At 71.9% G+C, this 57,205-nt stretch carries 46 protein-coding genes (2 of these 46 cut by a window edge); 23 read left to right on the plus strand and 23 right to left on the minus strand.

The features are described from left to right. From POL25_RS26780 to POL25_RS26800, 5 genes are all read right to left on the minus strand, one after another. Positions 1-5,987, minus strand: the 5' portion of a protein-coding gene (locus POL25_RS26780; protein WP_272089044.1) for a tetratricopeptide repeat protein. The gene continues 1,786 nt to the left of window position 1, outside the view; the window shows 5,987 of its 7,773 coding nt (coding positions 1-5,987); its start codon is at positions 5,985-5,987; its stop codon lies beyond the left edge, outside the window. Positions 5,988-6,525: 538 nt separating this feature from the next. Continuing rightward, the gene (locus POL25_RS26785) at positions 6,526-8,772 is read right to left on the minus strand and encodes a hypothetical protein (protein ID WP_272089045.1); all 2,247 of its coding nucleotides are present in this window, start codon (positions 8,770-8,772) and stop codon (positions 6,526-6,528) included. A 241-nt stretch (positions 8,773-9,013) separates the two neighbouring features. After that, positions 9,014-10,483, minus strand: coding sequence for a hypothetical protein (locus POL25_RS26790; protein WP_272089046.1), 1,470 nt, complete (start codon positions 10,481-10,483; stop codon positions 9,014-9,016). Between the two features lie 633 nt (positions 10,484-11,116). After that, entirely contained in the window at positions 11,117-13,552 is a 2,436-nt protein-coding gene (locus POL25_RS26795; RefSeq protein ID WP_272089047.1) for a S46 family peptidase, read from the minus strand. Positions 13,553-13,583: 31 nt separating this feature from the next. Beyond that, positions 13,584-13,943: a DUF962 domain-containing protein gene (locus POL25_RS26800; RefSeq protein ID WP_272089048.1), complete on the minus strand. Its 360-nt coding sequence runs from the start codon at positions 13,941-13,943 to the stop codon at positions 13,584-13,586. 624 nt (positions 13,944-14,567) lie between these two features. Between POL25_RS26800 and amrA the strand changes: the two genes are divergently transcribed. From amrA to POL25_RS26815, 3 genes are all read left to right on the plus strand, one after another. Beyond that, positions 14,568-15,248 (plus strand): AmmeMemoRadiSam system protein A, encoded by a 681-nt coding sequence (gene amrA, locus POL25_RS26805; RefSeq protein ID WP_272089049.1) that lies wholly within the window; start codon positions 14,568-14,570, stop codon positions 15,246-15,248. Positions 15,249-15,686: 438 nt separating this feature from the next. Then, positions 15,687-16,331, plus strand: coding sequence for an adenylate kinase (locus tag POL25_RS26810; RefSeq protein WP_272089050.1), 645 nt, complete (start codon positions 15,687-15,689; stop codon positions 16,329-16,331). 9 nt (positions 16,332-16,340) lie between these two features. Next, entirely contained in the window at positions 16,341-17,174 is an 834-nt protein-coding gene (locus POL25_RS26815) for a CDP-alcohol phosphatidyltransferase family protein (RefSeq protein ID WP_272089051.1), read from the plus strand. A gap of 146 nt (positions 17,175-17,320) precedes the next feature. Here the strand turns inward: POL25_RS26815 and POL25_RS26820 are convergent, their stop codons facing one another. From POL25_RS26820 to POL25_RS26830, 3 genes are all read right to left on the minus strand, one after another. Next, positions 17,321-18,280: a ribulose phosphate epimerase gene (locus POL25_RS26820; RefSeq protein WP_272089052.1), complete on the minus strand. Its 960-nt coding sequence runs from the start codon at positions 18,278-18,280 to the stop codon at positions 17,321-17,323. Positions 18,281-18,539: 259 nt separating this feature from the next. Next, positions 18,540-19,619, minus strand: coding sequence for a hypothetical protein (locus tag POL25_RS26825; RefSeq protein ID WP_272089053.1), 1,080 nt, complete (start codon positions 19,617-19,619; stop codon positions 18,540-18,542). A gap of 19 nt (positions 19,620-19,638) precedes the next feature. Continuing rightward, positions 19,639-20,715, minus strand: coding sequence for a hypothetical protein (locus POL25_RS26830; protein ID WP_272089054.1), 1,077 nt, complete (start codon positions 20,713-20,715; stop codon positions 19,639-19,641). A 310-nt stretch (positions 20,716-21,025) separates the two neighbouring features. On the opposite strand from POL25_RS26830, the gene POL25_RS26835 reads away from it, so the two are divergent. From POL25_RS26835 to POL25_RS26850, 4 genes are all read left to right on the plus strand, one after another. Beyond that, entirely contained in the window at positions 21,026-23,815 is a 2,790-nt protein-coding gene (locus tag POL25_RS26835) for a 2-oxoglutarate dehydrogenase E1 component (RefSeq protein WP_272089055.1), read from the plus strand. Continuing rightward, on the plus strand, positions 23,808-25,109 hold the full coding sequence (gene odhB / locus POL25_RS26840) for a 2-oxoglutarate dehydrogenase complex dihydrolipoyllysine-residue succinyltransferase (protein ID WP_272089056.1): 1,302 nt from the start codon (positions 23,808-23,810) through the stop codon (positions 25,107-25,109). The genes POL25_RS26835 and odhB overlap by 8 nt, the downstream gene beginning before the upstream one ends. A gap of 38 nt (positions 25,110-25,147) precedes the next feature. After that, positions 25,148-26,548 (plus strand): dihydrolipoyl dehydrogenase, encoded by a 1,401-nt coding sequence (gene lpdA / locus POL25_RS26845; protein WP_272089057.1) that lies wholly within the window; start codon positions 25,148-25,150, stop codon positions 26,546-26,548. 112 nt (positions 26,549-26,660) lie between these two features. After that, the gene (locus POL25_RS26850) at positions 26,661-28,244 is read left to right on the plus strand and encodes a hypothetical protein (protein ID WP_272089058.1); all 1,584 of its coding nucleotides are present in this window, start codon (positions 26,661-26,663) and stop codon (positions 28,242-28,244) included. 217 nt (positions 28,245-28,461) lie between these two features. Here POL25_RS26850 and POL25_RS26855 read toward each other — a convergent pair whose 3' ends face one another. After that, entirely contained in the window at positions 28,462-29,712 is a 1,251-nt protein-coding gene (locus tag POL25_RS26855) for a LeuA family protein (protein ID WP_272089059.1), read from the minus strand. Between the two features lie 6 nt (positions 29,713-29,718). After that, positions 29,719-30,738 (minus strand): tetratricopeptide repeat protein, encoded by a 1,020-nt coding sequence (locus tag POL25_RS26860; protein ID WP_272089060.1) that lies wholly within the window; start codon positions 30,736-30,738, stop codon positions 29,719-29,721. Between the two features lie 125 nt (positions 30,739-30,863). Here POL25_RS26860 and POL25_RS26865 point away from each other — a divergent pair, with 125 nt between their 5' ends. The 5 genes from POL25_RS26865 to POL25_RS26885 all read left to right on the plus strand — a co-directional run bounded on the left by POL25_RS26865 (position 30,864) and on the right by POL25_RS26885 (position 36,218). Beyond that, positions 30,864-31,361, plus strand: coding sequence for a pyridoxamine 5'-phosphate oxidase family protein (locus tag POL25_RS26865; RefSeq protein ID WP_272089061.1), 498 nt, complete (start codon positions 30,864-30,866; stop codon positions 31,359-31,361). Between the two features lie 18 nt (positions 31,362-31,379). After that, positions 31,380-31,967, plus strand: a complete 588-nt coding sequence (locus POL25_RS26870; protein ID WP_272089062.1) for a metal ABC transporter substrate-binding protein — start codon at positions 31,380-31,382, stop codon at positions 31,965-31,967. 144 nt (positions 31,968-32,111) lie between these two features. Then, entirely contained in the window at positions 32,112-33,980 is a 1,869-nt protein-coding gene (locus POL25_RS26875) for a 2-oxoacid:acceptor oxidoreductase subunit alpha (protein WP_276594408.1), read from the plus strand. Positions 33,981-33,993: 13 nt separating this feature from the next. After that, complete coding sequence (locus POL25_RS26880; RefSeq protein ID WP_272089064.1) at positions 33,994-35,043, plus strand: 2-oxoacid:ferredoxin oxidoreductase subunit beta; 1,050 nt, start codon at positions 33,994-33,996, stop codon at positions 35,041-35,043. 215 nt (positions 35,044-35,258) lie between these two features. Next, the gene (locus POL25_RS26885; RefSeq protein ID WP_272089065.1) at positions 35,259-36,218 is read left to right on the plus strand and encodes a hypothetical protein; all 960 of its coding nucleotides are present in this window, start codon (positions 35,259-35,261) and stop codon (positions 36,216-36,218) included. Between the two features lie 95 nt (positions 36,219-36,313). On the opposite strand, the gene POL25_RS26890 is transcribed toward POL25_RS26885, so the two are convergent. The 4 genes from POL25_RS26890 to POL25_RS26905 form a co-directional block, all read right to left on the minus strand. Continuing rightward, positions 36,314-36,574 (minus strand): hypothetical protein, encoded by a 261-nt coding sequence (locus POL25_RS26890; RefSeq protein WP_272089066.1) that lies wholly within the window; start codon positions 36,572-36,574, stop codon positions 36,314-36,316. An 11-nt stretch (positions 36,575-36,585) separates the two neighbouring features. Continuing rightward, positions 36,586-37,341, minus strand: a complete 756-nt coding sequence (locus tag POL25_RS26895; protein WP_272089067.1) for a tetratricopeptide repeat protein — start codon at positions 37,339-37,341, stop codon at positions 36,586-36,588. Between the two features lie 113 nt (positions 37,342-37,454). After that, positions 37,455-38,555, minus strand: a complete 1,101-nt coding sequence (gene ychF / locus POL25_RS26900) for a redox-regulated ATPase YchF (RefSeq protein ID WP_272089068.1) — start codon at positions 38,553-38,555, stop codon at positions 37,455-37,457. Between the two features lie 91 nt (positions 38,556-38,646). Continuing rightward, the gene (locus tag POL25_RS26905; protein WP_272089069.1) at positions 38,647-39,381 is read right to left on the minus strand and encodes a hypothetical protein; all 735 of its coding nucleotides are present in this window, start codon (positions 39,379-39,381) and stop codon (positions 38,647-38,649) included. Between the two features lie 272 nt (positions 39,382-39,653). Between POL25_RS26905 and POL25_RS26910 the strand changes: the two genes are divergently transcribed. From POL25_RS26910 to POL25_RS26920, 3 genes are all read left to right on the plus strand, one after another. Beyond that, positions 39,654-39,884 (plus strand): hypothetical protein, encoded by a 231-nt coding sequence (locus tag POL25_RS26910; protein WP_272089070.1) that lies wholly within the window; start codon positions 39,654-39,656, stop codon positions 39,882-39,884. After that, a complete protein-coding gene (locus POL25_RS26915; protein ID WP_272089071.1) occupies positions 39,881-40,345 on the plus strand; it encodes a MauE/DoxX family redox-associated membrane protein in 465 nt (154 codons plus the stop codon). The genes POL25_RS26910 and POL25_RS26915 overlap by 4 nt, the downstream gene beginning before the upstream one ends. An 81-nt stretch (positions 40,346-40,426) precedes the next feature. After that, positions 40,427-41,614, plus strand: coding sequence for an acyl-CoA dehydrogenase family protein (locus POL25_RS26920; RefSeq protein ID WP_272089073.1), 1,188 nt, complete (start codon positions 40,427-40,429; stop codon positions 41,612-41,614). 72 nt (positions 41,615-41,686) lie between these two features. Here the strand turns inward: POL25_RS26920 and POL25_RS26925 are convergent, their stop codons facing one another. Further along, positions 41,687-41,842 carry a hypothetical protein gene (locus tag POL25_RS26925; RefSeq protein WP_224193790.1) on the minus strand — a complete coding sequence of 52 codons (156 nt, stop codon included), beginning with the start codon at positions 41,840-41,842 and terminating at the stop codon, positions 41,687-41,689. Positions 41,843-42,075: 233 nt separating this feature from the next. Between POL25_RS26925 and POL25_RS26930 the strand changes: the two genes are divergently transcribed. The 3 genes from POL25_RS26930 to POL25_RS26940 all read left to right on the plus strand — a co-directional run bounded on the left by POL25_RS26930 (position 42,076) and on the right by POL25_RS26940 (position 44,025). Next, entirely contained in the window at positions 42,076-42,666 is a 591-nt protein-coding gene (locus POL25_RS26930) for a ClpXP protease specificity-enhancing factor SspB (protein WP_272089074.1), read from the plus strand. Between the two features lie 131 nt (positions 42,667-42,797). Continuing rightward, the gene (locus tag POL25_RS26935) at positions 42,798-43,094 is read left to right on the plus strand and encodes a hypothetical protein (RefSeq protein ID WP_272089075.1); all 297 of its coding nucleotides are present in this window, start codon (positions 42,798-42,800) and stop codon (positions 43,092-43,094) included. Positions 43,095-43,137: 43 nt separating this feature from the next. Then, positions 43,138-44,025: a tRNA threonylcarbamoyladenosine dehydratase gene (locus POL25_RS26940; protein WP_272089076.1), complete on the plus strand. Its 888-nt coding sequence runs from the start codon at positions 43,138-43,140 to the stop codon at positions 44,023-44,025. 98 nt (positions 44,026-44,123) lie between these two features. Here POL25_RS26940 and POL25_RS26945 read toward each other — a convergent pair whose 3' ends face one another. Further along, positions 44,124-45,254, minus strand: a complete 1,131-nt coding sequence (locus POL25_RS26945) for an ArsA family ATPase (RefSeq protein WP_272089077.1) — start codon at positions 45,252-45,254, stop codon at positions 44,124-44,126. A gap of 66 nt (positions 45,255-45,320) precedes the next feature. Here POL25_RS26945 and POL25_RS44545 point away from each other — a divergent pair, with 66 nt between their 5' ends. Continuing rightward, a complete protein-coding gene (locus POL25_RS44545; protein WP_272089078.1) occupies positions 45,321-45,842 on the plus strand; it encodes an acyl-CoA carboxylase biotin carboxyl carrier protein subunit in 522 nt (173 codons plus the stop codon). A 40-nt stretch (positions 45,843-45,882) separates the two neighbouring features. Here POL25_RS44545 and POL25_RS26955 read toward each other — a convergent pair whose 3' ends face one another. Further along, positions 45,883-46,848 carry an ArsA family ATPase gene (locus POL25_RS26955; protein ID WP_272089079.1) on the minus strand — a complete coding sequence of 322 codons (966 nt, stop codon included), beginning with the start codon at positions 46,846-46,848 and terminating at the stop codon, positions 45,883-45,885. A gap of 160 nt (positions 46,849-47,008) precedes the next feature. Between POL25_RS26955 and map the strand changes: the two genes are divergently transcribed. Then, the gene (gene map, locus POL25_RS26960; RefSeq protein WP_272089080.1) at positions 47,009-47,800 is read left to right on the plus strand and encodes a type I methionyl aminopeptidase; all 792 of its coding nucleotides are present in this window, start codon (positions 47,009-47,011) and stop codon (positions 47,798-47,800) included. A gap of 187 nt (positions 47,801-47,987) precedes the next feature. Here the strand turns inward: map and POL25_RS26965 are convergent, their stop codons facing one another. Beyond that, positions 47,988-48,596 carry a TetR/AcrR family transcriptional regulator gene (locus POL25_RS26965; RefSeq protein ID WP_272089081.1) on the minus strand — a complete coding sequence of 203 codons (609 nt, stop codon included), beginning with the start codon at positions 48,594-48,596 and terminating at the stop codon, positions 47,988-47,990. Between the two features lie 107 nt (positions 48,597-48,703). Here POL25_RS26965 and POL25_RS26970 point away from each other — a divergent pair, with 107 nt between their 5' ends. Further along, entirely contained in the window at positions 48,704-49,945 is a 1,242-nt protein-coding gene (locus POL25_RS26970; protein ID WP_272089082.1) for a cytochrome P450, read from the plus strand. Here POL25_RS26970 and POL25_RS26975 read toward each other — a convergent pair. The 3 genes from POL25_RS26975 to POL25_RS26985 all read right to left on the minus strand — a co-directional run bounded on the left by POL25_RS26975 (position 49,911) and on the right by POL25_RS26985 (position 53,172). Continuing rightward, positions 49,911-50,585 carry a hypothetical protein gene (locus POL25_RS26975; RefSeq protein ID WP_272089083.1) on the minus strand — a complete coding sequence of 225 codons (675 nt, stop codon included), beginning with the start codon at positions 50,583-50,585 and terminating at the stop codon, positions 49,911-49,913. The genes POL25_RS26970 and POL25_RS26975 overlap by 35 nt on opposite strands. A gap of 213 nt (positions 50,586-50,798) precedes the next feature. Then, positions 50,799-52,421, minus strand: a complete 1,623-nt coding sequence (gene gpmI / locus POL25_RS26980; protein WP_272089084.1) for a 2,3-bisphosphoglycerate-independent phosphoglycerate mutase — start codon at positions 52,419-52,421, stop codon at positions 50,799-50,801. A 19-nt stretch (positions 52,422-52,440) separates the two neighbouring features. Next, complete coding sequence (locus POL25_RS26985) at positions 52,441-53,172, minus strand: hypothetical protein (protein ID WP_272089085.1); 732 nt, start codon at positions 53,170-53,172, stop codon at positions 52,441-52,443. Between the two features lie 46 nt (positions 53,173-53,218). Between POL25_RS26985 and POL25_RS26990 the strand changes: the two genes are divergently transcribed. Continuing rightward, positions 53,219-54,361, plus strand: coding sequence for a class I SAM-dependent rRNA methyltransferase (locus tag POL25_RS26990; protein ID WP_272089086.1), 1,143 nt, complete (start codon positions 53,219-53,221; stop codon positions 54,359-54,361). Between the two features lie 339 nt (positions 54,362-54,700). Here POL25_RS26990 and POL25_RS26995 read toward each other — a convergent pair whose 3' ends face one another. Both POL25_RS26995 and POL25_RS27000 read right to left on the minus strand, forming a co-directional pair. After that, positions 54,701-55,768 carry a S1C family serine protease gene (locus POL25_RS26995; RefSeq protein WP_272089087.1) on the minus strand — a complete coding sequence of 356 codons (1,068 nt, stop codon included), beginning with the start codon at positions 55,766-55,768 and terminating at the stop codon, positions 54,701-54,703. 6 nt (positions 55,769-55,774) lie between these two features. Beyond that, positions 55,775-56,371: a hypothetical protein gene (locus POL25_RS27000; RefSeq protein ID WP_272089088.1), complete on the minus strand. Its 597-nt coding sequence runs from the start codon at positions 56,369-56,371 to the stop codon at positions 55,775-55,777. A 357-nt stretch (positions 56,372-56,728) separates the two neighbouring features. On the opposite strand from POL25_RS27000, the gene POL25_RS27005 reads away from it, so the two are divergent. Further along, positions 56,729-57,205, plus strand: partial view of an AAA family ATPase gene (locus tag POL25_RS27005; protein ID WP_272089089.1) — the 5' portion only. The gene runs 531 nt beyond the window's last position; only the first 477 of its 1,008 coding nucleotides appear in the window; its start codon is at positions 56,729-56,731; its stop codon lies beyond the right edge, outside the window.

Below are 57,205 nucleotides of genomic sequence, written 5' to 3' on the forward strand. Positions count from 1 at the left end.
TCGCCGAGCCGCAGCGAGGCCGCGATCACGCCCTCGCTGTCGCCCGCGCCCTGGGCCGTCAAGATCTGCTGGTTGAGCAGGTCGACCAACTCGGCGTCGAAGCCGGTCTTCTCGAACACCTCGGCCAGCAGCGCCTCGGCCTGCTTGTGGCCCGGCTCCTCCATCAGCACGTCCTTCAGCAGGCGCACCACTTCTTGCTCGTGGCCGCCGGCCTGCAGCAGCGCGTCGACCAGGTCGAGGCGCAGCTGGTTGCGCTCGCCGACCTCGGCGAGGCTCGGCAGCGTCGACTCGACCAGCTGCTGCAGCCGCGCCGGGTCACCGGCCTTGCGGTACACCGCCATCAGCGGGCCCCACACGGCCTTGTCGCTCGCGTCCTGCAGCAGCAGGTCCTCGTAGACCTCGGCGGCCAGCGGCAGCTGCTCGGTCTGCGCCGCCGCGAGCCCGGCGATCTCGCGCTGGAGCTCGAAGGTCCGCGCCAGCTGCCAGTTGGCGGCCGACTCGCGCAGGAAATCGACGGCGCCGCGCAGGTCACCCGCGGCCTTGCGGCGCTCGGCCAGGGTCAAGTAGGTCTCGGCGATCGCCTGGCCGCTGCCCTCGCGCTCGCCCACCAGCTCGATGCGTCGCACCAGCAGCTTCTCCGAGCGCTCGCTCTCGCCGAGCTCGAGCGCCAGGTTCGACGCCTCGTCGGCGACCTTGGGATCGACGCCCTCGACGTTGACCTTCTGCTCGAGGTACGCGAGCAGCCCCTGGCGGTCGCCGAGCTTGCGCACGATCTGCTCGTAGAGCTCGCCGAGCTCCTTGTGATCCGGCGCCGCCGCGAGCGCGCGGCGCAGCACCGGCTCGGCCAGGTCGAGGCGCGGCTCGGTCTGCAGCGCGCGCCGCATCGCCGCGACGCCGGCGTCACGCGACTCGGGCGCGGCCAGCTGCAGCTCGGCCAGGCCGAACGCCGCGCGGGCGCGGACCTCCGGCGTGGTCGCGTCGTCGGGGGCGCCGGCGATCCGCTCGAGCAGCTCGACCTGACGCGCCGAATCACCGCGAGCCGCGGCGATCCGCGACAGCCCCAGCCACGCGTCGACGACCCGCTCACCGCTGGCCTCGACGCGCCCGTACAGCTCGGTCGCGCGGGCCTGGTCGGCGAACTCGCGCTCGACGATGTCGGCGGCGCGCAGCAGCAGGTCGGCCTGCAGCTTCGCGTCTTGCTTGCGGCGCGCGCGGTCGACCAGCCCGATCACCGCTTCGACGTAGCTCGCGCCGTGACCGAGGCGCGTCGCCAGCTCGGCCGCAGCCTGCTGCAGCGTCGCCGAAGCGGGGTCCTGCTGCAGCGCCTCGAACCGCAGGCCCAGCGCCTCCTCGGCCTGGCCGGTGGCCTCGAGCGCGTCGGCCAGGTCGCCGAGCACGCTGCCGCGGGCCGCCGGGTCCTGGGCCGCGGCCAGGCGCGAGCGCAGCACCCGGACCAGCAGCGATTGGTCGCCGCGGCTGCGCAGCGCGCGTTGCAGCTTGCGGGCCTCGCGGTCGTCCTGCAGCGCCGCCTCGATCGCCGAGCCGAGCAGCTCCTGCGCCAGGTCGGCCTGCCCGCGGCCCTCGGCCAGGCGGCTCAGCTCGTACTGCGCTTCAGCGATGCCGATCAGGCCCTCGTCGCCGTCGACCCCGCGGCGGCGCGCGGCCAGCAGCAGCGCGCGGTAGCTGCGTTCGGCGCGCGCGAGGTCACCTGTATCTCGGGACAGCTCGGCCAGCAGCTGCAGGCTCGCCACGTCGCCGACGTCGATCGCCGTCGCCAGCTCGAGCTGGGCCACCGCCGCCTTGGTGTCGCCCAGCGCGCGCGCGACCTGGGCCAGCTTGTAGTGCACGCGCGCCCGCTCCGGCGGCCGGCGGCGCCCGAAGTCGGCCAGCAGCCGCTCCAGCACCCCCTGCGCGTCAGCCCAGCGCTCGCCCGAGACCAGCGCGTCGGCCAGGTAGGCCAGCACGCCGCGGTCGTCGGGCACGAGCGCGTGCAGGCGCTCGAGCACCGGGATCGCGCGATCGAGCTCGCCGAGGCGGTCGCGCACGATCGCCGCCGCCTCGTAGAGGAACGCCAGCACCTGCTCGCGATCCTCGGTGTGCTCGGCCGCGACTTGCAGCAGCGACGCCAGCGGCTCCCAGTCGCCCGCCTCGCGCTCGAGCTGGATCAGCAGGTCGCGCGTGCGCGCCTCGGCCGGGTGGTCGGCGACCGCCCGCGTCAGCACCTCGATCGCCTTGACGTTGCGCCCGGCCCCGAGCAGCGCGCTCGCCAGCCCGAGCACGATGTCGGTCCGCTCCGATCCTTCGGGCGTGCGGACCAGCCGCTCCGTCAGCCACGGCACCGCCTCGGCCGGCTCGCCGCGCGCCACGTACAGCCGCGCCAGCGCGTCGAGGTTGTGGAAGTTCGGCGTCAGCGAAGCGGCGCGCCGGTGGCTCGACAGCGCCACCGCGACGTCGCCGATCCTGCGCTCGGCCAGCTCGGCCAGCTGCGTCCACAGCCGGACCGCGCGCGGCTTGTCGTCGACCTGCTCGAGCCGGGCCGCGTGCTCGCCGAGGAAGCTCGCCAGCTCGTCGGGGCTGGCCTTGTCGGCCAGGATCTCCGTCAACGCCGCCAGCGACGGGTCGTGGCTCGGATCGTCCTGCAGGTTCGACCGCAGCGCCTCGACTCGCCCGCCGCGCTGCTCGATCACCCCGACCAGCCGCGCGATCTCCAGCCGCAGCTCGAGCCGGCGCGCCGCGTCTGGCTCCTTGGCCAGCTCGTGCTTGCGCAGCGTCAGCAGCTCGGGGAACCGCTCCTCCGCCTGCAGCAGCGGCCCGAGCAGGCGCAGCACCTCGAGGTCGTCCGGGGCCGAGGCCAGCGCTGTCTCGTACAGCCCGATCGCCCGCTGGCGATCGCCGAGCTCGGTGAAGATCGCGGCTGACCTCACGCGCATGTCCTGAGCGACAGGTTGCGCGAAGGGCAAGGTCGAGACCTTGGCCAGCAGCTCGGCCGCGGCCTTGCGGTCGCCGTCCTGCTCGGACAGCTGCGCCAGCTTCTGCGCCGCCCAGCCGACGCTGGCCTCGTTGCTGCGCTTGCCGGTGGCCGCCACCCCGCGGCTCCACAGCGCGGTCGCGCGGGCCAGAAGGCGCCGGAGGATGTCGCGGGTGATGTCGGTGCCGCCGAGCAGCCCGAGCGCCAGCTCCGACGCCTCGTACAGCGGATCGAAGTCCGTCTCGCTCAGCCCGTCGAGCGCCAGCAGCGTGTCGATCAGCGCCGGCTCGGGCGCCGCGCGCTGCAACTCGGCCAGCGTCTGCAGCCGCTCGCGGTGGCCCGGCTGGGCCGCCACCGAGCGCAGCAACGCCTCGCGCGCCGCGGCCTCGTCGCCGCGCTGCTCGCGGTGCCACTGGGCCACGCGGGCGGCCACGAACGCGTAGAGCTCCGGCGTCAGCGAGCTGCTGGCCGCGTTGGCGGCGGCCTCGAGCGCCAGCGTCAGCCGCTCCCAGCCGGCGTGCTCGGCCGCGAGGCCCTCGACCAGCGCGAACGTGGCGTCGTCGATCTTCTGGTCGCCGACGATCTGCCCGAGCAGCGCGTGCGCGGCGGCCGAGAAGTCGTCCACCGCCGCCGCGCTGCGGATCGCCCCGCGGACCGCCTCGGCGTCGCTGCGGGTCGCCGACAGCACCGCCTGGTAGGCCGCCAGCGCCCGCGCGGCGTCGTTCAGCTTGTGCTCCGCCAGCCGCGCCTCCGCCAGCCGCAGCTCGGTCGCGCGGTGCGGCTCGCCGGCGATCGTCACCCCGGCCGCCTTGTGCAGCGCCTCGGCCGCGGGCCCGAAATCACCTGTCTCTTCGGACAGACGCAGAAGATCGCGCTCGATCGAGCGGTCGGCCGGCGCCAGCGGGAACGCCCGGGCCAGCGCCGCCACGGCGGCCGCTTTGTCGCCGGTGTGCGCCTCGTGCAGGCGGGCCGTCTCGCGCAGGATGTCGACCTGCTTGATCGGATCGCCTTCGGCCCCCGCCAGGCGGGCGTCGACGATCGCCGCCAGCTCGCTCCACTCGCCGCGGCCGCGGTACAGCTTGCCGAGCACCTCGACCGCGCTGCTGCGCGCCTCGGTCTCGAGCGTCGCCAGCAGGCCCTCGCGCGCGCCCGCGTGGGCCGGGTCGGCCGTCAGCGCGGTGTCGTAGCAGGCCACCGCGCGTCCCGGCGCGTCGAGCTGACCGCGGAACACGTCGCCGAGGCGCGTCGAGAGATCGGCCAGGCGCGCGGTGCCGTGACCGGCTGCCCGATCGAGCAGCTCGGCCAGGTCGGGCCAGCGCGTGACCTGGGCCAGCAGCGACGCCAGCGCCTCGACCGTCTGCTCCGACTCGCCGAACCCGCGCACGATCTCTTGCCAGGTCGCGATCGCCCCCGGAAGGTCCGCCAGTTGCTCCGCCTGGATCCCCGCGACCCGCACCAGATCGGCGCGGCGCTGGTGCTCCGGCACCGGCCCGGCCGCGCGCTGGCGCAGCACCTCGACCACCTCGGCCCAGCGGCCCAGGCCCTCGAGCACCGCGATCGCGGCCGCCAGCGCCTCGCTGTCCTCGGCGTCGAGGCCGAGGCGAGCGCCCCAGCTCTTGAGCGCGCGCTCCGGATCACCTGACCCCAAGGCCAGCTTGGCCGCCTCGCCGAGCACCGTCGTCTGCGTCGGCCCCGACTCGAGCTCGCCGAGCCGCTCGAGCACCGTCAGCCGCTCCGCCGCCTGCCCCGACTGCGCCAGCAAGACGTCGAGCAGCCGCGCCGCCCGCAGCGCCAGCGCCCGGTCGGCCTGCGGCTCGCCGAGCACCTGCTGGTACAGCCCGATCGCGCCGGCGTCGTCGCCCAGCGCCGTGCGGTGGACATCACCCGCGTCGGCCCACAGCGTCGCGCGCCGGGCCGCGTCGGGCTCGCTGGCGGCCGCGGCCGCCAGGCCCTTCACGTGCAGCGCGTGCTCGCCGTGCAGCTCCGCCAGATGGCGCAGCCGCCGGTGGTCCGCCCCCGAGCCCGGCAGCGCCCCGACCACCGCCACGTAGTGCTCCATCGCCGGCGCCGCGCGCCCGGCCGTCACCAGCCGCTCGGCGAGCTCGCGATGGAGCCCGATCGCCGCCTGCGGATCCGCGAACCCGAGCGCGACCCCGAGGATCCGGATCACCTCCTCGCCCAGGTCCGCCGCGTCGTAGCTGGTCCGCAGCAGGTCGAGCGCCCCGATGCGCACCTGCGCCGAAGCGTCGCTCAGCACCAGGATCCGCTCGAGCAGCGCCCACCCGTCGCGGTTGCCGACATCGTCGGCCAGGAGCCCGCGCAGCTCCGTCAGCGCCTCGCCGGGCTGGGCCAGCCGGTCGAGCCACAGCTCCGCGATCTTGACCGGCAGCCCCGCCGTCGCCTCGCGCCCGAGCTGCCCGATCCGCCGCTTGTAGAGCGAGATCAGATCGCGGTGACGACCCTGCTTCTCGAGCAGGCGCTCGAGCGCCGCCTCGAGCCGCGTATCGCTCGGCCGCAGCGTCAGCAGCTGCTGCATGTAGTCGACCGCGTGGTCCGGCTGGCCGGCGAAATCGCGGGCGATGTCGGTGGCCTCCTCGAGGATCCCGATCCGGCGCGCCTCGTCGATCGTCTTGGACGCCAGGATCTGGTCGTAGAGCGCCAGCAGCTCGCTCCAGCGCTCGTTCAGGGTCAGCACCCCCGTCAGCCGCTGGAACGCCCAGCCGTCGCCCGGCTGGACCGAGAGCACGCGCCGCAGCACCTCGGTGAGGGCCGCCTCGTCGCCCGGGAACCACTCCTCGAAGAACGCGACGGCGCGCTGACCCACCACGCCGGCGGCGGCAGGATTGAGGTCTCTGGCGAGGATCTCGCGATAGAGGGCCGCGATCGCGGCGGCCCGCTCCGGCTCACCGAGCGCCTCGACCTGGTCCCAGCGGTCGGCCCGCTCGGGCTCGCTGCGGACCGCCGCCGCCGCGCTGTCGAAGCCCTGCTCATCGGAGATACGCGAAGATGTGTCTGCCATCGGAATTGCCTCGTGCCTGCCCCTCATCGGCGCCGCGCATGCCTGCACGGAGGCGCGCCTTCAGGGCGTATCGGCCAGGGTTGCACCATACCAGGCTTTGCTCGTCCCGCGGGCCGGCGGGGCCGCGCACCCCCGCGCGTGCCGTGACGTCCCCGTGAACCGCCGCGGCTTCACCACCGGCACATTTCCGCGCGCCGCATCGTCGTCACCGCGACATCGGGGCGCACGATCCACGCGCAGCGCGACGCGGCCCGATCGATTCACCCGCCGCGAACAGGGACTCGCCGTGAGCACCGCGGAGCCGCCCCCGCGCGGTCACGCGAGAGCCGTCACGGGTCCTCGCGCAACGCAGGCGATCGCGCGACGCATGCGTCACCGCAGCGCCGTCCTCGATGCCGCGATCGCGCCGCCTCGCCCTCGATCGTTCATCGCCGACGGGCCGCCCGACGCCGGCGTCCATCGTCGCAACGCGCGCCGTGACTCACCCTCGCGTCCTCACCGGCGATCGCTCCGCCTCGCGCGCGCCTCGCCGCGGCTCTCACTTGCGGGCGCGTGGCCTCTCGCCGCCGTCATGTTGCTGCGGCCCGCGCACGCTCGCCACGCCGAGGAACCCACGCAACCACGCGTGACAGCGCGGCAGCACCTGCTCCGGCGTCAGCGACACCGCCTCCGGCATGTGCAGCAGCAAGATCTCGGCGACGCGCTGCGGCGCCCACGACTGCCGCGCCACCCACTGCCAGTCGGCCGCGACCTGCCCCCGGCGCTCCTCGGGGAACGCCGCCTCCGGGCGGCTCAGCGCCAGCAGCAGCGCGTGCACATCGTTTCGCCGGATCTCCGTGCGCGTCGGCACCAGCCGGCGGTCGACCGCATATAAGAGGATGACCACCACGAACGCCGCCAGGCGCTGCAGCCGCGGCTCGGACTCCGTCGCCGCCCGTGCGCGCGCCAGCTCGAGGTCTCGCGCCAGCTCGGGCGCCCCGTCGGGCGTCAGCCGACTCGCCAGCTCGAGCGCCGCGTCGATGTGAATCAGCCGCGGGCTCAGGTTGCCGGCGCTGCGCGGGCCGGGCGGACGGGTCTCGCCGAGCTCCGCGAGCAGGGCTCGGTCGAGCGCCGCGTCGAGGTCCTGATCGCGGGCGAGCACGACCTCGAGCACCTCGCGCTGCAGCAGCTCGTCGTCGGCGGCGAGGCTCACGAGGGCCAGCTCGAGCAGCAGCGCGCGCTGGAACAGATCTCGCACCGTCCGGACCTCGGGCGGCGGGGTCTCGGCGAACAGCGCGGCGGTCGTCACCGGGCACGCCGCGCCGCCCTCGGCGAGCACGTAGCCGAGCGGCGCGGCGCGCAGCAGCGGCAACGCGAACGTGCCCCACATCTCCTGCAGCCCGGCCAGCGCCTCGAACAGCGGCCGCGGCCGGATCGCGTGGTCGTCGACCTCGAACAGCCGCTCGCGCCCCGGCAGCCCGCGGTGCAGCACGAACGCGTGCTCCGGCCGCCACCAGCCCGCGCGGCGCCCGAACACCAGCAGCCGCGCCATCGCGTCGTCGCGCTCGCCGGCCGCGCCCGCGGCGAGCGGCGCCAGCCCGTCGGGCACCTGATCGCGGACCGCCGCCACCGGGCACCCGCCGGCCGCCCAGCCCTGCGCCGCCGTGCGCAGCGCCGCCTCGCCGACCGGCGCCAGCGCCGGGTCGCGGCCCAGCGCGTCGCCCAGCTCCGGGTGATCGTGGACCCCCGCCGCCGCCACCAGCGGCGCGACCCACTCGGCCCGCTCGCTCGCCGCGATCGGGCTGTCGCGATCGGCGACGATGCGCGCCATGAGCAAGCGGTGTGCCGGCCGCCCCGGCTCGAGCACCGCGAGCAGCTGCCGCTGCATCGCCTCGAGCGAGTCGGGCGCGACCTCGGTGCGGGCCAGCAGCACCAGCAACATCGCCAGCGTCACCGGCCGGCGCGCCAGGGCCCGCCGCGCCGGCGAGCCGTCGATCGCCGCCCGCACTCGCACCGCCGTCGCCGGCTCGAACGCCCCCGGCAGCCGCACCCAGCGATCGACGAAGCGGTCGATCGCCGGCCGCGCCAGCGGTTGCAAGTACACCCGCCGCAGCGTCCCCGCCGCGCGCAGCGCTTCGAGCTCCGGCACCTCGGGCGAGCGCGTGGTCAAGAGCACCGGTGCCCCCGCCGCGCACAGCTCCGCGGCCCACCGCGCCGCCGCCTCGCGCTCCGGCTCCGGCAGCTCGTCGAGCCCGGCGATCAGCACCAGCGGCCGCTCGCGGCGAGCTCGCAGCTCGGCCGCGTTGAACCCCGGCGCGAACGCCCGCCGCACGTCGTGCTCCACCAGCGACCACCAGCGCTCCAGCGCCTCGGCCACCGTCTCGCAGCTGTCCCAGCGGACATCCATGCCGAGCATCCCCAGCGGCCCGCGCACCGTCCGTCCGCACACCACCAGCGGCACCGGCAGCGCGTCACCCAGCCGCGCCCGCGCCCCGGCCGGGCCGCACAGCCCGAGCAGCAGGTCCTGCACCAGCGTGCACCCGCCGGCCCGCGTCGAGCCGACCGCCCACAGCGGTGACATGGCCGATGGGTCATGTCCTTGGAGACATGTCTCGAGGGACTGACCGCACTCCGCCAGCGTCGCCTCGTCGTCGTCGTCGTCGGCGACCGGCGCCGGCCCGACCCGCAGCGCGCGACACAGCTCGTGCCACACCACCGCCTGGTCGGGCGACATCAGGTCGTCGATGAACGACTGCCCGAGGCGGAGCTCCAACCACTGGCGGTAGGTCTCGTCGGCCGCGGGCATGCCGGTGGATCGTGCCCTACCCTCGGCGGGAGCGCCAAAACCCCGGCTCCACCGGCGAGTTCGCCCGGGCCTGCCGACCCGTGTCCGTCCGCGCGCACGCACCGCCGGCCTCGCACGAGCCCGTAAGCGCGCCCGCAGGTGGCCCCCGGGCGGGGGCGAGGTCGTCGGCCCCCGCTGCCCGTGGAAGTGACCTCGGTTCGGCCCGGAAGCGCTTCGGACCGCGCCGCGTCGACGGCGCGCCTCAGCGCGCCGCGCGGAGGTCGTGGGCCAGGTTGTCGAGCAGACAGTCGAACCCGCCCGCGAGGTCCGGGTTGCAGACCGACTCGAAGCAGCAGCGGCTCCGCCCCTCGTCGCCCGGCGTGCCTGGATCGTCGGCCACATCGAGCGCCTCGCACAGCTGACGGATCCGCCCCGGCGGCAACCCGTGACCGGTCGCCTCGCTCGAGCACCCGGGGCCGATCCCGTAGTCGAATTCCAGCTGTTCCGGAGAGTCGAACTCGCCCGGCAGCAGGTCCTCCGGCGCCCATCCGCGGTGCACCAGATCGCCGATCCCCGTCAGCGGGATCCCCGTCACCACCAGCATGTGCACCGGCTTGTCCTCCACCCCGCCGAGCACATCGACCAGCAGCTCGGTGTAGCGCGAGATCGGCTGCAGCACCCCCTTCTCCTCCGGCACGCACGAGTCGTACGCCAGATCGGGATCGCTGTCCTCGCAGGTCATGCTCGCGTTCCAGCAGACCGCGCTGGTCGGCTCGCTCTTGTTCCCCGGAACGCCCTGCGAGTCCTCCCAGAACACGTTGAACTCGGGGTCGTCCACGTTCTTGGGATCGAAGTGACGCAGGTCCAGCGCCGAGCAGTCGGTCTCGTCGCTGACGAGCACGATCGCAAGCGCCGCCCCCGGGCGCAGGAACGGCTCGGGCGCGGTGTTCCACGCCGCCGACGGATCCAGCGCCTGCAGCATCGCCTCGAGCGGCGACTCGATGCCGCAGCCGTCGATGCCCTGCGGCATGATGCACTGCAGCGCCCGGATCACCTTGTCGCCGTCGCCGCCCTCCAGCACGTTGTCGCCCTCGGGCGTGAAGTGCACGAAGGGATCGCTCGGCACCTCGAACTGTCCCTCGGGACAGGCATCGAGGCACACGTCCGGCCGCGACGGCACGTTCGGGCCTAAGCCGGTGAAGCGCTCGAGCCGCTCGGCGCACGCGGTGGCGATCGGCGCGCCCATGGCCGGGAAGTAGTCGGGCTTGGCGAACGGCGCGCACAGCGGGTGGTCCATGTCCGTGGTCGTCACCATCACGTGGACGTCGGGCCCCACCGGCACGCCGTCCTCGCCGACCAGCTGGCGCAGCCGCGTCACCAGGTGCGGCAGCGCGGCCACCAGATTCTTCTGCTCGTCGGCCATCCCGGCCGAGTTGTCGATCACGAACAGCAGGTCGAGGCGGTTGCACCCGCCGGTCGCCGCGCAGGCATCGGGCTCGCCGGTGGTCGGCTCCGGCCCCCCGAAGTCGAGCCCTCCGGGGAGCGTCGAGCTCGTCGTCGTCCCCGTGGTCCCCGGCGCCCCGGACGTCGTCGGCGGCCCGTCGACGGTCGTCGTGCCTTCGCTGGTGGCCGCGCCGGAGGACCCTGCCGTGTCGGTCGCCATCTCCGGCGCCCCGGGACCACACGCGAGCAACGACAGGAGCACGGCGGGAGCGAACGAGGCGGCGCGCATGAGAACTTCCATTTCACCTCGTATCACGGCGCGCCCGGACGCCCTCACGCTGTTGGCGTGCGCTCGCGTCCACGCTGGCTCTGACGGAAACTCATTCGCTCGGCCAACCTCGCCAAGCCGTGGACGACGCCCCCCACGCGCTCCGGGCACGCTCTTCGCCGCTGTTCGACCTGTCTTCAAAGCCATCCGAGGCGCGGCCGAATCGGCCTGACTCAGGGCACATCTCACCCGCGCCGAACGACCTGTCCCGACGGACACATTGCCCCGCGACGATTACCTCTCGGAGGGACGTGCACCGCGCGGCGCACCGATATGCTGTGAAAGCCACCCGCCGCGAATCTATCTATCCCGAAGGACACATCGAAACGCCGCTTACCGACCTGCCCTGAAGGACACATCGAAACGCAACGTACCGACCTGCCCTGAAGACCTGTCGTCCCCCCTCGACATGACCTGAAGAACACCTCGCGGCCGCGAGACATGTCCCCAAGGACACCCCCGCGCCGCCACGAGCCTCGCGCCGCCGACCTGTCCCCGGGGCCAGCTCAGCTCCGCCGCCGCGCGAGACATGTCCCCAAGGACACCCCCGCGCGCCGCCACGAGCCTCGCCGCCGACCTGTCCCCGGGGCCAGCTCAGCTCCGCCGCCGCCGACGCAGCCCCAGCAGCCCGCCGAGCAGCCACCACGGGGCAGGCTCCGGCCCGCTCGCGCAGCCGCAGCCGCGGCGCTCTTGCGGGCACGTCGTCGCCAGCGCCGCAGCACCTGCCGCGGCCGGCCCCGGGCTGCCCTCGCCGGTGTGCGACCGGGCCCCCGCCACTCGCAGCCCGCCGACCCCCAGCTCGTCCAGCAGCGCGCCCGCGTCCTCGACCTGGTCGAGCAACCACAGCAGGTAGCGTACGTCGACGATGATGTTGCGCGAGCGCTCGCTGTAGCCGAAATCGCCGGCGATGTTCTCCCACACCCGGTCGAAATTGAGGCCGATGAATTGCCCGCGGCCGTTGATCACCGGGCTGCCGGAGTTGCCGCCGGTGGTGTCGGCGCTCGACAGGAAATCGATCGGCACGTCGCCGAGGATCGGGTCGGCCCAGTACGTGTCCCTGGCCTTCGGGACAGCCGCGAGCACCCGCTCCGGCATCGTGAACGGCTCCTCGCCGGTGACCTTCGCCAGCTGCCCCGACAGCGTCGTCTGCGGGGTCGCCATCAGCCCCTCGCGCGGCTTGTAGCCGGCGATCGACGCGTACGACAGGCGCAGCGTGCCGTTGGCGTCCGGGTAGACCGGCCCGGAGCGGACCTTGCGGAGCATCGTGAAGTAGGCCGGGCCGAGCCGCGACAGCACCCCCGCGCGCGTCTCGCCCCGCGCCTCGGCCGCCTCGATCGCCGGCGCCAGCGCCAGCGCCAGCGCCACGATCGGGTCGCCGCTGGCCGCCAGCGCGGCCGGGTCGGCGGCGTCGAACAGCCCCTTCGCCTTGCCCTCGCCCAGCAGCTTGGTGCGCGCGATCAGCTGCCGTGCCTGCTTGAGGTAGCGCTCGCGCCCCGAACCTGTCTTTGCGTCCATGTCCTTGAAGGCAGCCGCGCCGAGCACCCCCACCATCTTCGCCGCAGCTGCCTCTGGGGACATGTCCTTGAAGGCATACAACTTCCAGCCGGCCGGCAGCGCCTGCGCGCGGGCGATCACCGACGCCAGCAGGTGGGCCTCGACCTCCGGATCGAAGTCGCGGAGGCGCCGCTCCTGGCGGTCCCACAGCTTCTTCTCGTTGCGGTCCATGTAGCCCGCCGAGCGCTCGAGGTCGGGCTTTTGCCGCTCGCGCGCGCGGCGGACCAGGTCGATCGCCAGCCCCAGCAGGTTCGGCCCGTTCGGCACCTGCTCGAGCAGGTAGTCGTGGGCGAAGCTGTCCTTGCGGTCCTGGCTGAGCGCGCGCAGGGCCGGCAGCACCTTCTGAAACGCGCGGTCGTCGGCCTCCGCGGCCCACTTCTCGAGCGCGGCCTCCTCGGCGCGGCGGCGCTCGAGCAGGCCGATCGCCGAGAACCCGGCCAGCATGCCGCGGGCGTTCTTCAGCCGGTTGGCCAGGCTCTTCTTGCTCGACGCCACCTTGATCCCGCGCGCCTTGTCGGTCGCGCCGAGCTCCTCGAGGATCGCCACCCACTCGCCGAGCAGGTCGATGCGGGCCGGGAAGATCTGCGACTCGTGGCGCTCGACCTCCGACAGCGGCAAGTAGCGCTCCGTGTTGCCCGGGTAGCCGAGCACCGCCACGAAATCGCCGGCCTTGACCCCCGTGTGCGCCACCGGCAGCCACGCCTGCGGCTTGTAGGGCACGTTGGCCTCGGCCTTGTCCGCCGGCTCGCCCGCGGCGCCGACGTACGCGCGCAGCAGCGTGAAGTCGCCGGTGTGGCGCGGCCACATCCAGTTGTCGACCTCGCCGCCGAACTCGCCGATCGCCGCCGGCGGCGCGTACACCAGCCGCACGTCGCGGAGCTCGCGGTAGGTGAAGCGCTGGAACAGGCTCATGTTGTAGAACGCCGCCACCTCGCAGCGCAGCCCGCCGCCCGGCTTCTCGCAGGCGTCGACGAGCTGCTTGCGGGCGCGGTCGATCGCCTGCGCCCGCGCCCGGTCGTCCTTCAGCGCCGACGCCTCGGCCAGCACCTCGGCGGTGACGTCGTCGATGCGCTCGAGCACCCGCACCGTCAGGCCCTTGCCCGCCAGCTCCTCCGCGCGTGTGCGGGCCAGGAAGCCGTCCTTGAGGTAATCGTGCTCGACGCTGCTGACGGCCTGGATCGCCCCGTGCGCGCAGTGATGATTGGTGGCGATCAGGCCCTCGGCCGACACGAACGCCGCCGAACAGCCCGACAGGTTGACGGCCGCGCGCATAAGCCCGGTGTTGTCGCTCCACAGCTGCTCCAGCGGCAGCTCGAGGCCCATCGCGCTCAGCTTGCCGCGGTCGAGCTCGACGATCTGGCCCGGCATCCACTGACCCTCGTCGGCGCGGGCCGGTGCGGCCGTCAACGCGACGACGGCGACGAGCCCGAGGCAGCGGGCGGAGCGCGACAGGACGAGGTGCGGCCGGGTGTGCATCCCGGCCACCATAGCAGCGCGAGATCGGCGCTCAAAGCCCGACGATCGTGCGCGCGCGGCGAGCGAAGCCGAAGTGCAGCCCGGCCAGCTCGAGGAACTCGACCATCACCATCACGGGCCCCATCAGCCACGAGATCGGCCGCTTGAGCAGCGCCGGCTTGTTGCCCTCGATGCGGTGCCCCGCGATCTGGAACGCCCAGCCGATCGTCCACCCGATCACGAACATCTTCCAGCTCAGCGTCGCCACCGCGCCGACGCCGGTCACCACCAGGATCGGCACCCCGAACATGTGCGTCAGCCGATTGAGCGGGTGGCGGTGCTCGTGCAGGTAGTACGCGAACTCGCGGGTCCAGAACTCGTCGATGCTGGCGATCCGATTCAGGGTGCTCACGGGTCCTGTTGTATCGCATCCCCGGCGCCGCTGGCACACCCCGCCTGCGCGCCGGCGCGCCAGCCCACACCTCGCGGCGCCGGGCGAGACCACCGGCCACGCACCGCCGCCCGCCGGCTCGTCGCCAGTACCGGCTCGCATCCCGCCGGATCTGCCAGCGCTCCCGCGACTCGCCGGCTCCGCGATCCGGGAGAGCGCGACGCCCGACCGCCTGCTCCGGCCGAGGCGGTCCGGCGCGACGCGACGTCACCGGCTCCTGACCGCCGCGGCGGCCTGTGACCGCAGCATCGCCGCCGCCGGCGGAGGCGGCATCTGTCCCTTCGGACAGCTCGGAGATCTCGGCGGCCCGCGCCCGCCGGTCGGCCGCGCCCCGATCCGGCGCTCCAGGACGCCGCTGCCGGCGGCGAGGACGGCGGCGCCACGGCGTCGCCGCCTGACTGGCGACGTCACCGAGCTCGGGCGACGACGTCGCCGCCGCCTCGCATGGGACCCCGCGCACGGACAGCTGCCCGGCGGCCATCGCGGTCGGCGAGCTCGACGAGCGGGCCTCGGAACGCGACGCGTCGCCCCCATTTTTCCGTCGACGTCGCGGCCCGAAGGATCCATAGTTCGCCCGCGTTGGACATGGCAAAAGCCCCCTTTCCCGAGCCGCTCTCCGAAGCGGCGCGTCGTTGGCTGCTTCACCTCGCCCGCCGGTCGTTGCGAGACGCCATGGCCGTGAAAGACCCGGACGCCAGGGATCTGGCTATCGGCGAGGCCGAACGCCCTGACGACGACCCGCGGCTCGAGGCCCCGGCGCGGGTGTTCGTGTCGTGGCACGACGTCCGCGAGTTGGTCGGTTGCATCGGCTCGCTCGAGCCGTGGCCCAACCTCGAGCAGGCTGTCGTGCGCTACGCGGTGCAGGCCGGCCTGCACGACCCGCGGACCTCGCCGGCCCGTCCGTCCCGCTGGCACCGCCTGAACGGCGAGATCTCGATCCTCGGCGAGCCGCAGCAGCTCGAGGCCGTCGGCTTCGACGCCATCGCCGAGGCCATCACGCCTGGACGCGACGGCGTCATCCTCGGCATCGGCTCGCGCCAGGCCGTGTTCTTGCCGGTGGTGTGGCGCCAGTTGCCGCGCCCGCACGACTTCCTGGCCGCGCTCATGCGCAAGGCCGGGCTGTCGCCGGTGCACGACGGCCCCCGGATCCGCGCCCGCGTGTTCCTCACCGAGACCTTCGGCGAGCCCGTGCTCGCCCCGGCGCACCCGGGTCCCGCTGCCAGCCACGCCGGCGGTCACTCGCTGCTCGTCCAGTACGTCCACTGACCGCCGCTCGCGGCTACTTCCTTAAGTAGGTCACCACCGCGGCTCGCCTCTCCGGCGAGCCGCTGGCAATTCAGGGGTCGAGGTCCGGGCTCGACGACCGCCGAGCCGCTGCGAACCCGCCGAGAGTCGGACCGTGAATTCGACACACGGCCCGCGCTCTCACCGTCCCCGCGCCGCTCGTGCTCCGCCCACGCGCGCCCGCTTGCGAGCTGCGCGGCCGATCTGCGGTCGCCGTGCGCCTCGCCCCTCGCCGCGCCTGTGATTCTCGCTGTCACGGCCTCCATCGCGCGCTGCGACCGGTTTGGCGCGCCCTGGGGGTGGCGGGCGCGCGGTCGGAAACCTTGCGGGTCCCCGCGGGCCCGTGTCACAGTTGCCGCGCCAGCGGGCCTTTTCGCGCATGTGCGCGGCGGGGCCCGCACCACCTGCGAGCTTCTACTCATGCGTACGATCCTCATCGGCCCGCCCGGCGCCGGCAAAGGCACCCAGGCCCAGTTCATCGTCAAGACCCACGGGATCCCCCACATCTCCTCGGGGGACATGCTGCGTGAGGCGGTCCGCACCGGCACCGAGCTGGGCAAGCAGGCTGACGCGGCGATGAAGCGCGGCGACCTCGTCACCGACGACGTGGTGATCGGCATGGTGATCGAGCGGATCCAGCGGGCCGACTGCGCCCGCGGGTTCTTGCTCGACGGCTTCCCGCGCACGCGGCCGCAGGCCGAGGCGCTGGACGTCGCGCTCGCCGCCGCCGGCGTCGGGCTCGACGTAGTCGTCCTGGTCGAGGTCCCGGACTCGCTGCTCGTCGAGCGCGTCACCGGCCGGCGCAGCGACCCCGAGACCGGCGCCATCTACCACCTCAAGTTCAACCCGCCGCCGGTCGAGGTCGCCGGGCGGCTGGTCCACCGCAACGACGACTTCGAGGTCGCCGTCAACGCGCGGCTCGACAAGTACCACCGCGAGACCGCGCCGATCGTCCCGTTCTACGAGGCCAAGGGCCTGCTCAAGCGGATCGACGGCGTCGGCGCGCCTGACGAAGTCACCGCGCGACTGCTGGCGGTGCTCGGCGCGCCGCGAACGGCCGGCTGAGGCGGAACCATGTCGAAGGTCCCCTACCTCGCGCCGAACTTCATCACCGTGGGCGCCATGGCCTGCGGTCTCGGGGCGATGCTGCTCGCGCACCGTGGGGACTTCGTCGCGGCCGCCTGGCTGCTGCTGTTCTCGACCTTCCTCGACCGGGCCGACGGCTTCGTCGCGCGCCGCCTGCAGGCCACCAGCAGCTTCGGCGTGCAGATGGACTCGTTCGCCGACTTCTTCAACTTCGGCGTGGTCCCGCCGTTCATGATCTTGACCGCGCTGAGCTCCACCCCTGGCCTGCCCTTCGGGACAGGTTCGGGCCTGGCCTGGGCGCTCCTCGCGGCCGGCTTGTGGCTGGCCGCCGCGGCCGTGCGGCTGGCCCGCTTCAACGTCCTCAGCGACGCCGGCACCACCGACAAGACCATCTTCCACGGCGTGCCGACCACCCTCGCCGCCGGCTTGCTGGTCAACTGGTTCCTGGTCTGCCTCAAGTACGGCGGGCCCGACAACCCGCTGGCCGCGCCCGACCGGTTCGCCGAGGGCCGCCTGTTCGGCGACCTCCTGCTCGGGCCGGGCGTGTGGGCCGCGTTCCCGTGGGCGATGATCGCCGGCGCCCTGCTGATGGTCTCGAACCTGCGCAACAAGAAGTTCGGGGCCCTGAGCGCGCGCTGGGCCAACCTCGCCGTCGCCGCCCTCTCGCTGGTCGCGTTCGCCTTCATGGTCATGCGCGTCTACCCCGAGTTCATGGTCCTGCTGCCGTCGACGTGGCTGGCCATCTGGCTGGTGTGGGGCCAGATCGGCCCGGGCTACCGCGGCCAGCCCAAGCCGCCGCTGTTCCCCGTCGGCGACGAGTAGCTGCCTGTCCTCGCGGACATGTCCTCGGGAGCCTGTCCTCGGGAGCCTGTCCTCGCGGACATCTCGCTCCGCCCAAAAACACGAAGGGACATGTCCTCACGGACATGTCCCTTTCGACGCTCCAGGCTACGCGAGCCCGTCGCGGATCACGCCGGGATGGCGCAGGCGCCGATGTTCTCCTGGCCCGGAGGGGCCATGCCCTCGGTGTACCAGGGCACGCACTCCTGGCCGTCGGCCATGCCGGGGCAGGTGTTGGGCTCCTGGACGTTGCAGTACGAGCTGCAGCAGCCGTCGGCGTTGTCGCAGCCGGGCACGGACTCGGGCGTGGCGCAGTACAGGCCGTAGTCGCACACGTTGATGTAGGCGCACGGGTCGCCGTAGGCGCCCATGTCGCCGCTGGCGTCGAAGTCGCAGATGAACTGGTCGAGGCCGTCGAAGAAGCAGATCTGGCCCGCGGGGCAGCTCTGGATCAGCGGGTCGCAGGTCTCGAGGCAGAGGATCAGCACCCCGTCGTTCGACACGTCGCAGGTCTGGCCCATGTCGCACGACGGCGTGTCGGGCGTGCCCTTGCACATGTCGATGCACGAGCCGTTGTTGTTCTCGTCGAAGTACCAGCACAGCAGGCCGATGTCGCAGGTGTCGACGCCGCTGACCGCGCTGCCCTCGACCGTGCACGGATCGCCTTCCTTGCCCGGGTTGGCGTCGATCGGCGAGCACTTGGTGGCGTTCCACGAGCTGGCGCCGTTGTCGGCCCACGGCATGCACTTCTGGCCCGACGGGCAATCTTGCGTCCACACGTCGCACTCCTTCACGCCGCCGCCGCCGTCGGGCGGGGTGATGAAGGAGCCGTCGGTGGTGTCGGGGCCGACGCTGGTGGCGCTGTCTTCGGTGGTCGTCGGGTTCGGCGCCGTCGTCGTGACCGGGTTGGTCGAAGTCGTCCCGTCGCTCGTCCCGCCGCCGGTCGACGTGTCGCCCTCGGTCGCGTCGTTGGTCGGATTGGTGCTCGGGTTGGTCGCGTTGGTCCCGCTGCCCTTCCCATCGTCTTCTTTACAGGCTCCCAGCGCCAGCGCGGCGCCGATGACAGTGAATCGAACGTAATTGAGCATGGTCTTCTCCTGTGGCCGGCGCGTCCGGCGCTAGTGTTGCGATGATTGGCCAAAGCGCGCCAGGACGCAAACCCGAACCCGCCGAGTGGTCCGAGGTTCGATCGGCCTCGACGGTGCAGCCGACAGCCGGGCGCCGAGCGCCGCTGCCAGCCGCTGCACGAGTCGCAGGGCCTGCGTGCTGCAATCGGGTCCAGGATCCCCACCGACCGGCCACCGCCCGGGACGAGCGCAGGACAGGTTCGGCGGCCCGTCGCCGTCTCTAGCCGAGGGCGTAGATCATGTTCTTGGTGCCAGCCGCCGCGCAGGTCGCGTGGGCCACTGCCTTGAGGCCCGGCGTCGCCACGAATTTGCGGTCCTTGAACACCTTGAACGGGTAGCGCTCGCGCAAAGCGCGATAACGCGCCTGCTCCTGATCTCGCAGACGGTCGCGCAGGAGCGGCGAGAGCGGGTCGTTGCTGCGTTCCTCGCGGATGTCGAGCGCGGCCGAGTCGGTGGCGAACGCGGCGAGCAGCTCGGGCCGCTCGTGCTCCGCCGCGCCGGCGCCGACCGACCACGCGTGCCACTCGCGGCCCAGCGCGTCGTCCGGCGCCTCCGCCGTACGCATCACCTGGACCCCGCTGCCGACCGGCATGGCGAACAGCACCGGCCCGATCACCCCGCGCTGGACCTTCTCGACGCTCACCCCCTCGACCCCGTGCAGGCGCATGAACAGCGCCTCGGCGTCGAGGTCGGCGCAGCGGTAGACCATCGCCCCGAACGCCTCGCTCGCGGCTGCCGTCTCGCCGTCGTGGGCCAGGTCGATCACCTTGCGCCGCCACAGCGACGACACCTGCGTCAGCTCGATGCCGAGGCGCAGGTACACCCCGCTGGCGTCGAGCTTGGTCAGCTCGATGCGGAACGCCGCGGTGCCGCTGGCAGGATCGTGGCGGCGCAGCAGCACCCGCTGGTGATCGACCGGCGCCAGCTCGCGGTCCTGCAGCTTCTCGTAGTAGCCGTGCTTGGCCGCCAGGCGGGCGAACACCTCCGCCTCGCCGGCGCGGGCCTCGAGCGCGGCGCGGTCGCCCATGCGCGCCAGCGACTCGCGGGCCACGCTCTTGTCGGTCAGCGCCCGCGTGAAGCTGGCCAGGTTGGGCAGGCCGGCGCGCGAGTCGACGAACAGCTCGCCGTGGAGCCCGAGGCGCAGCGACTCTGCCAGCGTCTCGAGCGACTGCTGCAGCGGGCGGCGCTCGGGGAACGCGTTCGAGAGGCGGGCCGCGTGCAGCGAGCGACCGAGCAGGTCGAGGTAGGTCGCCGCCTCGGGCAGGACGAGCGCCTGGGTGTGGAGCGCGACGACCGTCATCGCCACCTCGGCGCGGGCCTCAGGTCCCTGACGGCGACGACGCCGGCGCCGCCGGGGCCGCGGCCCGCTTGACCGCCTTGTCGACGGCCGCCTGGATGCGCGCGTCCTCGATCTCCTTGGACTTGCGGAGGTTCTCCTCGAGCACCGACGAGGTCTTCTCGTCGAAGGTGTCGAGCTCCTTGACGAGCTCGTCGAGGTTGCTGCGGAAGAAGATCTGGGTGTCGCTGACGAACTGCGTGGTGACGTTCATCGACTCGGTCATCACGTCGAGGCTGCGCTTCATCTCGAGCATGACGGTCGACGCGTCGGCGGCGCGGCCGATCGCCTGGATCTGGGCCGACGCCATGTCGAGCTTGATCGACGACGCCGTGGTGTACTGCTGGATGTCCTGCGCCAGGTTGCGGATCGTGTCCGCCAGCTTGCGGGTGTTCTCCTTGAGCCGGGCGTAGCGCTCCTCGGCCGAGCCGTAGAGCAGCACGTTGGACGAGTGCTCGGCGAGCTTGGCCCGGACCTTGTCGATGTTGGCCTGGATGTCGCGCTGCTCGACGCTGCCGGCCTCGACGGCCTGCTCCTCGCCCTCGAGCTGCTCCTGGACCTGCTTCAGCTCGAGCACGTAGTGCAGGGCCTCGCGCTCGTTCTTGGCCATCTCGACGATCCGCACGTTGATGCGGTCGATCTCTTTGTAGAGGTCCTGCTCGCTCTGCTTGAGCGTGTCGACGTATTCGGCGGCCTCTTTCACGCGGCGGGCCGAGACCTGGTACTGGGCCTTCAGCAGCTCCTCGATCGAGCGCTGGCTCATGCTCATCGACCCGAGCCCGGGGATGAAGCTGAGGACCTCCTTGAACCCGGCCCAAAACCCGCCCTTGACCGCCGTACCATCGAGGTAATCGCTGAACTTGCGCAGCTTCTTCAGCTCTTCGGCCATCGCGTTCTGGATGGACACGTTGCGCTCGCGCAAGACCTTGAGCTCGTCGACCTTGTTGTCCTGGATCGTGCGTTCTTTTTGGATGTCCGTCTCGAGCGACTTGACGGAGATCCCTTCACCGGAGTACGCGACCTGGCGACTCAGGACGTCGAGGTTTGCCTTCGAACTCATCGTGGCCGAAGGTTGACACAAATCGGCGCTCAAGGGGGGCGGCAAGTCGCGCCGCGAGCCTCGCGTCGGCTCTGCGCCCTCGCGCGCGCCGCGGGTCCGACGCGACACCCTCGGCGGCCGGCCGCGTCGCGTCGCCGAGACCTCGCGCGACGAGCCGCCGTGAGACCTCGCAGATGCCCGCGCGGGCGAGCCGCCGCCGTCTCAGCGCGACGCCGCCTGTCCGCCGCGCGATCTCCGCAGCAAAACCATCGCGGCCGCGGCGTCCCGTTCGTTGTCACGAACGCGCAAACGAGTATGCTGCGGCCGGCCTATGGATATCGAATCCACGCTCAGCGGGCACAACCTCGCCTTCCTCGAGGCCCTCTACGAGGCCTACGAGCAGGACCCGAACTCGGTCGATCCGCAGTGGGTGCCGATCTTGCGCGAGCTCAGCGCAGGCGGCGGCAAGGCTCCGAAGGCGCTGCAGGTCGACAGCCGCGAAGCCGAGCAGTTGCTGCTGCAGAGCCGCGTCGACAAGCTGATCGAGCACTACCGGCTGCACGGCCACACGGCCTCGCAGATCGACCCGCTGGGCCGCCCGCGCGAGGCCCCGGCGGCCGGCCTCGACCCGGCCTACTTCGGCCTCGGCGACGAGCACATGGACCGCGAGTTCGACCCCGGGATGCTGATGCCGGGCGGGCGCGGGACCCTGCGCCAGATCTTCGCCAAGCTGCAGAAGACCTACTGTCGCAGCATCGGCGTCGAGTACTGGCACATGCAGAACCTCGAGCAGCGCACGTGGCTGCAGGCGCGCATGGAGGCGTGCGAGAACAAGGTCGTGCCGCCGCCGGCCGAGCAGCAGCGGCTGCTCAACCAGCTGGCCGGCGTCGAGGACGTCGACAAGTTCCTGCACACCAAATTCCTCGGCGCCAAGCGCTTCTCGGTCTCGGGCGCCGAGTCGATGATCTCGCTGGTCGACACCGTGATCGAGGAGTCGGCCGAGCTCGGGGTCGGCGAGGTGTGCATCGGCATGGCCCACCGCGGCCGGCTCAACGTGCTGATGAGCATCATGGGCAAGCCGTTCGAGGACGTGTTCCTCGAGTTCGAGAAGTCGAACCACCCGGAGGAGCTGCTCGGCTCCGGCGACGTCAAGTACCACCTCGGCCACTTCCGCGAGTACAAGACCTCGCGCGGCCACGACATGTACCTGGCGCTGGCGTTCAACCCCAGCCACCTCGAGGCCATCACCCCGGTCATCGCCGGCCGCGTGCGCGGCAAGCAGGACCAGATCGGCGACGCCGACGGCAGCCGCGTCATGGGCCTCACGATCCACGGCGACGCCGCCTTCATCGGCCAGGGCGTGGTCCAGGAGAGCCTCAACCTGTCGCGCCTCGAGGGCTACCGCACCGGCGGCAGCGTGCGCGTGGTCGTCAACAATCAGGTCGGCTTCACCACCGACCCGAGCGACGCCCGCTCGACGCCCTACGCGACCAGCATCGCCCACATGCTCGACGTGCCGATCTTCCACGTCAACGGCGACGACGTCGAGGCCGTGGTGTGGGTCGCCAAGCTGGCCGCCGGGTTCCGCCAGCGGTTCAAGAGCGACGTCATCGTCGACCTGGTGTGCTTCCGCCGCTTCGGCCACAACGAGGCCGACGACCCGACCTTCACCCAGCCGGTGATGTACGACCTGATCAAGACGCACCCGTCGGTGCGCACGCTCTACCAGCGCGAGCTGCTGGCCAGCGGCACCATGGGCGTCGCCGAGGCCGAGGCGATCGACACCGCCTGGCTGGCGACCTTCGACCGCGCGCTCGCGGTGGCCCGCGGCGAGTACGCCCACAAGACCCGCCTGCGGCCGATGCACGGCGTGTGGAGCCAGTACCGCGGCGGCCCCGACCGCGACACCCCCGACGTGCCGACCCGCCTGCCGCGCGAGCAGCTCGACGCGCTGGCCGAGCGGATCTGCCGCTGGCCGGCCGACTTCAACCTGCACAGCAAGGTCCAGCGGTTCACGTCTGAACTCAAGGACATGTACTCCGGGGCAGCCCCGCTGACCTGGCAGGCCGCCGAGCTGCTGGCCTACGCCAGCCTGCTCCAGTCGGGCCACCAGGTCCGGTTCTCCGGCCAGGACGTCCAGCGCGGCACCTTCAGCCACCGCCACGCCGTCTACACCGACACCAAGAGCGGCCGCTCGTGGTCGCCGCTGTACGAGCTCGGCTCCGGCCAGGCCCGCTTCGAGATCTTCAACAGCCCGCTGTCGGAGTACGGCGTGCTCGGGTTCGAGTTCGGCTACAGCATCTGCTCGCCCGAGTCGCTGATCGTGTGGGAGGCCCAGTTCGGCGACTTCGCCAACGGCGCCCAGATCATCATCGACAACTTCATCGTCGCCAGCGAAGACAAGTGGAACCGCCTCAGCGGCCTGGCGCTGATGCTGCCGCACGGCTACGAGGGCCAGGGCCCCGAGCACTCGAGCGCGCGGCTCGAGCGGTTCCTGCAGCTGTGCGCCGAGGACAACATCCAGGTCTGCAACCTCACCACCCCGGCGCAGGTGTTCCACGCGCTGCGGCGGCAGGTGCTGCGGCCGTGGCGCAAGCCGCTGATCCTGATGTCGCCGAAGAGCCTCCTGCGCTCGCGGCCGTCGTTCTCGCCGCTCGAGGTGTTCACCGACGGCGGGTTCTCCCGCGTCATCGACGACGAGCGCGCCGACCCGTCGCAGGTCGAGCGCGTCATGCTGTGCAGCGGCAAGATCTTCTACGACCTCGCCGACGAGCGCGAGCAGCGGAAGGAGGGCCGCGTCGCCATCGTCCGCGTCGAGCAGCTCTACCCGTTCCCGGAGGCGCCGCTGCTGGCGGTCCTGGCCCGCTACCCCGGCGTGCGCGAGCTGTGCTGGGTGCAAGAGGAGCCGCGCAACTCCGGCGCGTGGACCTTCATCCGCGGCCACCTCGGCGACGCCCTCGCCGCCCGCGACCTCCGGCTCCCGCTCAAGTACATCGGCAGGGCCGCCAGCGCCAGCCCGGCGACCGGCTCGCCCGACAGCCACGCCTACGAACGCAAGCTCATCCTCGAAGAAGCCTTCGCCAACCTGCCCGAAGCCGCCCGGAGTGCCGCCAATGCCTAGCCCGATCAAAGTCCCGCCGCTCGGCGAGTCCATCACCGAGGCCATCGTCTCGTCCTGGCGCGTCAAGGCCGGTGACCGCGTCACCGTCGACCAGCCCCTCGTCGAGCTCGAGACCGACAAGATCACCGTCGAGGTCCCCTCGCCCGCCGCCGGCGTCATCACCGAGCTCTCCGCTCAGCAGGGCGCCAAGGTCAACGTCGGCGACACCATCGGCGTCATCGGCGACGCCGGCGCCGAACCTGCCCCTTCGGACAAGTCGCAAACGCCAGGTGCTTCAGGACAGGACTCTTCGGACAGGTCCCAACAGTCAGCCAAGGCCGAGGCCAAGGCCGAGACCAAGCCCGCGGCGCAAGCAAAGGCCGGCGGCGAGCCGATGCCGGCCGCCCGCGCCGAGGCCGGCCGCACCGGCGTCGAGCTCGAGGGCGTCGAGGGCACCGGCCGCGGCGGCCGCGTGCTGAAGGAGGACGTCCAGCGCGCCGCCCAGGCCAAGGACACCAAGCAGCCGGCGCCCGCCGCCGAGGCCAAGCCCGCCGCGAGCAAGCCGGCCGCCGAGGCCAAGCCGGCCGCCCCGTCTGCCCCGCGCCCGCAGGCCAGCGGCCGCGAGGAGATCGTCGCCATGACCCCGCTGCGTCGGCGCGTCGCCGAGCGGCTGGTCCAGGCCCAGCAGACCGCCGCGATCCTGACGACCTTCAACGAGGTCGACATGTCGGCCGTGTACCGCCTGCGCAACAGCTACAAGCAGGGGTTCGTCGACAAGCACGGGGCCAAGCTCGGCTTCATGTCGTTCTTCGTCAAGGCGGCGGTCTCGGCCCTCAAGACCTACCCGGCGGTCAACGCCGAGGTCCGCGGCGAAGACATCGTCTACAAGCGCTACTACGACGTCGGCGTGGCCGTCGGCGGCGGCAAGGGCCTGGTCGTGCCGGTGGTCCGCGGCGCCGACCAGCTCGGCTTCGCCGACATCGAGAAAGAGATCGCCCGCCTGGCCGTGCGCGCCCGCGAGAACAAGCTGACGCTCGACGAGCTCAGCGGCGGCACCTTCACCATCTCCAACGGCGGCATCTACGGCTCGATGCTGTCGACCCCGATCCTGAACCCGCCGCAGACCGGCATCCTCGGCCTCCACAACGTCGTCGAGCGCCCGGTCGCCGTCAACGGCCAGGTCGAGATCCGCCCGATCATGTACCTCGCGCTGTCCTACGACCACCGCCTGGTCGACGGCCGCGAGGCGGTGCAGTTCCTGGTCCACGTCAAGGAGCGCATCGAGGCGCCCGAGCGGCTGCTGCTCGACGTCTGACCTTTCAGGCATGTCCTCTCCGACAGGTCCGTAACACCATGTCCCAAGAGACCTTCGATCTCGTCGTCATCGGCTCCGGCCCCGGCGGCTACGTCGCCGCCATCCGGGCCGCCCAGCTCGGCCTGCGCACCGCCTGCGTCGAGAAGGATCCGACCCTCGGCGGCACCTGCCTCAACGTCGGCTGCATCCCGAGCAAGGCGCTGCTCGAGTCGAGCGAGCGGCTCGTCGCCGCGCGCCTGCACTCGGCCGAGCACGGCATCAAGATCGGCAGCGTCGAGCTCGACCTGCCGACGATGCTGGGTCGCAAGGACAAGATCGTCAAACAGCTCACGGGCGGCGTCGCCGGCCTGCTCCGCAAGCACAAGGTCCACTGGGCCAAGGGCCTCGGCAAGATCGTCGCGCCCGACCGGGTCGAGGTCACCGGCGAGGCCACCGAGGTGCTCCAGACCAAGCGGATCCTCATCGCCACCGGCTCGGTGCCGGCGACGATCCCCGGCGTCGCGTTCGACGGCGACCGCATCGGCCACTCGACGCACGCGCTCAGCTACCCGGCGGTGCCCGAGCACCTGATCGTCATCGGCGCCGGCGTCATCGGCCTCGAGCTCGGCTCGGTGTGGGCCCGCCTCGGCGCCAAGGTCACGGTGCTCGAGTACATGCCGACGCTGCTGCCGATGATGGACCCCGACGTCAGCAAGGTCGCTGCCAAGCTGTTCGCCAAGCAGGGCCTCGACATCCGCCTCGGCGTCAAGGTCACCGGCGCGACCCGCAAGGGCGACAGCGTCGAGGTCGCCTATGCCGGGGCCGACGGCCAGGCGCAGACGATCACCGGCGATCGCGTGCTCGTGGCCGTCGGTCGCAAGCCCAACACCGAGGGCCTCGGCGCCGAGGCTGTCGGCGTCCAGCTCGACCGCCGCGGCGTCATCCAGGTCGACGCCCACTACGCGACCGCGGTGCCCGGCATCTGGGCGATCGGCGACGTCATCCCCGGGCCGATGCTGGCGCACAAGGCCGAGGAAGAGGGCATCGCCGCCGTCGAGGGCATGGCCGGGCTGCCCGGTCACGTCAACTACGACGCGATCCCCAACATCATCTACACCCACCCGGAGATCGCCAGCGTCGGCAAGACGGAGCCCGAGCTCAAGCAGGCGGGCGTCCCGTTCCGCAAGGGCAGCTTCCCGTTCCTCGCCAACGCGCGCGCCAAGGCGCTCGGCGAGACCGACGGCCTGGTGAAGATCCTCGCCCACGCCGAGACCGACCGCGTGCTCGGCGTCCACATCATCGGTCCGCGCGCCGGCGACCTCATCGCCGAGGCCGCGGTCGCCATCGAGTTCTCGGCCAGCGCCGAGGACATCGCCCGCAGCGTCCATGCCCACCCGACCCTGTCCGAGGTGGTCAAGGAGGCCGCGCTCGACGCAGGCGGCCGCGTGATCCACATCTGAGCCCGCGCGGGGGTACCCGCCCGACGGCCTCCAGGGGTCCCCTGGGGGCCGTTTTGCGCGCCTGCAGCCCGCCGTGATCTCGCGGCCCGCGCCGTGTTAGGCTGCCCGGGTCATGCGGCGCCAGGCCCCCATCAAGCGCTCGAGCACCGGTCAGCGGACCATCGCCGGCTCGAAGTCCGCCGATGTCGCCAACCTCGACGATCGCCCGCTGTCGATCCACATCACCCGCGACGGCAAGCACCTCGTCGTCCCGCTGCCGTACGAGCTGTGGATCCTCGGCGTCAACAGCTTCGAGGTCGTGCGCACGATCGAGTGCGCCAACCCGGAGCCGTCGGTGAGCGAGGGCGCCAAGGACGGCCAGCTGTGGATCGGCGGCCATCACCTCTACTTCGGCAGCGTGTTCTCGACCGCGCTGACCAAGGTCGGCAGCAAGCTCGGCGACTTCGTCGATCGCGTGGCCCTGGTCCGCGGCGGCGTGCTGTGCGGCGTCGGGGCGACCGGCGAGATCCTGTTCGACGTCGACAAGGAGACCCCGCTGCACCGGCGCAAGGTGTCGGAGCGGGTCGTCACCGGCCTCGTCAACCTCGACGGGCGCGCGCTGTGGGCCGACGGCTCGAGCACCGCGTGGCTCATCGATCCCGATCGGCCCTCCGGCTACACCCAGCTCAAGCTGCGCGCCACCAGCCCGACCGAGGTCGACGCCGAGGGCATCGCCGCGCTCGGCGCCACCACCACCGGCCGCGCGATCCTCTGCGCCCGCGACGGCGCGGTCGCCTGGACCGGCAAGCACCTGCGCGTCGACGGCGAGCGCTTCCCTCGCCTCGCCGCGCGCCAGGCCGCCCCGCTGGCCTGCGGCGGCGACGAGCGCCACGTCTACGTGCTGCGGCCCAAGGGTCTGCTGCAGCGGTTCCTCATCGAGCAGCCCAGACCCCAACCTGGCGAAGAGGACAGCTTCGTCCCGCTGCCCGAGGCCGAGGAGACGCGGCTGCAGTGGCCGGCGACCTGCATGCTGGTCCTCGGGACAGGTCACGGCGCGGCCCGGATCGTGCTCGGCGGCCCGCAGGCCGAGGGCATGCTCGGCCGGCTGTGGCGCGTCGATCCCGACGCCCTCACCTGGCAGAAGGTCGCGCCCGGCAAGCGCGCCCTCGTCGAGCCGCGCCCCGCCGAGCCCGAAGAGGCCAACAAGCGGCCCGACTTCACGCCCACCCGCAGCAAGCTGACCGGCGCCCCGATCTCCGCGCTCAAGGTCGACGCCGTGCTCGCCGCCGACCTCGCGCAGGTGTTCGTCAGCCACGGCCACGGCGCGCTGCTCGAGCGCCCGGTCGTGCGCCGTCCGGCCAGCGATGTCCTGCCCGGCGACGCCCTGCTGCTGCCGGCGATGGTCCGCTTCCACGAGGGCACGGCGCGCCCGGCCCTGGTGCTGTGGCCCGGCACGCCCGACGCGGGCCGCGAGCCGCCGCCGCTGCGCTGGCTGGCGTGGGCCGACAACCCGCGCGGGTGGATCGAGCTGACGACGCCGGAGATCCGCAAGCAGGGCTGGTCGCGCGCCGACGTGTTCCCGCTGCAGGTCGCCGTCGCCGCCGCGCCCGCGGTCGCCGGCAACCGCGAGCCGATCCCCGACAAGTGGGTCGACCCCGAGCTGTTCGCCGCCCTCGCCCGCGAGTGCAAGAAGCTGCTCAAGGTGCTCTGGGAGTAGTCGTCTACATGTCCCCCGGGGCATGTCCTGAAGCGCATGCGCCATAGGACATGTCCTCAGGAGCATGTCCTGAAGTGACCATCGGTGCGACGCCCCTCGGCGTCGCCCTCGCGCCGCGGAGGCCGGACTCCGGCTGACGCAGGCCTCGCCCGCGAGCGGGCACGAAAAAGGGCGGCGCGGTCGCCCGCGTCGCCCTCGTGTGCGCGAGCGCGGCGGATCAGCCGGCGATCACGGCCTTCACTTCTTCGGTCGTGAGGGTGTGGTTCTGGCTCTTGGCGAAGTTGAACACCCGGTCGACCAGCTCGTCGGACGGCTCGTAGCCGTGCTCGCGCAGCCAGAAGATCACGTTGGAGCGGCCGCTGTAGTGGCCGATCTCGATCTCCTGCTTGCGGCCGAACACGCGGGCCGGCACCGACGAGTACACGCGGTCGGCCAGGTCGTGGTCGCCGGTCTTGGTCGCCTTGATGATCGCGGCCGCGTGCACGCCGGTGGCCGTGCGGAACGCGTCACGGCCCGCCAGCGGGTAGCTGGGGTGGATCGGCACGCCGGTCGACTCGCTGATCTTCTCGACGTACTCGACCAGGCACGACAGGTCGTGCTGCTTGGGGTCGAGCTGGCCGAGCAAGTACAGGTTGAGCAGCAGCAGGTCGAGCGAGCAGTTGCCGACGCGCTCGCCGATGCCGAGGCCGCAGCCGTGCACGCGGTGGAAGCCCCACTCGAACGCGTAGAGCCCGAGCACCAGGGCCAGGCCGCGGTCGTTGTGACCGTGCCAGTCGAGCTCGACGGTCTCCTCGAGGTCCATCGAGCGCAGCACCCCGCGCGTGAAGTTGAGGAGGTTGCGCAGCCCGTCGGGCGTCGCGTGGCCGCAGGTGTCGCACAGCACCAGCCGCCCGGCCCCCGCCTCGAGCGCGGTCCGGAACAGCACGTCGAGCGTCTTCGGGTGCGAGCGCGTGGTGTCTTCGGTGACGAAGCCGACCGGCAGCCCGTGGTCGACGCCCAGCTTGACCGCCTCGTGGGTGTGCTTCTTGAGGCGCTCGTTGTCCCAGCCCTCGGTGTAGCCGCGGATCGGGCTCGAGCCGATGAACGTCATCACCTCGATCGGCACGCCGACCTTCTGCGAGATGTCGATGATCGGGTGGATGTCCGAGGCCACCGTGCGCGCGGCGCAGTTGGCCGTGATCCGCAGCTTCTCCTCGACGATGAACCGCAGGAGGCGCTCGACGTCCTCCTGCGCGCGGCGACCCGCGCCGGGCAACCCGAGGTTGACCGCCTGCACGCCCATGCGATCCATGAGCCGCACGAGCTCCATCTTCTGCTCGATCGAGGGGTCGCGCACTGACGGCGACTGGATGCCGTCGCGGATGCTCTCGTCGACGAAGCGAGGCGCTCGCCGCAGCAGCGGTCCGGTCCGCTCCTTCTCGTTCCAGTCGTAGATCAGGGCCGCCGTGTTCGCGTGGGTCGTCGCCATGGCCTGTCAGTCCTCCGTTCCGGTCGCCACCTCGAGCCCCTCGAGGCGGAAGAAGCGGCGCAGCTCGTCGACGAGACCGATCATCAGCAGCTCGGGGATGTCGTCGTCCCCTTCGATCTCGTCGAGCAAGAAGTCTCGCATGAGCACGATGCTGTCCAGCCGGGCGTCGGCGTCGTCGGTGCGTGCGCGACCGACGAACGTCACGATCCCGCGCGGATCCGCACCGGCCTCGACCTGGGTGGTCGTCGGCCGCGGCTGCACGTTGATCGGCGCGCTGGCGACCAGCTTCAGCACCTGGTCCGGGATGTCCTCGAGCAGCGCCTCGAAGTGGCCGCGCAGGTCCTCGGCCAGTTCCTCGGTGACCGGCTCCTGGTCCTCGAGATCGCGCGCGTCGAGCTCGAGCACCTTGAGCATCTCGTTCCGCGCGCCAGTGAAGTCGCCGAGCACCTCGAGCGCCTGGGCGTACCAGTAGTGGACGTCCGGATCCTCCGGATCGACCGCGACCGCGCGCCCGAGCGACTCCGCCGCCTCCTTGGGCCGGTTCGAGTTCATGAGCACGAAGCCGTGGATGCTGAGGTACGCGGCGTCGTTCTTGCGCTCGGCGCTGATGCCCTCGAGCAGCTCGAGCGCCTCGTCGGTGTCGTCGTCGCTGAGGCGGATCTGCGCCAACAGCAGGCGCGCTTGATCGATCGAGTCGGTGTCGGCCCCCTCGAGCCGGAGCACCGCGCGCGCCGCGGCCTCGGCCTCGTCGAGATCCTCGCCGTGCGAGAGCAGGCACTCGGCGCAGTCGAGGTAGATCTGCGGATCCTCGGGCGCCCCGTCGGCGGCCTGCATCAGATAACCCGCGGCCTGATCGAGGCGACCTTGCGCCCAGGCGACCATCCCGGCCAGGTGCAACACCCGCACGTGGTTCTCGCCGCCGAGCCGAGCCGCCTCCTCGAGGGCGTCCTCCGCCGTCTTGAGGTCGTCGTCATCGACGGCTGCGAGCCCGCGGTCGACGATTGCATCCAGTGACTGCTGCTTCATGGGCGCGAACTCTAACACGGCGTCTCGCGCGACCGACCGGGCGCGTGCGGGCCCGCGCTCGAGGTACAAGCCGGCGCGACATGCCGGCCCCCGCATCGCTCGACTCGCCAGACGTGAGGCTGCTCATGAGGCTCCTGCAGGAGCGCTGGGTGTTCGCCCTCGCCACGCGGGACGACGACGACGGCCTGCCCTACGCGACTCCTCTCTTCTATGCCGCCGCCGCGCTGCCGGGCTCGCCCGCGCCGGTCCTCGTGTTCGCCAGCCGGCCCGACACCCGCCACGGGCGGGCGATCGGCGACGGTCCGGCCGCGGTGGCCGCCGCGATCTACCTCGAGACCGAGGTCCTCGGCGAAGTCCGCGGCGTGCAGCTGCGCGGCGAGGTCGTGGTGTGCACGGGGCTACACGCGGACGCCGCCGCCAGCCTGCGCGCCGCCTACCTCGAGCGCCACCCGGTCGCCGCGGCGCACCTCGGCGAGCGCGACCGGCTGTACGCCCTGGCGATCACCTGGGCCAAGCTGACCGACAACCGCATCGGCTTCGGCAAGCGGCTGGTATGGACCTTCGAGCCGCCCTGGCGCCGTGAAAATCCCGCCGGGCCGGGTGAACAAATCGCGCTACCCTGACGTCGTCGGGATTTGCGCATGATCACTCGGCGACTTTGGCTCTCGGCGGCAGCAGCGGTTGCGACGACCCTCATCCCCGGCCCGGCGATCGCGGCCGAGCCGCTCGAGGTCACGGCCCCCACGCGCGTGCTCGGGGCCATCGTCGCCGCCGAGGGCGGCGCGGCTGTGGTCGTCCGCATCGACGCCACGCTCGGCCCGGCCGACCTCCGCGTCGCTGGCGCTGTGCACAGCGTCGCCGTCAGTCAGCGCGGTCTCCTCGACGACCCGCGCAACGCCCCCCGCGTCGGCGCGGGCGTGCGCAAGATCCTCTCTGCCGTACGACCCGACCTCGCGGCAACGTTCGAGGCCAATCACAAGGCGTGGACCCTGACCTTCGTGCGCAAGGTGCTGGCGTGGAACGCTCGCCTCGCCGCCTCGCCGGTCCGGGGCAAGCGGATCGTCGACTCCTTCGACCGCGCAGCCTTGCTCGCGTGGGCGGGGGCGGTCGTCGACCCCAAGGGACAGCCGTCGCCGCCGGCCCTCGCGCGCGCGCCGAAGGACGCGGCCGCGAGCACGCTCGAGAGCTACGTCGCATACGTCGAAGCGCTCGTGCGTAGCCTCGAGTGAGCCGCGGGTGCGTGCTTCGACATGGCGCACGTAGCTTGTGCTGGCTCACGGGCCTGGCCCAGGGCTCGCCATGACAATGAAACCGGCCACGGCGCATACTCCTGACACGCGCGCGGGCCACGTCTGCGCGCGCTCGTTGCGGTCATGGATACGTTCGCTTCCACAAATTCGACCTCCCAGCGCGAGCTCATCGAATCGGTCGTGATTCGCTTCGCCGGCGACTCCGGCGATGGCATGCAGCTCACCGGCTCCCAGTTCTCGGACACGACCGCGCTGATGGGTAACGACCTGTCGACGCTGCCCGACTTCCCGGCGGAGATCCGCGCCCCCGCGGGCACGACCTTCGGCGTGTCGGGCTTCCAGGTCCACTTCGCCGCGCACGACATCATGACGCCGGGCGACGCGCCCGACGTGCTGGTGGCGATGAACCCGGCGGCGCTGAAGGTCAACCTGCGCGACCTCAAGCCGGGCGGCCTGCTCGTCGTCAACACCGGCGCCTTCACGGCGGGCAACCTCAAGAAGGCCGGCTACGACAAGAACCCGCTCGACGACAGCAGCCTCGACGGCTACCGCCTGCTCAAGATCGACATCACCAAGCACACGCTGCAGTCGGTGGAGTCGTTCGGCCTCGGCAACAAGGAGGCCGTGCGCGCCAAGAACATGTGGACGCTCGGCCTGATGATGTGGATGTTCGGCCGCGAGCGCGAGAGCACCGCCGAGTGGTTGCGCGGCAAGTTCGCCAAGAACCCGGCCGTCGCCGACGCCAACATCGCCGCGCTCAACGCCGGCCACGTCTACGGCGAGACCGCCGAGATGCCGCAGGGCATCCACGCCTACGAGGTCCCCAAGGCCAAGCTGCAGGAGGGCCACTACCGCAACGTCACCGGCAACGAGGCGACCGCGTGGGGCCTGCTCGCCGGCGGCAAGCTGGCCGGCCTCGAGCTCATGCTCGGCAGCTACCCGATCACGCCGGCCTCGACGATCCTGCACTACCTGTCGAACCTGCGCGCCTACGGCATCACCACCTTCCAGGCCGAGGACGAGATCGCGGCGGTGTGCGCCGCGATCGGGGCCTCGTACGCCGGCGCGCTCGGCATCACCACCACCTCGGGTCCCGGCCTCGCGCTCAAGACCGAGGCGATCGGCCTCGCGGTCACGACCGAGCTCCCGCTCATCATCGTCGACGTCCAGCGCGGCGGCCCCTCGACCGGCCTGCCGACCAAGACCGAGCAGAGCGACCTCCTCTTCGCCATCTACGGCCGCAACGGCGACTGCCCGCTGGTCGTGCTGGCCGCCTCGACGCCCGGCGACTGCTTCACCATGGCGATCGAGGCCGTGCGCCTCGCCACCAAGTACATGACCCCGGTCATCCTCCTGACCGACGGCTTCCTCGCCAACAGCGCCGAGCCGTGGAAGATCCCGGACATCAGCAGCTTCGAGCCCTTCCCGGTCAAGCAGCGCACCGACCCGGTCGGCTTCCACCCGTTCCTGCGCGACCCGCAGACGCTCGCGCGCAACTGGGCCATCCCCGGCACCCCCGGCCTCGAGCACCGCATCGGCGGCCTCGAGAAGAGCTACGACTCCGGCAACATCTCCTACGACCCGGACAACCACCACAAGATGGTCAAGGTCCGCGCGGCCAAGGTCGCCGGCGTCGCCGAGGACGTCCCGCTGCAGGCGATCGACCAGGGCGAGGACAGCGGCGACCTGCTCGTGGTCGGCTGGGGCTCGACCTTCGGCGCCATCAGCTCGGCGGTGCTCGGCGCGCGCAAGGCCGGCCTCAAGGTCTCGCACGCGCACATCCGCTACATGCACCCGATGCCGAAGAACCTCGGCGAGGTGCTGCGGCGCTTCAAGCACGTCCTCGTGCCCGAGATGAACAACGGCATGCTGGTCAAGATCCTGCGCAGCGACTTCTTGATCGACGCGCGCGGCCTCAACAAGATCGCCGGTCAGCCCTTCAAGATCGCCGAGATCGAGGCCGAGATCCGCGGCCTCCTCGCCTCCTCCTGAAAGTTCCACGCCGATGACGCCCCTCGACCCTCCGAACCCGCCGCTGACCCGCAAGGACTTCACCTCCGACCAGGAGGTCCGCTGGTGCCCCGGTTGTGGTGACTACGCGATCCTCGCGGCGGTTCAGCGCATGCTCCCCGAGCTCGGGGTGCGGCGCGAGAACACCGTGTTCATCTCCGGCATCGGCTGCTCGAGCCGGTTTCCGTACTACATGAACACGTACGGCTTCCACACGATCCACGGCCGCGCGCCCGCGGTCGCCACCGGCCTCAAGCTCGCCAACCCGCAGCTCGACGTCTGGCTGATCACCGGCGACGGCGACGGCCTCAGCATCGGCGGCAACCACCTGATCCACGTCCTGCGGCGCAACCTCAACCTGCAGATCATCCTGTTCAACAACCGGATCTACGGGCTGACCAAGGGCCAGTACTCGCCGACCTCGCTGCTCGGCAAGCGCTCGCCGTCGTCGCCGATGGGCTCGGTCGACAACCCGATCGCCCCGGCCGCGTTCGCGCTCGGCTGTGGCGCGCGCTTCGTCGCCCGCGGCGTCGACACCGACGCCAAGAACCTCATCAACACCCTCAAGCGCGCCCACGAGTTCCAGGGCACCGGCTTCGTCGAGGTGTTCCAGAACTGCCCGGTCTTCAACGACGGCGCGTTCGACCACTTCACCGCCAAGGACGTCGCGGCGCAGCAGCAGCTGCACCTCGAGCACGGCAAGCCGATGCGCTTCGGCGACGGCAAGGGCCTGCGCCTGCGCCCCGGCAGCCTCGACATCGAGGTCGTCACCGTCGGCGAGAACGAGGTCACCGAGGCCGACCTGCTGGTGCACGACGAGACCAACCGGTCCCAGGCGTTCCTGCTCGCCAACCTCGACCCGCCGACCTTCCCGGTCGCCGTCGGCGTGCTGTTCTGCAGCGACGAGAACCTGGTCCCGTTCGAGGTCGGCACGCACGAGCAGAACAAGCAGGCGCGCGCCCGCGGGCTCGGCGATCTCAACGCCCTCATGCGCAAGGGTCACACGTGGAAGGTCGACGCCGACCACGGTGACGAGGCCGGCTGAGCGCGCTGGCTCGCGCACTCGACCGTCACGTGCGTGTCTGCACGACGCTCGCGGGCCTCGGCCGTTCGCGCGTCGCTGACGACCGCGCACGACCGTCTGCGACGGCATCGGCGTGAAACTACGCGCGCGGCGCGAGAGCGCGGCGCGCGTACTTTTTGCGAAGAATCAACCACGCGCCCCTGTCGTCGGACCCATTGATTCCACAGGATCGAGTCATGCAACGCCTCCCTCTGTCTTCCTCCTTCTTGGCTTCTGTCTTCTCCTTCGCCTCGGCCTTCGCGCTCGGCTGCGTGATCTCGGTCGGCCCGGGCGGAGATGACGCCGGCATCCACGACTGCGGCAGCCTGCTCGCCAACAACGACGCCAACTGCGTCTGCAACCCCGGCTACGAGCGCTGCAACCCGAGCACCGACGACACCGACTGCTGCGAGAAAGAGGGCAAGGGCGGCGAGTGCGAGCCCAACAGCACCCTCTCCGGCGGCGATTGTTACTGCGACGTCGGCTACACGTGGTGCAACCCGGACGACGACGCCGACCTGACCTGCTGCGTCGACGAGGGCCAGACCTCGCAGGGCACCGACGGCACCGAGACCGACGGCACCACCACCGAGCAGATCCCGACCACCAGCGAGGGCACCACCGGCATCGAGGAGTGCCTCGAGGCGGTCGAGCCGCCGGCCAGCTGCAACCCCGACACCGAGTCGTTCTTCTGCACCAACCCCGACTCCTGCGGCCCCTACGGCAGCAAGCAGTACTACTGCGAGGGCGGCGTGTGGGTCGAGGACAGCACGCTCGACGACACCTGCAAGCTCGACGGCTACGACTTCTCGTACGGCTGCGTCGACGACGGCGCCAACATCTACACCGAGTGCGGCAGCGGCTCGGGGGCGGCCTGCGCCGGCGGGGCGCCCAGCTGCCTCGACAGCAACACCTGGGCCGGCTGCAAGTGGGGCAAGACCACCGAGGCCGACTGCTTCACCCTCTGCACCGAGATCGGTGACGAGATGGGCGCGACCTACGACTTCGGCTCGTGCGAGGAGCAGGACGGCGTGGCCGTGTGCGCCTGCTGCGACGAGGGCGACGAGGGCTGCCCGGCCAACGAGCCCGACACCGACACCGACACCGACACCGACACCAGCAGCACCGGCGGCGACAGCACCAGCACCACCGAGTGAGCCGCCCGGGGACCTGTCGCTTCAGCCAGGTCCCATCGCACATGGCCATCAGGCCATGAATCTACGGACAGGTTCTTCGGGACCTGTCCGTTCGTTCATCCGCGCCAGCGGACCAGCCGCGCCTGCCCGCTGTGCTTCAGCACCCGCGCCAGCTTGAGCAGCTCGCCGGCCACCCACGCGTCCTCGGGCGCGGGCGCGAGGATCGCCTGGCCGGCCGCGTCCCACGTCAGCTCGGCGGCGACGGTCGTCCCGTCGGCCACGAACACGCGCGCTTGATAGCGCAGCGGCTCGCTGGCTTCGCGTTCGCACACGAAGCGCGCGCCGGCGGTGGGGTGCAGCTCCTGACTCGAGACCACGGCCACGCTCCTCAGAACCGCAGGCCCAGGCCCGTGGGCGCCTCGCCGCGCGTGGGCCCGATGTTGCCGAGCTCGGACGGCCCGTTCGCCTTGCTCTGGCTCACCAGCACCCCGGCCGTCACGCCGCCGGCGACCGCGAGCACGCCGACGACGATCACGCCCCAGAACCAGCCCTTCTTGTAGACCGGCTGCTTGCTCGGCGGCGGCGCGTCGCCCCCGCGCGGCGGCGCGGTCTCGACGGCCTCGGACGGCCCCTCCGGCGTCGCCGCGGCCGGCGTGCGCGCGGCGATCTCCGCCAGCTGCTCGTCGATCTTGGCGATCTGCGCCTCGGCGTCGTCGCGCTGCTCCTGATCCATCTTCGGATCGTCGGCCAGCGCCTTGAGGTAGTTCTGGAACAGCCGCCGAGCCTTGCGCAGGTTGCCGGCGTCGCTCGAGAGCCCGTACCACTGGGTGTAGGCCAGGCCGAGGTTGTAGAGCAGGTAGGGGTGGTTCGACAGCGCGTAGCTGCGCTCGAAGTGGACGATCGCCTGCTCGTAGTTGCCGAGCGCGTAGGCCTGCGTGCCGGCCTTGTACTCGACCGCAGGATCGTCCGACAGCGGCACCTTCGACGTCGCCTTGTCGCCCTCGCCTGCTGTCCCGGAGGACCTGTCCCCAGAGACAGCCGGCTCGTCGGCCACGCGCGCGCGCGCGCCGGCCGGAGTGAACACGATCGCCCCCGCCAGCGCGACGGCGAGCGAGGGACCCGAGGACCGCGCAAGCAGGTTCACGCCGCGAGCGTGCCATCGCCCGTCGGCAAATGCCACACCCCGCCCCGGACCGCCGGGCGCGCCTTGCGCTGATTGCGCCATCCGCATCACGACAACCTGGCCTTCGGGCCAGCTCAGACGTTGAAGCGGAAGTGCATCACGTCGCCGTCCTGGACCACGTACTCCTTGCCCTCGACGCGGAGCAGGCCCTTGGACTTGACGGCGGCTTCGGAGCCGAGCCGGACCAGATCCTCCCAGCCCTGGACCTCGGCGCGGATGAAGCCACGCTCGAAGTCGGTGTGGATCTTGCCGGCCGCCTGGGGGGCATGGGTGCCGCGGCGGATGGTCCAGGCGCGGACCTCCTGCTTGCCGGCGGTGAAGAAGGTGATGAGGTCGAGCAGCGCGTAGGCCTGGCGGATCAGGCGGTTCAGGCCCGGCTCGGTGACGCCGAGGCCGTCGAGGAACTCGCGCCGCTCGTCCGGCGACAGGCTGACGACCTCGGCCTCGATCGCCGCCGAGATCACCACGACCTCGGAGTTCTCGCGCGCCGCCAGCTCGACGACCTTGGCCACCAGCGGATCGGAGGTCCCGGCCGACAGCTGCGACTCGGCGACGTTGGCCGCGTAGAGCATCGGCTTGGCGGTCAGCAGCGTCAGCGACTTCATCACCTCGCGCGCCTCGTCGTCGAGCTCGATGGTCCGCGCCGGCTGGCCGCGGTTCATCGCCGCCAGCAGCTTCTCGCAGGTCGCGGCCGCCAGCTTCTCCGCCTTGTCGCCGCTCTTCGAGTTCTTGACCGCCTTCTGCAGCCGCGACTCGACCGACTGGATGTCGCGCAGCAGCAGTTCGGTGTTGATCACCTCGGCGTCGTCGACCGGGTCGACCTTGCCGTGGACGTGGACGATGCCGCCGTCGTCGAAGCAGCGGACCACGTGGACGATCGCGTCGACGTTGCGGATGTGGCTGAGGAAGGCGTTGCCCTTGCCCTCGCCCTGGCTGGCGCCCTTGACGAGGCCGGCGATGTCGACGAACTCGACCGCCGTCGGCACCTCTTTGTGCGGCTCGAACAGCTTGATCAGCGCGTCCATCCGCGGGTCCGGCACCGGGACCACGCCGATGTTGGGGTCGATCGTGCAGAACGGGTAGTTGGCCGCCTGAGCGCCGGCGTTCGACAGCGCATTGAACAGGGTGGACTTGCCGACGTTGGGCAGACCGACGATTCCGACAGCGAGCGACATGAGCCGCGGGGAGGTAGCACGATCCCCCGCGGTCCGCGAACCGGGTTTTCACACAAGCGCGCCGCTCGCGCGGGCGCGCCGGGGCGCGACCTCAGAACCGGTGTTCGACGATGAGCGGCAGGACTTCCATGCCGATCAGGAAGTTGGCGTTGGTCTCCGGCGGGCGGGCCAGCGGGCGATCGCGGGAGATGGTGAAGCCGAGGACGACGTTCACGTCGAGCCCCAGCGCCAGGTTGCGCAGCAGGAAGATCCGCAGGCCGCCGCCGCCGCGCACGCTCATCGACCAGGTGCGCTCGCGCGACTGCTGGCGCGACTCGGTGAGGTACGGGTACCACCACGCGCCGCCGTTCAGGCCCACGCGGGCGATCGGCACCAGGTACGGGTGCTCCTTGAGGAACCACTTGTGGGCGTAGCCGAGGCCGAGGTCGAAGCCCGCCACGGTGCCGCGGTTGCACGAGCCCAGCGACGCACCGAGGCCGCACTCCGGCAGGCGGAAGGTGTGCCAGTCGCCGCGGTCGAGCAGGCCGGCGATCTGCACGTAGACCCAGTGCGCCTTGTAGAGCTGGCGCTCGTACTGGAAGCCGATGCGGACCCGCGGCAGGTAGCCGGCGAAGCCGACCTGGACCGGCAACAGCGCGGTGATCGCGTTGCCGCCGATGATGTTCTCCGGCAGCTCGAAGCCCCGCTTCGGGCCGCTGGCCGAGCCGCTGGCGCCGCTGGAGTCGACCTTGCCGCCGACGGTGACCGGCGCGGCCTCGGCAGCCCGCGGCAGCAGCGCCAGGGCGCACAGCAGGGTCCACAGCACGAACAGCTTGCGATGGGTCATTGAAGAGGCTCCTGGCGCATCCGGCCCGCCGGGCCGGGAGGACGGGCGGGACCCGGAGAGAGATCCGGGTCCGGCGGCGTCACCGCCTGCGCGGGCGCGCCCGCAAGGGTAGCACCGCACCCGCGGGCGCCAGCAAATTCCCGGCGATGCCGGCAGTGCGGCCGACCGGACGCGGGCTGGCGCACAATTTCCCGCCCCCGGGTGCGCCTGCGCGTCGCAGCGCGTCGATCGCGGAAATAAGGCCGACCCGCCGGTGTTACGCTTGTCGTCCCATGCGTCGTGACGTCCGCGAACTGCTCGCGCTGATCGCCGCCGGCCTCGTCCTCGGTGCGCTGCACCTGGCTCTTCGGCCAGATCTGCCGTGGGTCCCGCCGCCCCGGGAAGAGGAGACCATGTGCGGCGAGGTCGAGCCCGACCTCGAAGCCTCCGCCGACGACGGGGCGCCCGCCTCGTTCGCCCCGGCGGCGCCGATGTCCAGCCCGGGCCCGGAGGATGTCCGATGAGCCAGGTTCAAGAGGACATGGCCGATCGGGCATCCCGGTGGCGACGCGGCGGCATCTGGGCGCTGCGCCTGGTCGTCGCCGGCGTGCTGCTCGCCGCCGCCGCGCCCAAGCTGGCCGACCCGGCCGGGTTCGCGGCCAAGCTGCCCAACTACCGCCTGTTCCCCGACCTCCTCGTCAACATCGTCGCCACCACTGCGCCGATGCTCGAGCTGTTGGCCGCGCTGGCGCTGCTGTCCGGGCGGCTGTACCGCGGCGGCGTGTGGCTGGCGGTCCTGCTGATGGCGACCTTCACGCTGCTGATCGGCTCGGCGCTGGCGCGGGGGATCGATCTCGACTGCGGCTGCTTCGGCAACGCCGTCCAGGCCGAGCCGGTGGGCGCGCTCGACCTCGTGCGCAACGTCGTGTTGCTCGGCCTCACCCTGGTCCTGGCGCTCGACCTCGGGCGTGAGCCGGCGCGGTGAGGAGCTTCACGCGTCCGGACGCCGGTCACCTTCCCTTCGTGACCGCGAGAGCCGCCGGGCCCGCGTGGTAGACACGCGTCGATGACCGGCGTCCCGTACATCCTCTCGATCGATCACCTGCTCACCGACGAGGAGCGCCTGACCTGGCAGGCCGCGCGGGACTTCGGCGCCCGACGGATCGCCCCGGTCATCGAGCAGCACTACGAGCGCGGCAGCTTCCCGCGCGAGCTCATCCCCGAGTTCGCGGCCATGGGCTTCCTCGGCGCCCCGCTGCACGGTTACGGCTGCGCCGGCATGAACCCGGTCGCCTACGGCCTGACGATGATCGAGCTCGAGCGGCAGGACAGCGGCATCCGCAGCTTCTGCTCGGTCCAGTCGGCGCTGGCGATGTGGCCGATCTTCGCCTACGGCGACGAGGCCCAGCGCGAGCGCTGGCTGCCCGGCATGGCCCGCGGCGAGATCATCGGCGCCTTCGGCCTGACCGAGCCGAACAGCGGCAGCGACCCCGGCTCGATGCGCACCCACGCCCGCCAGCACGAGGCCGGCGGCGACTACGTGCTGACCGGCCAGAAGATGTGGATCACCAACAGCCCGATCGCCGACGTGCTGGTGGTGTGGGCCAAGACGCTCGACTTCGGCAGTGACACCCCGGTCATCCGCGGCTTCCTCGTCGAGCGCGGCATGGCCGGGCTGCAGACCCCGGAGACCCACGGCAAGCTCAGCCTGCGCGCCTCGATCACCGGCGAGATCGTGCTCGACGAAGTGCGCGTGCCCGCGGCCAACCTGCTGCCCGGCGTGCGCGGCCTCAAGGGTCCGCTCGGCTGCCTCACCCAGGCCCGCTACGGCATCGGCTGGGGCGCCGTGGGCGCGGCCATGAGCGTGTACGAGCGAGCCCGCGACTACACCCTCGAGCGGACCCAATTCGGGCGCCCGATCGCCGGCTTCCAGCTCACCCAGCAGAAGCTCGTCGAGCTGCACAACGACATCGGCAAGGGCCTGCTGCTCGCCTTCCACTTCGGTCGGCTCAAGCAGGACGGCAAGCTGACCCCCGAGCAGGTCTCGTACCTCAAGCGCGACAACGTGCGCATGGCCCTGGAGTCCGCCCGCACCGCCCGCTCGATGCTCGGCGGCAACGGCATCATGGGCGAGTTTCACATCATGCGGCACCTGTGCAACCTCGAGACGGTCTTCACCTACGAGGGCACCCACGAGATCCACACTCTGGCGATCGGCCGCGCCCTGACCGGGCTGGCGGCCTTCAACGGCTGACGCGAACCAGCGACGTCGCCGTCACCCTCGGGGACGTCTCGCTATCGGCAGCGCTGCCCGACCGGCGCTGGCTCACCACGCCAGCGGGATGACGCCCTGGACCACCAGGCCGATCAGCACCAGGGACAGCGACAGAATCAGCACGAAGAACCCGGTCGATGGCGCGGCGCCCGGCGTCGCGGGCGAGGGCGCGTGGCAGGAGCAATAACCGGGGCCGTGGATCTGCATCGGGGCTGATTCGCAGCTTAGCACGCCGGGCTGGGCTGCGAACAAACCGGGCCTCTCGGGCCGCCGTGCGGGCACGTGCACATGGGGCGGGCCGCCTGCGCGGCGAGCGGACGTGCCGAGCGGCGCGTCCGAGGGCCCTCGCGTCGCGGGGGCTATCGTGGTGGACCGGGCGCCGCGCGGAAAGGGCCGCGACCCTCGCCAGTCCGGTCGACTTCCGCTAGGTTAGGCGGGCCATGGTCCACCCGGTCCAGAGTGTCATCGAGTCGCTGTACGCGGCCGGTCGCTGCCCCCGCCTTCACGTCGACGCGACCCATGCCTCGGTGACGGTGCCGGACTTCATCCGCCAGCAGTGGCGAGAGCGCCTCATCATCGACCTCGACGCCAGCTATCCGCTCGACCTGGTGTTCGGCGAGACCGGCCTCGCGGCCGACCTCTCGTTCGGCGGGCAAGTGACCCGCTGTTCGTTCCCCTGGGAGTCGATCTACATCGTCACCGACCGCTCGACCGGCCGCGGCATCGTCCTCGACCGCCACGTCCCCGAGTCGGTCAAGCGCCAGGCCGCCGGTCAGCAGCCGACCCCCGCCTTCGACAGCGCGATCACCAAGCTCGAGCTGCCCACCGAGCCCAAGCCGGAGCTGCGCCGCGTCGACACCGCGCCTGCCGAGGCCGAGTCCGATGCCGACTCCGATGCCGATGGCGAGTCCGAGACCGCGGCCGAGCCGGCCGTGGCCGAAGCCGCACCGCCCGCCGCCGCGGCCAGCCCGAGCGACGATCAGGCCAAGAAGCGGCGCGCGGCCTTCCGCGTCATCGACGGCGGCGGTTGATCGCCAGGCGTGGCACGCTCCTGCTCCTCCGCGCTCGCCTCGCGACCGTCGCCGCGATCGCACGACAGCCGGCCGGCCCGCGCACGGCGGGCTGACCCGGCGCTCACCCTTCGCCCCCACGGAGCCTGGCGATGAAGCTCGCGGCCACCTTCGTCATCCTCTTCCTCGCCCTGCTCGCGGCGCTGTGGATCGCCTTTGTCCGGGCCCCTGCGCCGCACGAGGTGTGCCAGCGCAAGGCCGACATCCTGCGCGCCGAGGCCGGCGGCGAGCACGGCGAGGCCGTCGACAACTTGCTCGACCAGTACCGCCTCGGCTGTCGCAAGCAGGCCGAGGCGCTGCTCCAGCTGCGCGGCAAGCTCGTCTACGCGCGGCACGCCAAGTGTGTGATGGCGGCGCGTACGTTGGCTGACGCCGAGCGGTGCGGCTGAGCCCTCGACCCGCCGGGCCGGACCTCTATACTCCGGCCTCGCCATGACCACGCAGTTCATCCCGAGCGCCGGCTTGCTGTCCACGCGCAAGGCCGCCGCCCCGGCCGCCCTCGACGACGAGACCAGCACCTACAAGCTCCACCGCCGCTTCGACCGCATGGGTCGGTTGGTCGGCGATCCCGGCATGCAGCGGCTGTTCGCCAGTCACGTGGTCGTCGTCGGCCTCGGCGGCGTCGGCAGCTGGGCCGCCGAGTCGCTGGCCCGCAGCGGCGTCGGCAAGCTCACGATCGTCGACTTCGACCTGATCTGCGTCACCAACGCCAACCGCCAGCTGCACGCCGTGCGCGGCACCACCGGCAAGCCCAAGGCCGTCGTCATGGCTGAGCGCCTGCGGCTCATCAACCCTCGCTGCGAGGTCGAGCCGCGCCAGGAGTTCTACAACGCCGAGGCCAGCGACGCCTTGTTGGCCGGCGCGCCCGACCTGGTGGTCGACGCGATCGACAACCTGGCCGCCAAGACCCACCTGATCGCCACCTGTCGCAAGCGGCAGATCCCGCTGGTGGTCTCGGGCGGCGCCTCGGGCCGCATGGACCCGACCCAGATCCGGATCGCCGACCTCAACGCCGTCGAGAACGACCCCTTCCTGGCGGCCACCCGCAAGCTGCTGCGCAAGCACCACGAGTTCCCCCACCGCGACAAGGAGTCGTGGGGGATCCCCGCCGTCTACTCGCCCGAGCCCGCGCGCGACCCGCTCGACCTCGACTACGACGGCGGCGAGGGCTTCCGCTGCGTGTGCCCGCAGGGCGAGAACGACCTCCACGGCTGCATGCACCGCAACGTCATCTACGGCACCGCCAGCTTCGTCACCGGCGCCTTCGGCCTCGCCTGCGCCAGCGCGGCCGTCCGCACCCTGCTCGGCCAGCCGGTCTGAAGCTGCCTGAAGGGGCATGTCCTGCGGGGCATGCCCTCATGGGCATGTCCAAACGAGCATGTCGCATCGGACATGCTCCATCGAACATGTGACGATCTCTAGCTGCCCCAGCGGACGAACTGGGCCACCAGCTCGGCCAGGTCCGCCACCGAGGTCGGCGCCGGGTCACGCAGCGGCAGCAGCCACAGCGGCAAGCGCGGATAGGCGGCGGTCAGCGCTTGCCCGGCCGCCACCGACTGCTCGCCTTGCACGCGCAGCCCCGCGTACACCCCGAGCACCCGCTGCAACGTGTCCTCGAGGACAGCCGGCTCCACCTGCTCGGCCAGCGTCGCCTGCACCGCCTCGGTCGGCGGCGGCGGCGGGAACGGCGGCAGCACCCGATTGAGGACCACGCTGTCGACCCGCAGCCCGCGCTCGTGCAGCACGCGGAGGAAATCGAGCCCCTCGCGCACGCTCAGCGGCGACGCGGAAGTCGCCAGCACCACCCCGGTGTCGGGCGACGTGAGCAGCGTCGAGAAGTCGCCGGCGCGCTGCTGGAAGGCGGAGAGCACCCCGGAGAAGTCGCGGAGGAACGCCCCCAGCTCGGCCAGGAATTCGCCGCCCCCGATCGCCCCGAGGGCCTTCAGCACCACCCCGTTGCCGACCCCCAGCAGGCGCGCGCCGAGCTTGCCGCCGCCGGTGAGGATCCGCGTCGCCGGGTTGGTCACGACCTCGTGGATCCGCTCGGGCGCGCTGAGGAAATCGATCGCGTTGGCCGTCGGCGGCGTGTCGAGCACGATCAGGTCGTAGCGGCGCTCCGCGTGCAGGATCTGCAGCTGGGCCATCGCCGCGTACTCGAGCGCCCCGCCGAGGTTCTCCGCGATCGCCCGGTAGATCGGGTTCTGCGTGATCTGGCGGGCCGCCGCCGGCGTCTCCGCGTAGGCGCGGACGATGCGGTCGAACACCACGTCGGGCGCCAGCAGCAGCGCGTGCAGGCTGCCCTTGCCCTCGAGCGGCAGCGGCACCGGCAGCTCCTCGCCGGCGCGGGCCCGGTCCTGGCCGAGCGCCTGGGCCAGGCGGCGCGACGGATCGATCGTCACCACCAGCACGCGCTTGCCCTGGCGGGCCGCCCCCAGCGCCAGCGCCGCCGCGCAGGTCGTCTTGCCGACCCCGCCCGGGCCGACGCACAGCAGCACCCGGCGCGACGGCCCCGCGGACAGCGGGTCCCCTCCTGGTCGGGGTGAGGTCATCGCCGGTCCCCCGCCCCGCCGCGGGCCGTGGACGCGCCCGAAAGAAATGCCGTAGTCTCGCCGCCCGTGAGCGCGAGCAGAGAATTTGTCGTGCGCATCGGCGAGCGCGAGCTCGTCGCGCGAGTGACCGCCTCCGACCCGCCCGTCGTCGTCGTCGACGGCGTCGCCCACGAGGTCACGCCGGTCGCCGGCGGGCGCAGCCACGTGCGCGTGCAGGGCGAGGCGGCCCAGCGGATCGTCAGCCTCGACGGCGCGGCCTCGCCGACGGCCGCCGCGATCGGCGGCGTCGCCTTCGCCCTCGACGTCCGCACAGCCCAGGCGGCCGCCCGCGACGCCGCCCTCGCGGCCACCGGCAGCGCCAGCGCCGGCGGCGGCCTCGTCAAGGCGCCCATGCCCGGTCGCGTCGTCCGCGTGCTCGTCAGCGCCGGCCAGACCGTCGAGCGCGGCACCCCGCTCGTCATCGTCGAGGCCATGAAGATGGAGAACGAGCTGCTGGCCACCGTCGCCGGCGTCATCAAGGCCGTGCACGTCGGCGAGGGCGTCGCCGTCGACGCCGGCCAGGCCCTGGTCGAGCTCGACCCGTCCTGAAGGTCATGTCCTGAGGGACCTGTCCGATTGACCATCTGATTCACGCCGCCCTCCGCGGCTCGAGCGTCGCCAGCACGTCTTCGACGTCGGCCAGCCCCGCGAAGCCCTGGAAGCGCCACGGCAGCGGCACCACCGGCGGCACCCGGCGGCCCGCCTCTTGCTCGCCGGCCAGCCACGTCTCGACGTGACCGCGCTGGCGCGCCGCCTGTTGCGCCACCACATTGGTCGCGGCCAGCATGCGCGCCACCTGGCCGTCGGGGTCGAGCGCGGGCGGACCGGCCTGGAACGCCGGCAGCTCGGGCCACGTGCCGTTGACGAAGATCCCGCCGATGTGCACCCGCGACTCGCTGCGCAGCGACGCCGCCATCTCGCCCAGCTCGGTCAGCGGCCAGCGGTCGGGCAGGCCGACCAGCACCGCCTGCGTCACCATCGGATCCTCGAGGCTCGCTTGCATCGCCTGGGCCTCACGCGGCAGCGGTCCGACCCGCACCGCCTTCAGGATCGCTTGCGGGATCCCCAGCGTGTAGCGGAGGTGGCCCGTCGCTGGCCCGTCGAACACCACCACGTCGAAGCTGCGCGCCCGGACCGCCTCGTGCCAGATCTTGCCGAGCACCGCGAAATCGTCGAGCCCGGGCACCGCGCGGACCAGGCGGCGGATCGGCGCGCTGTCGAAGACCGCGCCGGCGATCCGCTCGCTGCGCAGCACCATCGTCCCGTACTCGCGCACGCACACCGTCGGCACCACGCGCTGGACGAACAGGCCCGGGCCTGCGACCGACGGCGTCTCGCTCAGCGTGCGGTGGCCGAGCATCCACGCCAGGCGGTCGTCGAGGCCGACTGTCGCCACCAGCACCCGCCGGCCGCGCCGGGCCAGGGACAGGCCGAGGAGCGCGGCGACCGTCGTTCTGCCGACGCCGCCTTTGCCGCTGACGACCAGCAGCTGACGCTGGGCGAGGGCATCGAGGACGGCTCCGAACCCGGAGGCGGGGGCGCTGGAGACAGCCATGGAATGGGGCGAACCTTGGCACAGACCCGGGCCGCTCGCTACCACAAGGCGCCAAACCCTCACGTGTGGCCGCCCTCCCCGGGAGGTCTCCGGCTGCGCCCTTGACCTCCCCGCCGCCGGCGACCATTCTCCGCCCACGATCGGCCGGGAGATTACGGACGTGGCAGTCGAGATCAAGAGCAAGCGCGACATCGAGAAGATGCGGGCCACGTGCCGGCTGGCGGCCTCCGTGCTCGACCACATCGCCCCGCACGTCGTCCCCGGCGTCACCACCGGCCAGCTCGACAAGATCTGCCACGAGTACATCGTCGGCCACGGCGCCTACCCCTCGCCGCTCAACTACAAGGGCTTCCCGCGCTCGATCTGCACCTCGGTCAACGAGGTCATCTGCCACGGCATCCCTGGCGACCAGGTCCTCGCCGCCGGCGACATCGTCAACATCGACATCACCACCACCCTCGACGGCTACTTCGGCGACTGCTCCGACATGTTCGTCGTCGGCGGCAGCACCACCCCCGAGGCGCAGCAGCTGATCGACGTCACCCGCGAGTCGCTGTGGCTCGGCATCGCCGAGGTCAGCCCGACCAAGCGGATCGGCGACATCGGCGCGGCGATCTACGAGTTCGCCCACGGCCGCCACGGCTACGGCGTCGTCGAGGCCTTCTGCGGCCACGGCATCGGCCGCGAGTTCCACATGGCGCCGCAGGTCTCGCACGTCGGCAAGCGCGGCAACGGCCTGCGCATGAAGCCGGGCATGACCTTCACCATCGAGCCGATGATCAACATCGGCACCCCCCACTGCGACATCCTGGCTGACGGCTGGACCGCCGTCACCAAGGACCTCAAGTGGAGCGCCCAGGTCGAGCACACGATCCTCGTCACCGACCACGGCTACGAGGTCCTCACCCTGCGCGACGCCTCCTGGCGGCCCTCCTGGGCCCGCGCCAGCTGAGCGCCCGCCGGACCTGCCCTCGGGCCAGGCTCCCGCGCGAGCCTGCTGAGGTCTCTTTGGACATCAACCTTGGGTCAGGCTCTCCGCGCGAGCCTGGCAGCATGTCTCTTCAGACATGACCTTCGGGACATTCCCGTACGCGCATGTCCCGAAGGTCATGTCCTTCAGGACATGACCTCCGCACGCCTCACCGGCTCGTACGCGGCCGGGCCAGCGCCCCGTGCAGCAGCAGGTCGACCAGCTGTTGCAGCCAGGCCTCGTCGAGCGGCTCGCGCTCGAAGAACAGCCGCCGGTTGAGCGCCGCGCCGAGCACGTCGAACAGCAGCTTCGGGTCGACCCCGGGCGCCAGCTCGCCGCGCCTGTCGGCCGCCTCGAGGATCGCCCGCGGCACCGCCTCGAAGCTCGTGCGCAGCGAGCGGACGATCGCCACCAGCTCCGGGTCGCCGCCCTCGACCACGAACAGGCGGTACAGCCCCTGGTACTCCGCCTGCGCCCCGAGCGACGCGATCCGGCGCGCGATCGCCAGCAGGTCCTCGCGCAGCGAGCCGGCGTCGGCGACCGTCAACGCCGCGCCCGCGATCGACAGCAGCGCGTCGCGGACCAGCTCCTGCTTGGTCGGCCAGCGCCGGTACACGGTCGTCTTGTTGACCCCCGCCAGCGCCGCCACGTCCTCGATCCTCAGCCCGTGGTAGCCGGCCCGCGCGGCCTCGCGCAGCGTCGCCGCGAGCACCCCGCGCACGACCGCCTCGCCGCGCACCAGCGGCTCCGATTTGCCCTTCCGCCTCGCCTGGACCACGCGCCCGCCCAGCCTATCACCGCGCTCGTCCGCTCATCGCAACAATTTGTTGCCATCCCCTCGCGGCGTGTCACCCTACGATCGCAACAAATCGTTGCGGTACCGCCATGACCGACACCCACGACCTTTTCAGCCCCGCCATGCTCGCCGACCCGTACCCCGTCTACGCCCGCCTGCGCGAGCAGGCCCCGGTGCTGCACGTGCCGCAGATCGGCATGTGGCTGGTGACGCGCTACGACCACGTCCAGCACATCCTCAAGTCCCCCGACCTCTTCTCTTCCTCGCGCACGCCGGCGCTCGAGCAGCTGCGGGACCCCCGGCTCACCGAGGGCGTGGAGATGCTGGCCAGCAGCTCGCTCGTCGCCCTCGACCCGCCCGATCACACCCGGCTGCGGCGGCTCGTCAACGTCGCCTTCACCCCGCGGGCGGTCCAAAGCCTCGAGACGAGGATCCGCCAGCTCGCGCGCGAGCTCGTCGACGAGCTCGCGCGCAAGGACAGCTTCGACCTCATGGAGGACCTCGCCGTCCCGCTGCCGGTGATCGTGATCAGCGAGCTGCTCGGCGTCGACCCGGCGCGGCGCGTCGAGTTCAAGCGCTGGTCGGACGACCTGCTCCTCGGCTCGCGGCTCGACGGGCACCTCGACACCGCGGAGATCGATCGCGTCGTCGCCAGTCGCCGCGAGTTCATCGCGTTCTTCCACGCGATGATCGAGCACCGCCGCCGCGCGCCCGGTGACGACCTGCTGAGCGACCTGGTGCGCGCCGAGGCCGAGCGCGACGCGCTGACCGCCGAGGAGGTGCTGACGATGGCGCTGCTGCTGATGGTCGCCGGCAACGAGACCACCACCAACCTGATCGGCAACGGCGTCGTCGCCCTGCTCGAGCACCCGGACGTGCTCCCGCGCCTGCGCGCCGAGCCGGCGCGGATCCCCGCCTTCCTCGAGGAGGTCCTGCGCTGGCGCTCACCGGTCGTCATGCTGGTGCGCACGACCCGGCGCCCCGTCACCCTCGGCGACGTCGAGGTGCCGAAGGACGCCGTGCTCGGCGTCCTCGTCGACGCGGCCAACCATGACCCGGCGCAGTTCCCCGAGCCGGCGCGCTTCGACATCGAGCGTCAGCCGGCCCACCTCTCGTTCGGCCACGGCATCCACTTCTGCGTCGGCGCCCCGCTGTCGCGCCTCGAAGGGCGGGTCGTCTTCGAGGAGCTGCTCGCGCGCGTGCCCGCCTTCACGCGCGAGCCCGGGCCGCTCGAGTGGGCGCCGAGCTTCGGCCTGCGCGGCCTGAAGCGCCTCGTGCTGCGCCGCGGCGAGCCGCTCAGCGCTGCAGCGTCACGCGGAAGTACGGCATGATCGCCTTCCAGTCCTGCTGGATGGCGCGGGTGTCGCCGTACGGGTACTCCGTGCGGGCGATGTAGAGCACGTCGCCGTACGGGAACATGAACTGCTGGATCTCGCGGGTCGCGTTGCCCGACTCGTCGGTCACCTGCAGCTTGGCGTAGATGCCGGTCTTGTCGAAGTAACCGTCGTTGAACGACAGGTCCTCGATGCTGAGGCCGGCCTCCTGGTACTGGTTGCGGTAGTAGGCCACCGCGCGCTCGTCGACCGGGCGCTCTTTCGGCGCCAGGTAGAACGTCAGCGCGATCGCCTCGCTGTCCGACGAAGCGCTGGCGCCGAGGTCCTCGTCGGAGCTCGACACGGCGCCGCCGGACGAGCAGGACGCCACCGTCACCCACCCCGGGTTGCTCTCGAGCTCACCCTTCGAGTGGCCGGTCTCCTCGCAGTTCTTGAACACGTACAGCGTGTCGGGGATCTCGAACTCGAGCCCGATCTGCGGGATCTTGATGGTGTTGCCCTCTTTCTTCCCGCTGGTCGGATTGTCGATCCACTGCCGGGCCGCGGACTGCTTCCCCTTGCGCCGGGAGCTGCTGCCGCCGCAACCGGCCGCCGTGAGCGAACCGGCCGCCACAGCCAGCGCGAGAGCAAAGGACACGTTCTTGGGGAAGCTGCGAGAGAGAGACATCATGGCTGCTGAAAACCGCTCGCGCGCACAGTACCCAAGTGCGTCCCGGGCGGCAAGCGCTCGCCCGCTCGCTGCCCGCGCCGCCTCGGGCGCTCGCCTCTCGCCGGTGTCACCGGCTCGTCACGCAGGTCCTCCGCCTGCGAGCGTCCGCATGCGTGCGCGGGCCCAGGGGCGCGTGCACGCTCACCGGGCCAGCAGCGACGCCCGGTACGACTCCGGGGGCGAGAAGCCCAGCAGCTCCAGGCACGTCGAAGCCACGTTCGAGAGCCCGGCCGACGGCGGCGGCGCCAGCTCGGGCCCCCCGCCGTGCATGCGCGAGTCGGCGATGACCAGCGGCACCCGGTTGAGCGAGTGGCTGGTGCGGACCTGGTAGGCCCCGTCGGTCCGCAGGTCGAACATCTGGTCGGCGTTGCCGTGGTCGGCGGTCACCACCGTGATGCCCTTGCGGACGCGCACCGCTTCGATGAGGCGGCCGAGGCACAGGTCGACCGACTCGACCGCGAGGATCGTCGCCGCGAGGTCGCCGGTGTGGCCGATCATGTCGCAGTTGGCGTAGTTGACCCGCACGAACCCCGGCTTGTACGCGTCGAGCTCGGCGATCAGGCGGTCGGTGATCTCGGCCGCGCGCATCCACGGCCGGTGCTCGAGCGGCGGCCCGTCCGACGGCACCTCGATGTACCGCTCGCGCTGCGGGTCGAACGGCTCCGAGCGGTTGCCGTTCCAGAAGTAGGTCACGTGGCCGAACTTGTGAGTCTCGCTGATCGCCAGCTGCGTCACCCCGGCGCCGGCCAGCAGCTCGCCCATCGTCCCGCTGATCGCCGGCGGCGCGACCAGGAAGCGCGACGGCAGCCGCAGATCGCCGTCGTACTGCGTCATCCCGGCGAACTCGACCCGCAGCTTGGGCCCGCGGGCGAACTTGTCGAAGTACTCCTCCTCGAACGCGCGCGTCAGCTCGAGCGCCCGGTCGCCGCGGAAGTTGAACAGGATCACCGCCGCCCCGTCGCGGATCGGCCCCACCGGTCCGACCTCGTCGGCGATCACGAACGCCGGCAGGTTCTGGTCGTCGAGACCTGTCTCTTTGTACAGGATCTCGACCGCCTCGCGCGCCGACCCGAACCGGCGCCCCAGCCCGCGCACGTGGGCGTCCCAGCCGCGCTCGACGATCCGCCAGTCGGCCTCGTAGCGATCCATCGTCACCACCATGCGGCCGCCGCCGCTGGCGATCCGGTAGTCGCGGCCGTCCTGCGACAGCCGGACCAGCACCGCCTCGAGCTTGTCGATGAACGGCAGCGCCGAGCGGGCCGGCACGTCGCGGCCGTCGAGCAGCGCGTGCACGCGGACCTTCGCCACCCCCTCGATCGCCGCCCGCTCGAGCATCGCGATCAGGTGGCCGATGTGGCTGTGGACGTTGCCGTCGGACAGCAGGCCGATGAAGTGCAGCGGCTCGCCCGAGGCCTTGACCGTGTCGACGCAGCGCCGCCACTCCGCCCCGTAGATCGCGCCGGACCGGATCGCCTCGGTCACCAGCTTGGCCCCCTGATCGAGGATCCTGCCGGCACCGAGCGCGTTGTGGCCGACCTCGCTGTTGCCCATGTCGGCGTCGCTCGGCATGCCCACGGCTGTCCCATGGGCCAGGAGGCTCGTGAACGACGGCAGCCCGCGCAGGCGGTCCAGCGTCGGCGTCCGCGCCTGAGCCACCGCGTCGCCGAAGTCGCCGCGACCGATCCCCACCCCGTCGAGCACCACGCACACCACCGGCCCCTCGGGCGCTCGGCGGGTCGGGTGCGGCAAGAGCCTCATAGACATGTCCCTATCCTCCCTGTCCTCAAAACCATGCCTGGTAGGCCAGCGTCACGTTGAGGAGCATGTCGAACACCACGCTGTCCGGCGGCGTGCCGACCGGCGCGGCCGGGTCGACCACCACCCGCGTGCGTGAGAACGCCTTCTGGAAATCGACCCCGAGCGCGAGCCCGTGGTTGTTGCGGATCGGCACGCCGATGCTGGCCCCGACGCGGATCAGCGGGTCGTAGGCGACGGTCTGCTCGTCCTCCCACGGGTTGGCCGACCGCATGCGCCGCCAGTTGGAGATCATCAGCCCCGCGCCGGCCCCGAACTCGATCACCAGCACCCGCGCCGGGATCTGAAAGGATGGCCCGAGCGTCAGGTCGGTGTGAGACAGCGACGAGACCCGCGTCACCTGCTGACCGATCGGCGCGCCCGTGTTCGGATCGATCGGCGTGGTCGGATCGGCCGGCACGGTGAAGCGGTTGCGATCGGGGAAGCGGGTGTGCCCGCCCTGGAACTCGAAGCCGAACCGCATCGGCCCGAGGCGCAGCGCGTGGTAGCGCAGGGCGATGCCGAAGCCGAACCCGAGCGGCGGCCGGCGATCGAACAAGACGTCGCCGGCGCCGATCAGGATGCCCATGCGGCCGATGATCGACACCCCGAACACCCGCTTCTTCTCGGCGATGTCGAGCACCGTGTTGCCGCGCGGCGCGGGCAGACCCGAGGCGCCGTAGGCGAGACACGTGGCCAGGAGCGCCGCCAGAGGAAGCATGCGAGGGGCACCATAGCAAAACTTTTTCGCGCATAATCCCCCGCGCATGACCACTCGCGTCGCACTCCGGCGAGACGCCGGCCGGATCGGCCCCGAGACCGGGCCGTGGATCCGTCAGCGCCAGGTCGCCAAGATCTGGGGACCCCCGGACCCCGCGAGCCTCGCGCAGCTCGTCGACCACCGCGACGTCGTCCTCGGCTGGGGCCTGCTCGCCGTCGACGCCGACATCCCGCTGCGCGTCGTCAGCTGGGGCACCGCGCCGCCCGACGCGGGCTGGTTCGAGCGCAGGCTCGCGGCCGCCCTCGCCGCCCGCGCCGAGCTCGGCCTCGCCGCCGATCCCGGCACCACCGCCTATCGCGAGGTCAACAGCGAGGGCGACGGCCTGCCTGGCCTCGTCGTCGACCGCTACGGCGACGACCGCGTGGTCCAGCTCGGCACCACCGCGGTCGCCGCTCGCCGCGCCGCGATCCTCGAGTTCCTGCGCCCGCGCACCCCCGGCCGCCTGTTCGTGATCGCCGACGAGGCCGCGACCGACGAGCCCGAGGCCGCGCTCGAGTTCCAGGAACATGGCCTTTGGTTCAGCTGCCCGGCCCCGCCGGCGCAGAAGACCGGGGCCTACCTCGATCAGCGCGACAACCGCCGCCTGGCCGCTCAGCTCGCCGTGCGCGCCGCCGGCCCCATGCTCGACCTCGGCTGTCACGTCGGCGGCTTCGTCGTGCACGCGGCCGCCGCCGGGATCGCCGCCGTCGGCCTCGACCAGAGCGCGCGCGCCCTCGATTTCGCCCGCCGCAACGCCGCCCGCAACGACCTGGCCGATCGGACAGCCTTCGTCCAGGCCGACATGTTCGGCGCCCTCGATCACCCCGACCTGGCCGGGCCGTTCGGCGTGATCGTGTTCGACCCGCCGCGGATCGCCACCGGCTCGCAGGGGCGCGAGCGCGCCGTAGGAGCCATGGCCCGCAGCCTCGGCCGCCTGCTCCCGCGCCTGCAGCCCGGCGGGTTCCTGCTGGCCTGCAGCTGCTCGCACCACGTCGGCCGCGCCGACCTCGACGCCGCGCTCCTGGCCGCCGGCGCCCGCGACCTGGCCCGCGTGCACGCCGTCGGCCCCGGCCCCGACCACCCCGTCTGGCCCGGCCACGCCGAGGGCGAGTACCTGCGCGTCAACGTCTACCAGCGCCGCGCCGTCTGACCCTGCGGACATGCCCGCCCAGACATGTTTCTAAAAGCATGCCCGATCGGACATGTCCTTCAGTGCATGTTTCGAACCAGCGGTCGCTGTTGAGTATGCCCGATCGGGCATGTCCTTCAGTTCATGTCCATGCGGACATGCCCGGCCGTGCCCACCTATTCGGCCGCTCGGCGCTCGCCCCGATCCGGCGGTCGCTATTCACCCCGCCGCGCGACGCATCGTCGTCGACCGCCGTCCATCGCTGAACTGTCGCCGTGTGGCGCGAGCGCTCGGCCAGCGCCACGATCGACATGCTCCTCAAGACATGCCCGCGAGGCCATGTCCCAGGGACCAACCCGCTCACAGCCCTTCGACGGGCGCCAGCGTGACCGAGCGCAGCGGCTCGCCGGCGCGCTGGACCTGCAGCTCGATCGGCCCGTCGACACCGATCAGCTGCGTCAGATACGCCACCTCGGACACCCGGCTGACCGCACGGCCCGCGACCGAGAGGATGAAGTCGTCGACCTGCAGCCCGGCCTTGGCGCCCGGGCCGGCCGCCTCGACGCGCGTCACCTTGACCGTCGCCATGCGCCCGGGGAACTCGTCGTCGTCGACCGCGCGGATGCCGAGGCGGACCCGGCGGAAGCGGCCGTGCGTCAGCACCTCTTCGAGGTAGCGGCGGACCATCGGCGCCGGCACGGCGAAGCCGATCCCCGTGCCCTCGCCGCGGACCGCGGTGGCGATCCCCAGCACCTCGCCGCGCAGGTCGACGATCGGCCCGCCCGAGCTGCCGGTGTTGATCGACGCGTCGGTCTGCACGAAGCTGAAGAACCCGTCCTGCGGCAGATCTTCCGGCTTGCCGACGTCGCTCCAGTCGCGCCCGAGGCCCGACACCACGCCGACCGTCACCGTGTCACCGAGGCCGAACGGGTGGCCGACGGCCAGCACCCACTCGCCCGGGCGCACCGGTCGCTCGCGGAACACCACCGGCGCCTGATCGACGCGAGGCGGCTCGGGGGCGATCACCGCCAGGTCGAGCAGCGGTTCGCGGTGGATCACTTGCGCCCGCACCCGCTCCTGATTGGCGTACTCGACGTCGATCGCGCTGGCGGTGAGCGGCACCACGTGGGCGTTCGTCACCACCAGCCCGTCGGCGCGCACGACCGTGCCGCTGCCGACCCCTCGCTTGGATCGGCCGGTCGCCTGCGGCAGCGTGCAGATCACGCTGACCACCGACGGGGCGATCTGCTCGGTCACCGCCGCGAAGTCGGGCAGCGCCGCGGGCGGCCGCGGCGGTCGCACTTGTGGCGGGCCCGGCGTGGGCTCGGCTCGCGGGCTGTCCGCAGGGACAGGTGAGGGCGCGTGCTCGTCGTCGAGCGGTCGGCACGCGACGAGCGCGACCAACCCGACGACCACCGACGCCCGCACGCGCGCTCAGCCCTCGTCGTTGGCGTCGCCAGCGTCGACCACGTCGCTCGCCGGAGCCTCGGGCTCGCTGGGCTCGCTCGCGGGCTCGGCAGCGGCAGGCTCGGGCTCGGCAGCGACGGGCTCGGGCTCGGCAGCGACGGGCTCGGGCTCGGCAGCGACGGGCGCGGGCTCGGCAGCGACGGGCTCGGCAGCGACAGGCGCGGGCTCGGCAGCGACAGGCGCGGCAGCAGCCGGCGCGGGCGCGGCAGCGGCGGCAGCGGCGGGCGCGGCGGCGACGTCATCGGCCTCGTCGGCCTCGTCAGCCTCACCGGCCTCGTCGCCGTCGTCCTCGTCCTCATCGTCGTAGTCGTCGTCCTCGTCGTCCTCGTCGAACGGCGCGCTGACCAGCGGACGCGTGGGAGAAATCACGGGGAACCGCGGCGCAGCGGCGCGCCGCGCCTCACGCTCCTCGTCCTCGAAGCTCACCGTGGCGACGTTGTCGGCCGCGTCGGGGAGCGTCTTGAGCCACTCCTCGTAGCGTTCCTTGGTGATGAGCCCACCGCGGATGTTGCGGCGGACGGTGCGGAGGTCGAAGAGCCGTTCGAGCTGGCGCGGGGCAACCATGCGGCGGACCTTTTAGAACACCGGCCGCCGTCCGTCAAACCCGCGCGTGTGCGCTGGTGCGCGGCCGCCGGCCCGTTCGCCGCCGGCGGCCGGAAATCGCCGCGAAACCCGGCCCGTGCGTGACACCGATCTCCCGCCCGGCGGGTCCGGACCGGGAGCGAGCGTCCCGCTGCGGCATCCGCGAGTCGGCGCTCGGCACCCGAAAACTCCGCGCCCGCGCGCCGGCCTGCGGACCCGCAGACCGGGAAATAACCGGCCACTTTGCCTGGTAGGCGGCCGGGCGTATAGATCCGGCGCACCACGGGTCGCGCCGCCCGCCGCGGCCCCCCTCGCCTCCAGCCACAGCAAGCGACAGCCATGACCGTAGGAGCCTACGACATCCGCGTGATCAACGACCTCGTCGAGCGCGAGAGCGCCTTCGTCGAGCGCCTCATGACCGAGGTCCACAAGGTCATCGTCGGCCAGGACGAGATGATCGAGCGCGTCTTCATGGGCCTCTTGTGCCACGGCCACGTCCTCCTCGAGGGCGCCCCCGGCCTGGCCAAGACGCTCACCGTCAGCACCCTCGCCCGCTGCCTCCACATGGAGTTCAAGCGGGTCCAGTTCACGCCCGACCTGCTGCCGTCCGACGTCCTCGGCACCGTCATCTACAACCATCAGACCGGCAACTTCACCAACCGCAAGGGCCCGGTCTTCACCAACCTGCTGCTCGCCGACGAGATCAACCGGGCCCCGGCCAAGGTCCAGAGCGCGCTGCTCGAGGCGATGGCCGAGCGCCAGGTGACGATCGGCGACACCAGCTACCCGCTGCCGAAGCCGTTCCTGGTGCTGGCG

This window comes from Nannocystis bainbridge, assembly GCF_028368995.1.
GTDB classification, from domain to species: Bacteria; Myxococcota_A; Polyangia; order Nannocystales; family Nannocystaceae; genus Nannocystis; species Nannocystis bainbridge.

What these genes read in the sequence shown, in the direction of transcription:
- POL25_RS26790 (WP_272089046.1), bottom strand. Translation starts at nt 10,483, where the DNA reads ATGCGCGCCGCCTCGTTCGCTCCCGCCGTGCTCCTGTCGTTGCTCGCG.
- POL25_RS26880 (WP_272089064.1), top strand. Translation starts at nt 33,994, where the DNA reads ATGACGCCCCTCGACCCTCCGAACCCGCCGCTGACCCGCAAGGACTTC.
- POL25_RS26830 (WP_272089054.1), bottom strand. Translation starts at nt 20,715, where the DNA reads ATGAGTTCGAAGGCAAACCTCGACGTCCTGAGTCGCCAGGTCGCGTAC.
- POL25_RS26930 (WP_272089074.1), top strand. Translation starts at nt 42,076, where the DNA reads ATGGTCCACCCGGTCCAGAGTGTCATCGAGTCGCTGTACGCGGCCGGT.
- POL25_RS26970 (WP_272089082.1), top strand. Translation starts at nt 48,704, where the DNA reads ATGACCGACACCCACGACCTTTTCAGCCCCGCCATGCTCGCCGACCCG.
- POL25_RS26920 (WP_272089073.1), top strand. Translation starts at nt 40,427, where the DNA reads ATGACCGGCGTCCCGTACATCCTCTCGATCGATCACCTGCTCACCGAC.
- POL25_RS26875 (WP_276594408.1), top strand. Translation starts at nt 32,112, where the DNA reads ATGGATACGTTCGCTTCCACAAATTCGACCTCCCAGCGCGAGCTCATC.
- POL25_RS26820 (WP_272089052.1), bottom strand. Translation starts at nt 18,280, where the DNA reads ATGCTCAATTACGTTCGATTCACTGTCATCGGCGCCGCGCTGGCGCTG.
- lpdA (WP_272089057.1), top strand. Translation starts at nt 25,148, where the DNA reads ATGTCCCAAGAGACCTTCGATCTCGTCGTCATCGGCTCCGGCCCCGGC.
- POL25_RS26905 (WP_272089069.1), bottom strand. Translation starts at nt 39,381, where the DNA reads ATGACCCATCGCAAGCTGTTCGTGCTGTGGACCCTGCTGTGCGCCCTG.
- POL25_RS26795 (WP_272089047.1), bottom strand. Translation starts at nt 13,552, where the DNA reads ATGCACACCCGGCCGCACCTCGTCCTGTCGCGCTCCGCCCGCTGCCTC.
- POL25_RS26835 (WP_272089055.1), top strand. Translation starts at nt 21,026, where the DNA reads ATGGATATCGAATCCACGCTCAGCGGGCACAACCTCGCCTTCCTCGAG.
- odhB (WP_272089056.1), top strand. Translation starts at nt 23,808, where the DNA reads ATGCCTAGCCCGATCAAAGTCCCGCCGCTCGGCGAGTCCATCACCGAG.
- POL25_RS27000 (WP_272089088.1), bottom strand. Translation starts at nt 56,371, where the DNA reads ATGGTTGCCCCGCGCCAGCTCGAACGGCTCTTCGACCTCCGCACCGTC.
- amrA (WP_272089049.1), top strand. Translation starts at nt 14,568, where the DNA reads ATGGCAAAAGCCCCCTTTCCCGAGCCGCTCTCCGAAGCGGCGCGTCGT.
- POL25_RS26860 (WP_272089060.1), bottom strand. Translation starts at nt 30,738, where the DNA reads ATGAAGCAGCAGTCACTGGATGCAATCGTCGACCGCGGGCTCGCAGCC.
- POL25_RS26940 (WP_272089076.1), top strand. Translation starts at nt 43,138, where the DNA reads ATGACCACGCAGTTCATCCCGAGCGCCGGCTTGCTGTCCACGCGCAAG.
- POL25_RS26915 (WP_272089071.1), top strand. Translation starts at nt 39,881, where the DNA reads ATGAGCCAGGTTCAAGAGGACATGGCCGATCGGGCATCCCGGTGGCGA.
- POL25_RS26925 (WP_224193790.1), bottom strand. Translation starts at nt 41,842, where the DNA reads ATGCAGATCCACGGCCCCGGTTATTGCTCCTGCCACGCGCCCTCGCCC.
- ychF (WP_272089068.1), bottom strand. Translation starts at nt 38,555, where the DNA reads ATGTCGCTCGCTGTCGGAATCGTCGGTCTGCCCAACGTCGGCAAGTCC.
- POL25_RS26785 (WP_272089045.1), bottom strand. Translation starts at nt 8,772, where the DNA reads ATGCCCGCGGCCGACGAGACCTACCGCCAGTGGTTGGAGCTCCGCCTC.
- POL25_RS26935 (WP_272089075.1), top strand. Translation starts at nt 42,798, where the DNA reads ATGAAGCTCGCGGCCACCTTCGTCATCCTCTTCCTCGCCCTGCTCGCG.
- POL25_RS26855 (WP_272089059.1), bottom strand. Translation starts at nt 29,712, where the DNA reads ATGGCGACGACCCACGCGAACACGGCGGCCCTGATCTACGACTGGAAC.
- POL25_RS26865 (WP_272089061.1), top strand. Translation starts at nt 30,864, where the DNA reads ATGAGGCTCCTGCAGGAGCGCTGGGTGTTCGCCCTCGCCACGCGGGAC.
- POL25_RS26850 (WP_272089058.1), top strand. Translation starts at nt 26,661, where the DNA reads ATGCGGCGCCAGGCCCCCATCAAGCGCTCGAGCACCGGTCAGCGGACC.
- POL25_RS26945 (WP_272089077.1), bottom strand. Translation starts at nt 45,254, where the DNA reads ATGACCTCACCCCGACCAGGAGGGGACCCGCTGTCCGCGGGGCCGTCG.
- POL25_RS26870 (WP_272089062.1), top strand. Translation starts at nt 31,380, where the DNA reads ATGATCACTCGGCGACTTTGGCTCTCGGCGGCAGCAGCGGTTGCGACG.
- POL25_RS26825 (WP_272089053.1), bottom strand. Translation starts at nt 19,619, where the DNA reads ATGACGGTCGTCGCGCTCCACACCCAGGCGCTCGTCCTGCCCGAGGCG.
- POL25_RS26985 (WP_272089085.1), bottom strand. Translation starts at nt 53,172, where the DNA reads ATGCTTCCTCTGGCGGCGCTCCTGGCCACGTGTCTCGCCTACGGCGCC.
- POL25_RS26955 (WP_272089079.1), bottom strand. Translation starts at nt 46,848, where the DNA reads ATGGCTGTCTCCAGCGCCCCCGCCTCCGGGTTCGGAGCCGTCCTCGAT.
- POL25_RS26990 (WP_272089086.1), top strand. Translation starts at nt 53,219, where the DNA reads ATGACCACTCGCGTCGCACTCCGGCGAGACGCCGGCCGGATCGGCCCC.
- POL25_RS26885 (WP_272089065.1), top strand. Translation starts at nt 35,259, where the DNA reads ATGCAACGCCTCCCTCTGTCTTCCTCCTTCTTGGCTTCTGTCTTCTCC.
- POL25_RS26815 (WP_272089051.1), top strand. Translation starts at nt 16,341, where the DNA reads ATGTCGAAGGTCCCCTACCTCGCGCCGAACTTCATCACCGTGGGCGCC.
- gpmI (WP_272089084.1), bottom strand. Translation starts at nt 52,421, where the DNA reads ATGTCTATGAGGCTCTTGCCGCACCCGACCCGCCGAGCGCCCGAGGGG.
- POL25_RS26810 (WP_272089050.1), top strand. Translation starts at nt 15,687, where the DNA reads ATGCGTACGATCCTCATCGGCCCGCCCGGCGCCGGCAAAGGCACCCAG.
- POL25_RS26910 (WP_272089070.1), top strand. Translation starts at nt 39,654, where the DNA reads ATGCGTCGTGACGTCCGCGAACTGCTCGCGCTGATCGCCGCCGGCCTC.